We start from the raw sequence: 44,465 nt of genomic DNA on the forward strand, positions 1-44,465 counted from the left end.
TGTTTCCGCTCTGGCACCATGCCGCAACAGCACCCTACTCGGCTCGCAGCGCTTGCTTATGGCATTACTACGAATTTTGACCCCTACTCCAATGATCTCATGTCATATGAGAGTGGTGAGATGACGCTTACGGGTGACCTGGTAGGGCCGCGCTGGTTGAAGTCGGGCCAGGTAGTGCATGGCCTCGAAGGTCGTACGGACGGAGTTTATCATCCGCTTGCTTCGATCGAGGATGCACGCAATGTCCTCCAACGACGTACCGCGCTTGGGCCATCGATCCTCAAAAGCTACAAACTTTCAACTCGGGCGCAACGTCAGCGGTTGCTTCAAGCCGCTCGTGAATACGGATACATGGTTGATGGGGAGGGTGCCGGTCAGTTCTATACCAATATTGGTATGATTATCGACGGGCACACAAATCTCGAACACAACCTCCCCGTGGCCACTTATTACGAGGATCTTCAAAAGCTCATTGCCGCTTCTGATGTGTCGATGACACCAACCTTGATCGTGACTTTCGGGGAGTTGTTTGGCGAGAATTTCATCTATGAGAATGAAGACCCCTGGAAGGAGGACAAGGTCAGGACTTTCATTCCGGATGTGAACAATGCCTATAATCCGATTGCAGGCCCAGGTGGCGCCCCGTTGCACGTACGCTGCATGCATTCGATTCACGTTTCCGATGAAATCTATGATATCGGCTTCCGGTCCGTCGGAAGATCACTCACCAAACTTGCCGAAGCTGGCGCTACTGTAAATGTCGGTTCGCACGGGCAAGCCTCGGGCATCGCCATGCATTGGGAAATGTTGCTGTTTGCTGAAAGCGGCATGGCCCCGCTGGATATATTGCGTGCTGCAACATTAAACGGCGCGAAGACCTATGGACTTGATCACCAGCTCGGCTCCATCAAAGCTGGTAAACTGGCCGACATCATCATCCTGGACAAGGATCCTACCGTCGACATCCGCAATGCGAACAGCGTCCGCTACACGATGGTCAATGGGCGCCTTTATGATGCGCACACAATGAATGAGATCGGCAACTATGACCGTCCCCGGAAGGAATTCTACTGGGAGACTCAACCCACAAACGGAATCGACTGGAAATGGACATGGTCAGGAGACTAGACATGAAATATTCAGCGCTGATCGTAGCAAGTCTCGCACTTATGGCATGCTCCAATAATACCGAAACAAGCGTCAGACCGGACATGGCAACAGTTCAAGCAGCCAGCTTCTTCATGGGCGAAACGGTTGATTATGGGTATGGAGAGATCGACGGCCCACGTCATGAAGTCAGCATTGAGAGTCCGTTTGCTTTCTCTGTCACCGAAGTGACCGTTGGCGACTTTCGATCATTCGTTGAGGATTCCGGCTACGTGTCGGAAGGCATCTGCAATATCTATACAGACAACCAGTCCTGGCACATTGCGCCTGATACGAATTGGGAACACCCCGGATTTGCGCAAGACGACGACCACCCCGTGGTCTGCGTCAGTTGGGACGACACGCAAGCTTACACAGCTTGGCTGAGCGAAAAGACGGGTGAGGCCTTTCGGCTGCCTTCGGAGGCCGAATGGGAATACGTGGCTTCAACCGGCGGCATCGAAGGTGATGATGGACATGTCGGTCATGACGAAGCCAATATTGGCCTTGTCGATTGCTGTGGCGGCGTCGTGGAAGGACGCGATCAGTGGATGGAAACCGCGCCCGTCGCCAGCTTCCCGGCAGACCGGTTCGGCATCCACGACATGCGTGGCAATGTGTGGGAGTGGCAAGCAGACTGCCATCAGGAAACCTATGACGGTGCGCCGCTGGATGGCTCTGCGCGCACGACATGCACAACGCCTGGAAAACACGTAGTACGCGGCGGCTCTTATGGTGATGCTGGCGACTACTTGTCCCCGCGCTACCGACTACCAGGTCCAAAATCGCAAGGCTATTTCACAGTCGGATTTCGCGTTGCACAGGATGTTGACCAAGCGAACTAGCAGGTGCGGTTTTCGCACCACACTCTTCCCAAATCGCATCTGTCCGCCATTCAGTTGCATAAGTAATCTATTTTCAAAGCCAGCAATCGAGGATCACCATGCGCATCAAGAGAGACAATTTCCGTGGCCTGCGCGCGATTGGTGCTGCAATCTCCGTTCTCACCTTGGCGGCCTGCGCCACGAGTGCGCTAAACGCTTCCGCAGAACCTGACGGCCAAAGTACCCTTCCAGCCTTGATCAATGATGGCTTCGAGGGAGAAAGTGCTCTGAAGTTTGATTGGCCTATGCTGGAGATCGGTACTGGGCAGTATGAAGATGGGCCGACGGGCCTGACCGTTCTGAAATTTGGCAAGAAGGTAAACGCCGCCGTGGATGCTCGCGGAGGTGGTCCGGGCACTGTGAATGCAGAGTATCTCAAACTTGGCTATACGCAGCCTGAACTGGATGCGATCGTTCTGTCCGGTGGTTCTTGGTACGGCTTGGAGGCCGCCACGGCAGTAAACACCGCACTATTGGATGATGGCTATCGGGGCGGCCATTGGAACAATGTCGGCCTTGTTGTTGGATCAATCATTTATGATTTTGGAGGGCGCCGCTTAAACGAAATCTATCCGGACAAACGCCTCGCGCAACTTGCCTTGCGCGCTGCAAAGCCGGGGGTGTTTCCGAACGGCGCGTTTGGCGCAGGGCGTTCGGCAATGAATGGCGGGATATTCGGGTGCAACGCACGATCCGGACAAGGCAGCGCTTTTCGGCAGATCGACGACGTAAAGATTGCCGTCTTCACCGTCGTCAACGCATTGGGTGCAGTTACCGACCGGGATGGCAATGTCGTCGCCTGCCATAAAGGGACAAACTGGCCCGAAACCCTGAAAGCTTCCGACCTCATGGGGGCCGCACCTGCCAGTCTGCAGCCGGATTGGAATGGCGATAAGGACACTCAGGAATTTGAGCGGAAGAACACGACGATCAGTGTCGTGGTCACCAATCGCACGATGTCCCCTGCAGAGCTTCAACGCCTCGCTGTTCAAGTTCACACATCCATGGCGCGTGGCATTCAACCCTTTGCAAGTGAATTCGATGGCGATGTCCTGTACGCTGTTTCAACCAATGAAGTTGAAGCTGGGCCGGGCGTGAACCTGCCCAGCATGGAAATCGGCGTGGCCGCATCTGAACTTATGTGGGATGCCATTCTGGCTGCTGTTCCACCCCAACAGGTCACTCAGCCCAAGGCTGACCCCTACCTGGTCATTCCATCTTCGACACTCCGGGAATATGTCGGTACATACAAATTCAGCGATTTCGCATCGCTCACAGTACGTTTGGAAGACGGAAACCTGGTGGCGGAGGCTAGCGGAGAGCGCGACGTGTTTCAGATTACCAAAGCCGGACCACGAAGACTGCTAGCTGCAATGCAGGATGTTTTCACTGTAGACCGCGGCCGCTACCCATTCAGCGTCAAATTCACCGGCGACACCGTGATCGTGAACCCCGGGCGATGGCAACAGATCGGACACCGTGTCAGACACGAGTAGGCCCAACTTCATTCTATCTATCAGGAATTCAGATGACCAAGTATTCTGCCTTTGACTGGGCCGACGCCCTTTCGCTCGCCTCCGATCTGACCGAGGATGAACGCTCGGTGCAACGAACCGCGCACGACTTCGCTGAGAAGCGCCTCCTGCCGGGTATTGTCGAGGCCAATCGCAACGCACAATTCGACCGAGAAATCCTGAGGGACATGGGGTCTCTGGGCCTGCTCGGTCCGACATTGCCTGAAGAGTATGGTGGAGCCGGAGTAAGTCACGTCGCCTACGGATTGGTTTCTCACGAAGTAGAGGCCGTAGACTCCGGCTATCGGTCCGCTCTCAGCGTACAGTCGTCTTTGGTGATACATCCCATTCACGCTTATGGGACCGAAGAACAACGCCAGCGCTGGTTGCCGGGGCTTGTGTCGGGCGAATTGGTCGGGTGTTTTGGGCTCACAGAACCCGACCACGGTTCCGACCCTGGCAATATGTCATCTCGCGCCGTTGCTGTAGAGGGTGGGTATCGCCTGAACGGTGCGAAGATGTGGATCACGAACAGCCCTATTGCTGACGTGCTCGTCGTATGGGCGAAGCTGGATGGCACGATCCGCGGTTTTGTGCTCGAGCGTGGTATGGAGGGCCTTTCCACTCCGGAGATCCAGGGAAAGCTCGCCCTGCGCGCATCAATCACGGGCGAAATCGTCATGGACGACGTGTTCGTGCCGCATGACCATTTGCTCCCCAATGCACAAGGTTTGTCTGGTCCATTCGGATGTCTCAACAAGGCCCGGTTCGGAATTGCTTGGGGAGCACTTGGCGCCGCGCGTAGCTGCTGGATGTCTTCGCGCTCATACACAATGGATCGGAACCAGTTCGGGCGACCACTTGCGGCGAACCAGCTCATTCAAAAGAAACTGGCCGAGATGCAAACGGAAATCTCGATAGGACTCCAAGCATGCCTAAAGGTCGGGCGACTGTTCGAAACCAACTCTGCCACGCCCGAAATGATTTCCTTGATCAAACGAAACAGTACCGGAAAAGCCCTTGATATCGCGCGGGCAGCACGCGACATGCATGGTGGCAACGGTGTATCGGACGAATTCCATGTGATGCGCCACATGTGCAACCTCGAAGCGGTCAACACGTACGAGGGCACCCACGACGTTCATGCATTGATCCTTGGCCGGGCACAAACCGGAATTGCGGCGTTCAATTGATATGGCGTACGCACTTGACGGTTTGCGAGTTCTGGACCTGAGCAGAGTTCTTGCCGGGCCATGGGCGACCCAGCTCCTGGGAGACCTGGGAGCTGAAATCATCAAGATCGAGCATCCAGTCCGTGGGGATGACACACGAAGCTGGGGGCCGCCTTTTCAATTCGGTGAGGATGGCGATACCCGTGAAGCCTCATACTTTTTAAGTGCCAATCGCAACAAGAAATCGGTCTGTGTCGACATTTCGACGGAGGCCGGCCAGAGTGTAATTCGTGAGCTGTCGGCTTCAAGCGACGTCCTCGTCGAAAACTTCAAGACGGGTACGTTGGAAAAGTACGGATTGGATGCCGCCTCTCTCAGACTTATCAACCCCCGTCTTATCTATTGCTCCATAACAGGCTTTGGCCACACGGGCCCCTATGCCGACCAGCCAGGATACGACCTGTTGATTCAGGCAATGGGCGGTCTGATGAGCGTCACGGGCGTTCCAGATGATGAGCCGGGAGGCGGACCGCTGAAGGTCGGTGTCGCATTGGTCGATATCGTGACTGGTCTTTATGCAGCCAATGCCATTCAGGCGGCACTTCTGCATCGGGAGCGGACTGGCCAGGGGCAGATTATCGACATCTCGCTGCTTGATTGCCTCGTCGCCGCAATGGCCAATCAGTCACAGGGGTTTCTCTCAACAGGAGAAAATCCGGAACGGATGGGTAATGCTCATCCAAGTATTGTACCCTATGACGTGTTCAGTACCCTCGACGGACACATTGTCCTGGCGGTCGGAAACGATCTTCAGTTTATCGACCTTTGCGAACGAATTGGATGTGCCGAATTGCTCCGCGACCATCGATTCGCAACCAATGGTGCACGCGTGGCCAACCGGATATCCCTGACCTCCCTATTGACTGAAAAGTTGCGAACGCGGTCAACCGAACACTGGATGAACCTGCTACAGAACAGCAAAGTTCCAGCAGGACCTGTCAACAGGATGTCTGATGTGTTTGAAAACGCTCAAGTTCGGGCGCGGGGCTCAAGCATCACTTTGCCACACCCTACCCTCGGAACCGTGCCCGGAATCGCTTGCCCAATCCGGCTCAGCCACACACCCGTAACATATAGATCTGCTGCACCGACCCTTGGACAAGACACGCTCAACGTGTTGACCACTGTGCTTGGTTATTCTCCGGATACAGTTGAACGACTGCGTTCGGAAGGCCAGGTTGGTGCTCGAACGGCGGTTGTCACACCCCGCTGACAGGCGAAGCAATACCCGTTTGAGGCGATCTCAGTTTTGCAACGCCTCCGAGCATTCAAAACTGGTCTCTGTCCCAGCCAAGCCACCAGAGGTGCGTATTCCGCACCATGCAATTCACTTTTAGCATCTGCACAAATTTTTGTTTGTCCGTCTTACTCGAAGGCAATGTAGCAAAAGCGAGCGGGAGAACACATGAAACGTAAATATCTTTGGACATCGGGGAGCGCTATTATTGCGCTGATGCATGCGGCGAGCGCGCATGCTCAAACAGCTGACGCTCCGGCCGATGATGCAGAACTGGTGCAGTCTGCCATTATGGTAACAGCCCAGAAACGTGAACAACGTCTGATCGACGTTCCAATGGCCATCGAGTCCATCTCTGGGGATGAACTGGCAAAATTGGGCGTAGCAAGCGTGCAGGACTTGTCCTTTAGCGTACCTGGACTGACCATGCGGGAAGATGGTCCGGGCAGCTACACAATATTCATCCGTGGACTGGCGAACCAGTCAGGATCTGGCGCCCTCGTCGGCATGTACATGGACGAGGCACCTCTTTCACTCAGCGGCTATGACCAACTCAGCCCTGTGGCCCTCGATCTTGAACGTGTGGAAGTCCTCAAGGGGCCTCAAGGCACACTCTACGGCCAAGGGGCCGCTGGGGGTGTCATTCGCTACATCACGGCCGATCCTGTGCTCGATCAGGTCGAAGGCAAGGTCAAAGGTGAACTCTACACCGTCTCTGAAGGTGAGATCGGCCAAAAGGGCGAATTCATCATCAACACACCGATCATCGAAGACAAACTCGCTGTCCGTCTGGCAGTAGGGGTCGAAAATGGCGGTGGCTGGATCGACCAACCAGAGGCAGGCATTGAGGATGGCAATGGCACCGAACTCCTGAACGCTCGCGGTAAAATCCTCTGGGTGCCTACGGAAAACTTTTCGGCCAAGGCGATGGTCCAGATCCAGCGCGCAGAAACTGAACTCGGCATGGGGTATGAAGAAGCTGATCGTACGGTCGATGTGGGCCCTGACCGCAGCAAGGTGATGATTCCGAAGAAATTCGACTTCAACATTTACAATCTGGAACTGTCCTATGATTTCGGCTTTGCGGAACTGACCTCCTCAACTACGCAGATCGACCATGACCACCAGTACCCGTTCTCCTATATCGCGCGCGAAGGAAATTACTCGTACGGATTTGTTGAAGGGAATGATGATCGCTTTGTAGAAGCTGAACAGTTTTCTCAGGAAGTTCGGCTTTCGGATGCATCAGACCACTACGCCTGGACGGTCGGCGCATACTATAGCGACGGCGAACGCTCCCTGACTGCGGACTATGAATACGCATACGCACCTGGCGGCGACCTGTATCAAGGTGGCGGCGTTCTGTATGACGATCTGTTCTACTATTCCGCTTCGTCGTCCGAATCATACTCTCTGTTTGCGGACGGCTCATTCGATGTAACGGAAAAGCTGACCCTCGGCGCCGGCATGCGCTATTTCCACGATGAGCAGACCAGCCTGATTGAATATGCGCCCGGCACGGGCACGGAACTGGCAGATACATTCCAGTCGTTGGACCCACGTGCCTACATGACCTACCAGTATGATGAAGACGCGACGATCTATGCGAGTGCAGGATCGGGATTCAGAAGCGGCGGCTTCAACTCCGCGCCATTCGATCCGTATGAGCCAGAAAACATTCTTACATATGAAATCGGCACGAAAGGAAATACTCGCAACTTCCAGTATGATGTTGCGGCCTTCTTCACCGAGTACAAGGATATGGTTCGCCGTCGATTGACCGAGGTGAATGGAGCGTTCCTCGGAGAATCCAGCAATATCGGCAAGGTGGAAGTTAAAGGCATCGAGGCCGGCCTTGCATATCAACCCATGTCCGGTCTCACCCTTTCGGCCAACGCCTCATATCTCGACAGCGAGATCGTGGAAACAGCGGATACCGACCAGGTGAACCAGGTTGGTGATCCAACCGACTACACTCCGGAATTGAGCTATACACTGGGCGTCAATTATGACTTCGACCTGACGCCTGACAATCCGGCATTCGTCAGGGTCGATTTCAACCATAGGGACAAAGTCACCTATATCGACCGGTCAAGCTTCGTGGACTCCGCGCTTCCGCAAAGTTCAGACGCCCTGAACCTGCTAAACGCACGCGCAGGGGTCGTCGTCGGCAACTTCGATCTCGAGATTTTTGCCACAAATCTCACCGACGAAAACAAATCCATTGACCCCTACCAGGGCTGGGCCAACGCAAACCGCACGCGTCCCCGTGTTGTCGGCGTCAGCGCTGCTTATAATTTCTAGAGGCAATGGGAATGAGATGATCTGGAAACTCTGGTAGACTCCCGATCATCTCACCTCCACCCCGTAACTGGCCCGATCTTCTATGGAGGTCGGGCCTTTTTGATTGCGCATGAAGGAATGCGACCAAGTTACAAAAAAATGTGTGCCGACGGATTGCCGGCACACAATTCTGGCGAATAGGGGTGTAGAGGAGTCTTTCGCAGGCCTCAGCCCGGCAAACACATATCAACCTCATTGCGATATACGCGACCCGCGTCTTCTTCTCCGTAATCTTCAGCATTGCCGGACACTTCGCCGCCACAGATCAGGATAACGCTTTCGCCAGATGCACGGGCACCAAAGGGTGAATTGTCCTGCAAGGTGGTCTCGCGGCTTATGATCCTGGCCGTGTCCTCAGTGTAGAGGCCATCATCCTGATTACCCTTGATCAAGCTGTTTTCTACTCTTGCAGACGACGCGCCATAAGCAGCAACCGCTGCAGATTCGCTGGCGATAATTTCGCTGTCTATCAGGTCTATCGCTGCAGTCTCCTCAAGCCAGACGCCGAGATGGGAGTTGTTGATAGTCAAATTGCGCGCAACAATCCGACCTGCTTCGCGACCCGTCAGCGCCATCTTGGCAACGCCTTCGATTACAACCCCGTCCAAGCTCACATCACTGTTGATGGTGAAAATACCATGCCCATCATATACATCATCTTCAGCGACTGCATAGTGGAATCCAGAAATGGTCAGGCCTGAGATCTGAACAGTTGATTCCTCAATTACGATCGCGCTCAAGGGAAAACCTGCGCTGCCAACGAGCCTTGCCCCTTGCTCCGCCTCAATGCTCAGCTTTCGATCCCGAACGACCACCGCTCCGCGTACATGGAGATCCTGAAACGGAACATCCCGGTAGGATGTCGGCGTGTATGTCCCGGTCTTAATCAGAATTCGACGATCTGAGGTGGATTGATCAATGGCCTCCTGCAGCCCAACCAATCCGAAATAATCGCAACTATCGACAGGATCCCTCTGTGAACAGATTTGTACGACAGTGGTTTCGTCATCCTTGAACTGGCCAGTCGTCGCGCAGGCGACCACCGCAAGCACAGCCGGAAACGAAACGGTCTTAAGAAGTCGAGCGAGCATTAGAGTGCCTCCTGCTGGAAAGGTGCCTTGGGACTGGCGGACAAATCCCTGTCAAGACGCATCAATCGACTGAGGACGGGTCTCAACACAACCAGGAGTACTGCCGCCGACCCTACGATCGCGGCATGCATCAGCCAAAATTCGGAGGCCGACATCACTTCATAAAAGCGGGCGAGCCAACCGCTGAACAGTCCACCGACAAATATGGCCAGATAGTAGGATCCCACCATCATGGAGTTCACCGAATCCGGAGCAGCGCGAGACGTCAGCGCCAGCGCAATTGGTCCAACATACAAAAACCCGACGGCGCAGACAAAATGGAAGATAATGGGCCAGATCAAAGCGACGGAACCCCCGGCAGATAACACGCCTCCCAACCCGAGCAGTGCAAACGCAATTGCGAACACAGCGCAGCCAACGGCAAGCTTGATCAGATCTCCTGGCTCTGCATTCCGACGAGACTGGTGGCGCCAATACCACAGCACCAGAGGCGCAAGCAGGAGAACCGCCAACGAGTCGAGAGACTGGAACCATGTCACCGGAACCTCCATTCCGAAGACGGTACGATCCACATCTGATCTCAACCATAATGGATAGGCGTTCCAAACTTGCGATTGCGCCGTCCAATACAAGGAAGTGAGGCCCAGCATCACAAGGATTGCCAGAATAACAACGCCGTCGCCCTTTTCCAGCTTCGGACGATCCTTACTCTCCACAACCGTATCCAACGGCAGATAGTTTCGGCCGGACAGGTAAACAGCGAGGCCAATCAACATGCCTATTCCGGCGGCGCCGAAACCATAATGCCATCCATACACCTCGCCCAGCGTGCCGCATATCAAGGGTGCGATAAAGGCACCGACATTTATGCTGAAAACATAGATGGAATAGCCGGAATCCCTTCTCTGGTCAGACTTCTTGTAGAGACCGCCAACCTGAGCCGCGAGATTTCCCTTCAGGAGCCCCGATCCGAGTATCAGGGCGGCCAATGCCAAGAGAAAACTTGCCTCAAACGCCATGAGGAAATGGCCAACCGCCATGAACAAGGCCCCGGCAAGAACGGCCTTTGTCCGGCCCAGAAGCCGGTCTCCAATCAGCCCGCCAAGAACAGGTGCAAAATAGACGAGGCCCACATAAGCCCCAAATACCTGGGATGCCAATGCTTGTATGCTCAGTGGCCCGAAGACCGCCTCAAACAAGCTCCGAAAGGGCTCGAATGCCGCAACATTCCCGGAATTCTCCGGCAGGAAAAGGTATGTCGCCATATACAGGATCAACAATGCCTGCATGCCATAGAAGGAAAACCGCTCCCACGCCTCAGTGAACACGATATAGGCCAGCCCCCTGGGGTGACCGAAGAACACCGCATCGTCTGCGCCTTTGGCATTCACGTCCGCCACATCCGAAGCTCCGGAGGTTTTTGGTAGATCACTCATCAAAATGGTCTTTCATTGGATAACTGTGACAAAGCGCTCAGTGCTCGCCCCAGGCGGGCTTCCAGTTGATATGTTTGGGCACATCATTGACTTCCCAGTAGAACGGTCGCCGTGGACGATCATGATTTCCAATTTCGTTCATGGTCACAGAATCATAGAGACGACCATTCACCATTGTTCGCGAGACCGTTTCGGTATTCCGGATATCCGTCAGCGGATTTTCATCAAGAACGATAATGTCGGCGAGCTTTCCGGCCTTGATTGAACCGATTTGCTCCTCAAGTCCCAACGTCGTGGCGCCGTTGATCGTAGCAGCCTTGAGAACATCAAGATTGCTCATCCCGCCCTCTGAAAGCAATTGAAGTTCCCAATGCATGGCGAGCCCGTAGACTTGGCCATGCGATCCGGCATTCACCCGGCCACCGGCATCGTTCAACGCCTTCATGGAACGCGCAGCCGCGCGGAACCCCAAGTCCCAAATCTCGTCCGCTGCCTGTATATTTGTCATGCCGCGAACATAAGGTGGCGCCCCGACCGGGACTGCCAATGGGCTGTAAGAACTCGTCGTCGTCTGAACATAGGCATCCACCCGCGGGTCTTCCCAAAGCCGAGACGAATTGTAGAGATAGTTTTCTCCCATCAACTCCCCGAAGAGCACGATCAGAGTGGGTGTGTGCGCCACATCAGATTTCGCCATCAACTGGATGAAATCATCATAGAGCGTCTCGACCGGGACATTGTGTTGAAGGTTCAGATTGCCGTCCAGAATGGCCGTAACGCCATTGAAAAAGTGGCTCTCTCCCTCAACGTCCACCATGATGCCTTTTTCGCGTCCTGCCTTTACCAGCATTTGTCGTTGCTTGCGCTGGATCTGTCGGTAGCTTTTGATTATTGTCCCCCCCAATGCGTTCTTACGGTCCATCACCGCTACGGCATCTGCATAGGTCTCGATCGGAACATAGACCGGGTCATATTTACGCTTGCGGCCGAAAATAACACTCCCGACCGCAATGGTGCGGGGGCCCACCATCGCACCAGTCTGGGTCATCTCGGTAACTCCGTAGGTCGGAAGCTCCGATGTGTAGGGATCGTAGTTCGTGGTAATCCCGAAAGAGAGTGCTGCGTAGCGAGATGCTTGCTGCTGCGGCAACAGCCCTGCCGACGCATAGTAACATCCATCCAGATGTCCATGCATGTCCACAAGGCCGGGCATCAAGGTTTTTCCGGTCGCATCAATCACATGTGCATCGTTGGGAACACCGACGTCGGCGGTAGGTCCGACCGCAACGATCCGATTTCCATCCACCACAAGTGTGCCATGCTCGATGATACCGCCCTGATCCAGGGTAATAATCCGACCACCCACGAAAGCGGTCTTGCCGATGGGGCGGTCCACAGGAACGCGCAAATCCACCCTGGCAAACAGAGTGGGATCGGCGCCATCCGCGTTCACCGAGGCTCGGTACACATCAGGACCAAACGCCCAAAATACGCTTTCTGAGTCCCGAGCCCAGATCAGCTCATACCCTCCCGCATCTGTCAGTCGCGTGCCGCTATCAGCATCGAACACACCGCCCTCTACGGCCGGGTCAAAGGATGCCACGTAATACGTTTGATAGTGCCGATAAGCGATCCAGTTCAGATCCGGGCTAAGCTTCAACTCACTCGTGTCTGAATCCTTTGTTCGCAGGTGCACTTCATGGCCATCCCCATTGATCGACACGCTTTCGAGTGTCGTAACGAGCGTCTCGTCGATATAAGCCTCTGTCGTGAAGTACACACGCTCTCCATCGGGAGAGAATCTCGGATTGCTACCGACGACGCCCAATGGGGTTGCTTCGCCTCCCTCGGCAGGAATCCAGTAAATCCCAGGGTCCGCCAAGTGACCGCCGAGACAATCGTCGCCCGATGCAATCTGGAACATGATCACCGATCCGTCCGGCGAAAATGAAGGTTCACGCACAATGCCGGTAGACTTGAACAGTGTGGACACTTTTCCATTGTCGGATTTCACCTTCAGGGTCCCGCCCAATACGTCATCCCACTCGATGAACGCGATGGTTCGACCATCGGGTGAAAAGGCTGGCTCCGATTGCGAAGCTTCCGTCGTCGATAAGTGTTCCGGCGTGTTGTTGGAAATATCCTGTCGCCATATGCGTCCGAGCGCGCTGAACGCAAGCATCTGCTCGTCCGGCGAAAGGGCCAGTCGCGAAATCGCCTTTACACGTAACGTATCCGGATCGAGGTCTTGTGTGAATCGCGCCGGCTCGATCAAACGATGCCTAGCCGTCAGGGAGAATGGAATCTCATTCGCGCGCCCACTGTCCATATCGACGCGCATGATTTTTCCGCCTGCCCATATCGCGATTGCCTTGCCGTCGGGAAACCAGGAAAATCGGGGGTAATATGTGCCCTGCCCCAGAAAATCAGCCTGCCCATCCCGGTCCAATCCATCAAACACCGGTATCTGGGCGCGTGTCGCAAAATCGTACGTGAACAGCATTGTTTGATCTTTGACCCGGCGGACAAAGGCCATTTTACTGCCGTCAGGCGACATGGACGGAGTCATGGCGCCACCAAAACCGCCCACCACAGTTTTGATCTCGCCGGTTTCAAGACTTTTCCGACGAATGGCAAAATTCTTGTGGTTGGCATCCACATATACAGTGGACGCATGCGGCGGGGTCATTTTCTCGACGAAGTACAGGAACTGACCATCAGGTGAATAGACGGCGTCATGCACGTTTTCGCCATTCTCTGGCATCGGGACGATCTGTTCTGCATCACCCCCACTAGCAGGATAGGTTACCAATTCAGAGGAATGGAGCCGGTTCGCCGTATCGAACATGCGGGCCGCAACAATGGTTCGGCCATCCGCACTCCAGGATGGATCGACCAATGCAAGCGTGCTCTCGGACGAGACCTGAACGGGGTTGCTGCCGTCTGGGTCCGACGTCCAGATATTATCGGACCCGTCGACATCACTGATGTACGCAATGCGTGCGCCATCCGGACTGAATACCGGCGAATGCTGAATGGCAGGCCCTCCATGCACCAATTCAGCGGCACCGCCCGTTGCTGGCATTGAGTAAATGTCTCCCAACACGTCGAACACGATCGTGTCGCCAACCGGACTGACAGCAACACTTATCCAGGTTCCTTCTGTCAGGGAGAGTTCGACCTCCTGATAAGGCTGCCCAGTTTGGGTAATATCCCATTCCTGCGCGTTGGATGTACATCCAGTTGACAAAGCCAGGCCCAACAGTCCGGCAGCTATAGTCGTCACTCTCATGAATGCCTTCTCCCCTCTGTGTTGCAGCGCTCAAGCCCGTAGAATGCGCGTTCGCCGGTCCGGCGGGTAGGCTTTCCTGCAGCTTCGACTTGACCATGTCGCGACCGCATCGGCGAAGGGGCCTACGACGCATGAAGAGGTGCGCCAAGCGCACCACTGGTCACGCACTTCGCATCTGTCACGCGCTCCGAATTCTTTGCGATACATGAGACTGGCAATTTTTCGCTCTTTGGTACTGGAGGTTTCATGCGTTTTCCGAGAGTCCGGTCCATCCACAAATATGTCAGCCTCAGCTTCCTCGCTTTGTGGGCACTCCAGGCCGCATCCGGCCTGGCGATTAGCTTTCGAGCCGATATCGATGATTTCTTCCTCGGGCAGAAGAGCGTTCAAACCGAAACTGCCGCCCTGGCCAAAACGATCGAGACGCTTCAATCGGAAGGCGACGAAATCTCGTCAATCTGGATATCCGGTGGTCGGGACGGTCAATATGATGTCTATTTGGACCGCGATGGTGAAAGCCGCACAGTGCGAATTGACGGTAGCGGCGCACGAATCCGTGATCGGTCCGACGCCAATCGGTTTTCAGACGGCGCTATCTTCGAAACCCTGACGCAATTTCACAAATCGCTGATGTTGGACTCAACGGGTTACCTCTTCCTCACGATCTCCGGTCTCCTTCTGATATCAAATATCAGCCTTGGGCTGGTGGCTGGACGGTCTCAACGCAAACGCCTCAAAGCGTTTACAAAAGCCTCCTCCGTCCCGGCAGCTGCGGCATTGTCAGGCTGGCATTGGCGCGTGGGATTTTGGGGGGCAATTCCTGCGCTCTGCATCATCTTGGCGGGCACTGCCCTCACCCAGTCTGATCTGCTGGCAAATGGGCTGAGCGTGGAACAGAAAACCCCTGAAAGTCAGAAGCCCGCTCCAACGCACATCGTGGACTTAGGCACCGCGATGGATGTTGCACTCGGCGAGTATCCCGGATCCTCTCTCGTCGCGATCAATTTGCCCTCCGAAAACCGGCAATGGTACAAGTTTCGCCTGAAGGCACCCGGAGAAATGCCGCGCCTCTATGGTGCAACCCGCGTATTCGTCGGATTGGACGGCACGGTTCTGCTGGACCATGATGCTGCCAACAGTGCTCCGGAAGAGCGTGTAATTGAATCTCTTTACCCACTCCACACCGGACAGATCGGTGGACTGTTCGGGCGACTCATAAATGCCGCCGCCGGCATCTGGTTGTTGTTCATGATCGCTTTGGGCGTACAACTTTGGTTAGCCCGTCGTCGCGGGCAAGGCGCAACGAAATCGCCACCCGGTGGTGAATAAGTGACACGCTATGAAATCAGGCGCGACGAACACATGGTCCCACTGGAATCAGCGCAAAGCTTGACTTACGAACCCGCCGGAAGGTCAATCCCGCGACAAACACACCATGATAGGGAAACCAGAATGGCCGACCGTAAGGACGACCTGATCAAGACCGGGCAACAGCCCCCACTCAGAAAAGCGCTTCCACCATTTGAAGGATTGCGGGCGTTCGACGCCATCGCCCGGCTCGGCGGCGTTCGAAAAGCGGCAAAATGGCTGGACCGGGACCATGCAGTTCTAAGCCGACATTTGCGGGCTCTTGAGGAATGGGTCGGAATAACCCTCGTGGAACGCGTTCCGACGGGCCTGATCCTGACCGAAGCTGGCAAGGACTATCATCGCTCAATTGCTCAAGCCCTTGATATGGTGGCGCACGCCACACTGGACCTGCTCAATCAGGGCATCCATCACCAGCTTCTGATATGGAGTACGCCCGGATTTGCACAGCAATGGCTGTCGCGCCGTTTGGCATCGCTTGAGCGCGCAAACCAAGGTGTGGAAATCGAGCTCAAGCCGTCCGTCAGTGCTCCGGACTTTCTCTCCCATGAGGCCACTGCTGATATTCGCTACTGGGCATCCTACGAAGATCTTGATGAGCTTCCGTCCCACCTGAGAAGCCAGGTGATCGCACAATCTCCTATCATTCCGGTAGCAAGCCCGGACTATCTCGAGAGCGCCCCTGAAATCCACAAACCTGAAGACCTGCTCAATCATCAGTTGCTTCATGAGAATACAACCGAAACTTGGGAAATCTGGCTGAACTCTCTTGGCGTCGATTGTGCCGATGGGCTCAAAGGTCCTCGCCTGTGGCAGGGCAACTTGACGAGCGATGCGTCCCGCCACGGACGGGGCATTGCCCTGACCAACCCCTTGCTCGCCGAAAAGCACCTTACAAGAGGCGACCTGGTCTGGATCGGCAAGGATAATCCGGCTTTTCCAGCAAGGCGGGGCGACTATGTTTTGATCGCCCGTCACGATCGTTGGAACGAACCAAGCTTGCGAAAATTCCGTCAATGGCTGACCAATACGATCGCCAAGGACACGCCTCAGTTCAAGCCAGGCAGCTAGCTCAGCGCATCCACAGCGGCATTGAAGAAATCATTATCCAGGATCGCTTCCGAGAATTTTGGCTTCGACCGGCAACTCAGAACGGTCAGCACAATTCCACGACTGGGATTGACATAGATATATTGCCCGAAGATTCCCCGTGCGCTGAATGCGCCTTCCTTAAAATCACCGTCGCGGTCAGGCACGGGCCACCACATATACCCGTAGTTCAATGGGTCGGATCCCGCCATACGTGGCTCAGTAGCTTCCGTGAACCAACCTTCCGGTACGACCGATTCCCCGTCGATCACCCCGCCATTCAACGCGAAGAGTCCCAATCGGGCATAATCATGCAAATTCGCGCAAATGCCACTGCCGGCAACCTCAAGCCCATCCGGCGACTCCAGCCACCATGCGGCGTCCGCCTGCATGCCAAGACGCGACCACATGGTTTCGGAACAATAGTCAGACAGCCACTTCCCGGTTGCGGCTTTGACCAGTGCACCCACAACATGGGTCTCGCCCGTGCTATAGTTCCAGACCGTTCCCGGCTCGGCAATGCGGGGCAAAGAGGCCATGAATTTCATGATTTCACCCGGTTTTTGTCCAACCTGGAGATCCAGCATGGTGCGGCGCTCAGACTCCGCCACCGTGTGAGTATCGTCCCACTTCACACCTGACGTCATCTGCAGCAAATGCTTGATGGAGACCCCATCGTAGCCACTACCGGACAGTTCAGGCAGGTACTTCACGAGTTGGTCATCAACGCTGTCGATGAAGCCATCCTTGATCGCCGCACCAACCAGCGTGGTTGATACTGACTTGGCCATGGACATCGACATCCATCGCGTATCCGGCCCGATGCCCTGATCATAGTATTCGTGAACGATATGCCCATCTTTGATCGCCAACAGTCCGACGAGGCGGTTCTGGGATACGTAGTCGAACAGATCGTAGGATTTACCATTCGCCTGAATAGGCATATCGCTCAGCGGCGTCGCCGCATATGGCAAGGCAGACACCGTGTCACCAGCCTTGATGGTGCGAGTGGGGAAAATCTCGTGTGTATGGCTGAACGTATGCATCTGAATATCTGGCATCAATTTGCCAGCATAAGCCGTCACGATGTCACCGAACTGCGGTTCGCGCTGAGAGAATGCTGTCACGAATAGTCTCCTAGGTTAGCGCAGCGACAATCAGGAGGTGGCGCGCGCTTTGTGGTGACAATACATTTCGATACCGGCAGACTCAGGTGCCAAGCAAAGGTATTCTGGTGCCCCTGCCGCACCAGCTGTTATACATTTCGCGCCTCACATTTCTGTCTGTCGACGCGAAGACTGACCCCAGAAAATACAAGGGATATAGTATGACCGATGCAAATGAGACGTGGCACATGTATGTGCCGAAACCTTATCGGGCGTCTGACCCGCTCTCGATCATAGCCGCCTACCCCTTTGGCCAGATAATCACCAGCTGCGGCGACCTGCCCTATGCGACCTCGGTCCCCATGTACGTGGTGACAACATCAACTGGTCACACTGAGCTGGTCGGGCACATGGCACGGAACAATCCACACGCCACCACCCTGGCCGCCGGCCAAAAAGCGCTTGCGACCTTTCATGGCCCGAACGCGTATATCTCGGCAAGCTGGTACAAGGACCAGCCAACCGTTCCGACCTGGAACTACATTGCTGCGCAAGTACGAGGGACGCTTCATCCGATTGATGATGCCGAGGCTCAACTGGAGATCATGCGGACCACGATTGCCCAGAGCGAAGCGGCGTCCCAATCCGCGTGGCGTATGGAGCACGCACCCAATGGCAAAGTCGACAGCCTGGTTCCCCGTATCCGCTCCTTCCGGATCACCATTTCAAATATCGATGCGGTGACAAAGTTGAGTCAGACCCATCCGCTCGCGGATCAGAAGCGGGTTGTCGACGCCCTCGAAACTCACAGCAACGTTCAGGATCAGGAAATCGCGCGGCACATGCGCAATCTTTGGCCAAAATAGTCACATCGCATTGGTCATGCACCATCGGTGCTGAAACCGCACCACTCCAATCGGTTTAGTCATCTTCTCCCTTCCGCCGCCTGAGCCCAACATGGGTTCAAACAATTGAAAGGGACGCACAATGGCGATCGCGCATCGGAATACAGCCCAGTGGCAGGCCATGGACGCCTCTCACCACATACACCCGTTCTGCGATCCAAAAACACTCGCAGAACGTGGCGTGCGCGTCATAACGAGCGCAGACGGCTGTTATGTTTATGACAGCGACAACAACAAGATCCTAGATGGGATGGCTGGCCTTTGGTGTGTGAATGTCGGGTATGGTCGCCAGGAACTGGTTGATGTTGCGACCGCGCAGATGGAGCAATTGCCATTCTACAATTCGTTCTTTCAAAGCTCGACGCCTAGCCAGATCGAACTTGCGCAAAAACTGTCAGAGATCGCACCGGGGAACCTCAACCATTTCTTTTTCGCCAATTCCGGATCCGAGGCGAATGACACCGTAATCCGCATGGCACGCCATTATTGGCACGTCCGCGGCAAGCCAAAGAAACACAAGTTCATTGGCCGTCATCTCGGATATCATGGCAGCACGCTTGCCGCGACCAGCCTCGGCGGCATGAAGCACATGCATGATATGGGATCATCCATGCTTCCTGGCTTCGAGCACATCATGGAACCCCACTGGTACGCTCACGGAGGGAATATGAGCCCCGAGGAGTTCGGTCTCCGGGCAGCACATGCACTGGAAGAAAAAATTCTCGAAGTTGGAGCAGACAATATCGCCGCATTCATCGGCGAACCAATTCAGGGCGCTGGTGGCGTCATCGACCCACCTCCCAATTACTGGCCCGAGATTCAGAAGATCTGCCGCAAGCATGATATCCTTCTGGTATCAGACGAGGTCATCTGTGGTTTTGGACGTCTGGGGGAATGGTTTGGATGCCAGCACTATGGTGTCCAGCCTGACATCATGCCGATGGCCAAAGGCATGTCATCCGGCTATCTGCCGATTTCTGCGGTGGCTTTCAGCGATGAGATATTTGAGACCATCAATGAAGGTGGTCCCATCTCTCATGGCTACACTTATTCCGGACACCCCGTCGCTTGCGCGGTTGCGCATGCCAATATCAACATTATCGAACGCGAAGGCTTGGTGGATCGCGTAAAGAATGATTTAGGCCCCTATCTGCACGCACGGCTCCAGCAGCTATTTAATGAACATGCAATCATTGGTGAAGTACGCGGAGCTGGCCTGATTGCCGGTCTTCAGCTCATCAAGTCACGGGAAGCATGCGAACACTTCACGGCTGAAGACAATGCGGCGAATATCTGTCGTGACATATGCCTCGATAAAGGCCTGATCATGCGTGCCGTCGGACAGGCAATGGTGATCTGCCCTCCGCTTACTATCACGCATGCGGAAATAGACGAACTGATCGACATCGCGTCTGCCGGCCTTTCGGAAACGGCTGCCCGCTTGGGAGTCGCATGACATGTCCGTCATGCAAGTCTCGACTGCGGACTCCGTAGCGACGTCGAATGCTCTGCTGCACCGGTTGAAGGAGCGCATAGCCGCATCGTCTGTGGAGAAATCATTTACCGTGACCAATCCCGCAGACGGATCCATTGTGGCAAAAGTGCCGGATCTGGGCGCGCCGAAAACGGAAAAAGCGATTGCGCTGGCAAATGATGCACAGGTTGCATGGGCCGGGCTGACGGCGGGAGAACGCGGAGCGATACTGCGGCGGTGGCATGACCTTATTCTCGCATCAGAAAAAGAACTTGGCGAAATACTGACACTCGAACAGGGCAAGCCTTTGGCAGAAGCCCGCCGGGAAGTGACGTTTAATGCCAGCTATATTGAATGGTTCGCTGAAGAGGCCAAACGCGCTTACGGTGATGTGATACCGACCAGCGCGTCCTCCCGGCGACAGCTCGTCATCAAGCAGCCCGTGGGAATTGTCGGCGCCATTACGCCCTGGAACTTTCCGAGCGGCATGATAACCCGCAAGGCTGCGCCTGCACTGGCCGCCGGGTGCGTGATCATCCTGAAGCCATCCGATGAAACGCCCTTGTCAGCGCTGGCACTGGAATGCCTGGCAGAGGATGCCGGTTTCCCAGCCGGCGTTTTCCAGGTCATCACTTCGAAAGATCCAGCGCCCGTTGCCCAGACACTGACCAGCCATCCACTCGTTCGCAAGATCTCCTTCACCGGATCTACGCGCGTGGGGAAACTGCTCATGCAACAGAGCGCGGACAGCGTAAAACGCATGTCACTCGAACTGGGTGGGAACGCGCCCCTCCTCGTGTTCGATGATGCAGACATCGATGCAGCCGTTGCAGGCGCGCTGGTCGCAAAGTTTCGCAATGCTGGACAAACATGCATCTGCGCCAATCGCATTTTGTTACACACGTCCATCAAGGACGCATTCCTTGATAAATTCGTGGCAGCGGCAGAGGCCATGAATGTTGGGGACGGACTCGATCCATCTTCTGACATGGGGCCAATGATCAACACCGCCGCTAAGAACAAGGTTCAGGCTCTGATAGCAGACGCTGTCGAAAAGGGCGCGACAGTGTCCGCGTCTCGTCACTCCTCAGACGTCGGAAATTTCATGCCGCCTACCATCCTGTGCGATGTCACAACGGATATGGACATCGCACACACTGAGATTTTTGGCCCAGTTGCGCCGGTTCTCGTTTTCGAAAACGACGAAGACGCCATCGCATTGGCCAATGATACGCCTTATGGGCTCGCCGCATATTTCTGGACCCGAAAGCTTTCGCGCGCCTGGCGTGTCGCTGAGCAATTGGAAGTCGGCATGGTTGGATTGAACGATATTGCGATCTCAGGAGAGGCAACACCTTTCGGAGGCGTCAAGGAATCCGGCATCGGGCGCGAGGGGTCTCGCTACGGCCTCGATGACTATCTGAATGTGAAGTATATCGCGATGGGGGGAATCTGATGTTCTACCCGAATACGGTTTCGACAAAATTTCACCTCCTGAAAGCCAGCGCTATCATAGCTATCGCTTCTGCGACGGTGCCAATGGCCGCACTGGCCCAGGACGCCGCAACGGATAATCCAGCAGCTCTCATCGCCGAGCTGCAGGAAAAACTACGCTTACAGGACGAACGACTGGCGCGCCTTGAGCGGATGCTGAAAGACGCGACAAATGTGCCAGCCAAGCTTGCAACAAGCGACCGGGACACCCGCGTCGTCGTGGCAGAAGCCACGGTCGCAGATACGCGTCCTGCCGCCCCGACTGGGAATCTCAACATAAGTGGCGATATGCGCCTCAGATATGAGCATAACTCGTCTGATGGCGACGAACGCGATGATGCGCGCGGCGTCGTGCGTGGGCGTATCGCGGCCACATATGCCGCGTCACCTACTCTCGAACTTGGTGCCAGGCTCGTCACTGGAGATCCTGACGATCCAAATTCAGCCGACGTTTCGCTCTCCAACTTCAATGACGATCTTCAGGTAAGCCTGGACCAAATTTACGGCATCAAGACGTTCGGCAAATTGTCCGTGCTGGGCGGAAAATTTGCGAACCCATTCCGGCGCACGGATCTCGTCTGGGATGGCGATGTGAACCCGCAAGGCTTGGCAGCCCGCTACGCGGCTCTCGACAATGGTTCGACTCGCATCGGGGGTAGCGCGCTGTTTTTCCCGATTGAGCGTTCGACCGCCGCCCAAGACAGCACAGCATCCGGATTTCAGCTCACCCTCGATCAAAAAGCCAGCGAAGCGTGGGAGTTCGGATTTGCTGCCGGATACTACGACTATGAAATCGAGGCGGTTGGCACAGCAGACTCCGGTGATACACGCACCAACTTGCTTGATGGTTCAGGCGCTTATCTGTCCGATTTTGATCTTCTCAATATCATGACGGAAGCGTCCTTTTCCGGCTTTGGAGATCGCTGGCCACTGGAAATCAAGGCTGAATATGTTCGCAATCTCGGTGCGGACGATTATGATACAGGCTATTCAGTCTCCGCATCGCTTGGACAGGCGGGCGCGCCAGGAACCTATAGTTTCGGATATGGCTATCATGTCGCAGAAGCCGACTCGGTATTCGCGGCCTTTGCGCAAGATAACATACCATATGCCAGCAACTATCTTCAGCACACATACTCGTTCTCCTACGCACTCAGCGAGCACCTCCAGATGAATACGAGCCTGTATGCGTATCGGCTCAAGGATGAAATCCTCATCCCGTTCGCCACCGACGACTGGCAACAGCGACTTCGCGTAAATCTGATCGCGAACTTCTAGACCCTCCTTCATATATCGGACCCACACCTCAAAGGATTGTTGACTTGCGTATTGGCACCCCAAAAGAACTCAAGAACCGTGAATATCGCGTGGGCCTGACGCCACAAGGCGCCCAGGAACTCGTACGGTCGGGTCACTCTGTATTCGTCGAAACCGGCGCGGGCGAAATGGTTGGATTTTCTGACGAACTGTATGAATCGGCAGGCTGCACAATTTCCACGAACGCGGACGAATTGTTCGACTCTTCCGATATGATCATCAAGGTGAAAGAACCTCAACCAGTTGAGATCGCGCGCCTGCAACCACGACACACGCTGTTCACCTATCTTCATCTGGCACCAGACCCTGAACAGACCCGCGGACTTTTGAAGTCGGGCGCTACCTGCATTGCCTATGAAACAGTAACCGACCGGTTTGGACGCTTGCCTTTGCTTACCCCAATGAGTGAAGTGGCCGGACGCTTGTCAGTTCAGGCTGGCGCCAAGTATCTTGAAATAGCTCAAGGTGGCTCGGGAACACTATTGGGTGGCGTTACCGGCGTCGCTCCAGGCAAGGTACTCGTCATCGGAGGTGGCGTCGCAGGACGGAATGCGGCGGAAATGGCCGTCGGGCTGGGAGCAAATGTCACCATCCTCGATCGCTCACTTGATCGTCTTCGGGAACTGGACGCATTCTTCGCGGGTCGCGCCCGCTGTCTTTACTCCACGTCGGCTGCGATCGAAGCTTCACTTCTGACCGCTGATTTGGTGGTCGGGGCTGTCCTGCTTCCCGGGTCGGCTGCGCCAAAGGTCGTTTCAGCCGAACAAATCTCGATGATGAAGCCCGGATCAGTGGTTGTGGATATCGCCATTGATCAAGGCGGCTGTTTCGAAACCAGCCGTCCGACCACACATGACGAACCCGTCTACAATGTTGATGGTGTCTGCCACTATTGCGTTACCAATATGCCAGCAGCAGTTGCCCGAACATCCACAATCGCCCTGTCAAACGCCACCCTGCCCTATGCGATGGCGTTGGCCGATTTGGGCACCGAACAAGCCGTGAAGACCGATCCACATCTGCATGCCGGCATCAATGTAGCCCATGGTGACATTGTCCATCCCGAAATTGTCGCGGCGATGGCTGGCCTCATATGACGTCAAGCCGGATATCCTGAGATTTACGGCACTTATGGCGACCATCGTCGCGGAACTTGCCCCCCATACGAACCCGGCCTGAACAAGGCCGGGTTTGGCAAATTGTAGAGCAAGACTTGAGCGCTGCGAAAGATGGCGCGAATGACATCCCATTCCGCTCTTCGCAACATTTGGTTAACCTTGATCTCCAAGATGCAAGGCAGCGGTATCGCTTCGGCTTACCACCTCTTTTTCTGGAACTGTCTTAATTACGAAGGCCCAAGTGTTCATGCCTGCAGTCAAGCTGTCTGAATCCGCCGCTTCCTTTTCCATCGCTCAAATAATTGCCCGCGATCTCAGCGTCCGCGAAGCGCAGGTTGCGGCGACGATTGCGCTCATTGAAGAGGGCGCGACCATACCTTTCATCGCACGCTATCGGAAGGAACGTACGGGCGGCCTGGACGACACTCAATTGCGGCAATTGGCAGAGCGCTACACCTATCTGACAGAGCTACAAGCAAGGCGTGAAACAATCCTGTCGTCCATTGGTGAGCAGCAAAAACTCACGCGCCCGCTTGAGCGTGCGATCTGGAATGCTGAAACCAAGGTTGAGTTGGAAGACCTGTACCGACCATACAAGCCGAGACGTCGAACGCGGGCGACAATTGCACGTGAACAGGGGCTCGAGCCTTTGGCCGAAACACTCCTGAAATGTGCAGGCGATCCTGAAAAACTGGCTGTTGCCTATGTTGATAGTACCAAGGATGTGGAAACGGTATCGGCAGCTCTCGAAGGTGCCCGAGACATTCTGATCGAACGAATGGTCGAAACTCCATCCATCGTCCGCCACGTCCGGGAAAAGGTCTGGGAGGCGGGTGAATTGAGTTCACGGCTGGTCAAAGGCAAACAGGCTGACAAATTTCGGGATTATGCGGACTTCGCTGAACCGCTCGAGAAAATGCCGTCCCACCGCGCTCTCGCAATGTTGCGCGGAGAGAAAGAAGGCGTACTGAAAGTCGGGGTCGGAATCCAGACACGCAAGGCTGATACGCCGCGTCAGGCAATCGCTCGAATCTGTCAGGAATTTGGCATTAACGCATCGGGTAGCATCGGTGATCGCTGGATGCGGGAAACCGCCGAAAAGGCTTGGTCGACCAAGCTTGCCAAATCCGGTGCCTCTGACTCGCTGGCCCGTTTGAAGGAGCGTGCCGAGGCAGAAGCGATCCAAGTATTCTCCAACAATCTCAAGGATTTGCTTCTCGCCGCGCCGGCCGGAAAGAAAACGGTCATGGGCATTGATCCCGGCATCCGAACCGGGTGCAAGATTGCCGTAGTCGATGCGACTGGCAAATTGCTCGATACCGCCACCATTTATCCTCATGCGCCGCGCAATGATCGCGCGGGCGCACTGACCATCATAACGCGACTTGCCGCCAAGCACGGCGTGGATCTTGTCGGCGTTGGCAATGGCACAGCCGGCCGGGAAACGGACGCTCTGGTTGCTGAGTTGGGTAAGGCAGCACCGGAGCTGAAACCGGCCAGCATCATGGTGTCGGAAGCCGGCGCCTCCGTCTATTCGGCCTCACAGCTAGCTGCTGACGAGTTTCCGAATCTGGATGTCAGCTTGCGTGGGGCAATTTCCATTGCACGGCGCCTTCAGGACCCGCTGGCCGAACTGGTCAAAATCGAACCGAAAGCGATTGGCGTCGGCCAGTACCAGCATGATGTCGATCAGGCTGCACTCGCCCGCTCGCTCGACGCGGTTGTGGAAGACTGCGTGAATGCGGTTGGCGTCGACGTCAACACAGCCTCCGCTCCCCTCCTCACGCATGTCTCCGGACTTAACACGACGCTGGCCAGCAACATCGTCGCTTTCCGCGACGAGAATGGACCGTTCTTGACACGCAAACAGTTGAAGAAAGTCCCGCGCATGGGCGCAAAGAGTTTCGAGCAATCGGCTGGATTCCTGCGCATCGTTGGAGGCAAAGACCCGCTGGATGGATCCGCCGTACACCCGGAGTCCTACCCAATTGTCGAACGCATCGCCAAGGCAACGAAACAATCAGTGAAGTCCCTGATCGGCAACAAGGCAGTCCTGTCACAACTCAACCCAGCTGACTTCGCTGATGCGACATTTGGCGTTCCTACAATCCGGGACATTATCGCCGAACTGGAAAAGCCAGGCCGCGATCCAAGACCTGACTTCCAGACCGCGAGCTTCCAGGAAGGCGTCAACGAAATCGGCGACCTCAATCCCGGCATGAATCTGGAAGGCGTCGTGACAAACGTCACCGCCTTTGGCGCCTTTGTAGATATTGGCGTTCATCAGGACGGCCTCGTTCACATATCTCAACTGGCAGACCGCTTCGTGGAGTCACCGCGCGACGTGGTCAAAGCTGGCGACATTGTGCGCGTTCGCGTGCTGGAAGTGGATATAGACCAAAAGCGGATCAGCCTGAGCATGAAGTCGTCCGCCGACTCGCAAGCGGGCACGCGTCCCAAACCGGCGCCCAAGGCGCCACCTCGGAAAACTCCCGAGCCGGCAGCTAAAGAGACCACGAGCAGCCCATTCGACGTGCTGAAATCTCTCAAGCGCTAGCCCACTTGCATAACGTATTCGAAAGTTACCCCTCCACTCCAATTCGCAACATGTCAGCCCCAATCCCTCATTGACTGGCAGGGTTGCCGCCAGATGGCCGGCATATGAGTGAACATCTGCCTCCAGGCAGATAGGCCGACACCCCGAATTGGCAGGTGACGATCTAAAAGACTCATTTTGCGAATAATTTTCATTTGCAAAGCAGATCACCACGCGCTATCCCGACCCCACATTGCGACTGAGTTGCATTAACGCATTATCTGGAGGGGTCCATGAACCACATCGTAAACCGTAAAACCGCCCTGTTCGGGGCCACAGCGATCGTATCGATCATTATGCTTCAGGCACCAGCCTCCGCTCAGGAAGACGCGAACACTGACAGTGAGGAGTTCCTCGGCACGCTGACGCTCGGCGAGAGTAAAAGGGAAGTCCAGACCGACACCGCCACACCAGTCACGGTCGTCGATCAGGAAGAAATAGAAGACCGCCAAGCTGGCACTGTTGCGGAATTGATTGACTCCGTTCCTGGCGTCTCCCTCGTAAACGGCTCCACCCCGATCGGATCCGGGATCAATATTCGTGGCTTTGGCGCCAACGGCACTTACGGAACTGACCAGAAAGTAGCAATTCAGGTCGATGGCGCGAGCGTGGGCTCGGAAGAACTCTATCGTATTGGCACCCAGCTTTATACCGATCCGTATCTCTACAAGAGCGTCGAAGTGATCCGCGGGACTGTCGGAAGCTTTGAGTACGGATCTGGTATTATCGGTGGGGTTGTGCGCCTTGAGACGATCGATGCGTCAGACCTCACGGGCGGCGAAACGGGGCTCGCCTTCCGTCAAACCCTCGGCGGCGCAACCAATATGGACGGATTCAACTCCTCCAGCACGCTCGCAGTCCAACCCACGGAAAACCTTGAGCTCCTTGCGAACTATTCCTGGCGCGAGCAACACAATCAGGAAGATGGTAATGACAATGTCATTGAGAACAGCGAATTTGAACTGCCCTCCTATCTGCTGAAGGCCCGCTATACGGTCGGGGACCACAGCATGCGCGCCAGCTATACCAATTCTGAGACAACCGAACGGGACAAACCATACGACTCCTTCGGTACGACCGGCGGCGCATTTGGAAATGTGGATCGTGACACCAAGTCCGAAACGATATCGCTTGCCTACAATTTCAATCCTATCACGAATGATTTGGTGAACCTTGATGCGGTGTATTCCTACGCCAATCAGGAAATTGATCAGGAATGTATTGTCGGCAGTGGCCCGTTCGGATGCTTCGCCACGGTCGATGCCGACCATCGCTACGAGACAACGAAGTTCACCGTGAAGAACACAGCCTATATTGAAACAGGCGCTCTGGTGCATGATTTGCGCACGGGCATCGAGTTCATCCAGAAAGAACGTCTTGATGCAAATTCGGCCCCAGGCGGTGAAGACAATCGCATCGCCCTGTTCGTAGTCGACCAGATCGACTTTCTGGATGGATGGACATTCGCACCAGCCCTTCGGTTTGAAAGCTCAGAAGTCGAGGGGACCCTCGATGATGGCAGCGCTGCGAGCTATGACAATGACGCGCTCATGGGCGGGGCATCGCTCCGTTATCAGTTTGACAATGGCGTTGCCCTCTTCGGAAGCTATGCTTACACGGAAAGCCTCCCCATTCTCGATGACCTCGAGAACGAGGTCTATATGAGCCAGCCAGAGATCGGGAAGACTTATGAGTTCGGCGCATCCTACGACCTTATCGGTGTCCTTGGACAGGATGATACGCTTTCCATGAAGGCCAATTATTATCACACGGATCAGGAAGATAACACGTCTTACTCAGGTGTGGACTCGATCGAAATCCAGGGGCTGGAGCTTGAAGGATCGTACGCCCGCCGCGACGGCTACTATGCTGACCTCAACGCCAATATCGTTGATGCAGAACAGACCCGCACAGACAGCACCGTCGCGGATTGGACGAATGCTCCAGCCAACACGCTGCGCCTCACGCTCGGCAAGCGCTTATCGAGATTGGCCGATCTGTCCAGCGAGTTCGTGCTGGCAGATGAAGCAGACCGCAATGGCACGACGACCCCGGGCTTTGCCACTGTCAATTTGCGCGCAACGATCACTCCGCAGGAAGGTGTCCTGAAGGACACATCCTTCCGCTTCGGGTTTGAAAACCTGTTCGATCATAATTACACGCCGCTCCTTTCTACGCGTCCGGCGGCTGGGCGGAACATCAAGTTCACGGTGTCGAAAGCCTTTTAGACAGTACCCCACCGATGCGAGCACCATGCGCGGCTGCCAACAGCTGCATGGTGCTCGTAACAATTCTCCAAACATTCCCGCAGCGAACTGAGTTTCAAAGCGAAATCTGATTGGAAACGCGCATGCTCACGATGTTTCAAAACTTATATGATGTCGGCGGTCCCATCCTTACCATCCTTCTGCTTGCATCCATTTTCACGCTCGCCCTGACAGGCTTCAAATACTGGCAATTTCGGTCGGATCAGATCGGACGCCTGAAGCCGCTCAAATCGGCCATCCGCTCTCTGGACGCTGGCGATGAGCAAGGTGCATCGGATCAGCTCCGCGCATCGAAACATTGGCTGGCGAACATTCTTCTGTCCGCTTTGCCGCTACGCGGGCGAGAAGGCCTTGTTGCCCGACTTGAAGCCGAAGCCGACCTCGCGTTGCAACCCTATGAAGGTGGCTTTCGCGTCCTTGATACGATTGCTCAATTGGCCCCCCTGCTAGGGCTTCTCGGAACGGTGCTGGGGATGATTGAGGCGTTCCAGGCCCTGCAATCTGCGGGATCACAGGTAGATCCGGCAGCCCTTGCTGGCGGTATCTGGGTCGCCCTGCTGACCACCGCCGCAGGCCTCTCCGTCGCCATGCCTACATCCATTGCGCTGTCCTGGTTTGAAGCTCAGACTGACCGCGAACGCGCTTTCGCCGAGCATGCATTCACAGTCCTCGTTACACCGGAAACGCGCGCGACGTCAGCCAGAGAAATAGTTGCTGCTGGATATGGCACTTAAGCGCACCCGCCCACGCCGTCGCGCGTCGATCACGTCCCTTATCGACGTGATCTTTCTGCTGCTGCTTTTCTTTATGCTGGCTTCTAGTTTCTCAAAGTTTTCCGAGGTCGAGATAGCCTCAACCACTGCAGCCGCCGGTAAGACCTCCGACAACCCCATCCTTATACTAACCGTTGGGACTGATACCCTTCTGCTGGACGGAAAGGCGGTCCCGCTGAGTCATCTCGCTTACAGGCTCGAAATACATGAAAATGATGAAAGCGTACCGACAGTGGCGGTGAAGTTAACAGACGATGTTACCACGCAAACACTGATTGATGTCCTCGCTGAACTGAAACGTACGCCCTGGATTGAGGTGCTCGTGGTGGAGCCGACATGAAGCGTAGCAAACTGCAAACCCGCCGCGATCCCGTGATCTCACTGATCAACATCGTATTCCTGATCCTGATCTTCTTCATGATTGCAGGAACGCTCGCCTCCCCACCTGATCCATCTGTAAGATTTGTTCAGACCCAAGATCTCGAATGCTGCGTCCCTCCAGACGCGGTGTCGATCGACAAGACCGGTCAACTACGCCGGGGAGGCACTCCGGTCAGCCTGGAGAGTGTTCTCGACAGCCCGGCGGCAGATACGTCTTCCCTACGCCTTCTTCCCGATCGCGAACTGCCAGCGGTGCAACTCCTCAAGCTGGTGAAAGAGCTTCGAGCGAGCGGTAGGACCAACATCATTGTCGTGACGGAGGACACCACAGGATGACGAAAGCGAATGTGGTCAAATTCTCGATTGCGCTGTCAGCAGCGGCAGCGGCCCACTTGAGTGTGTTGGCGTATACAGTCCCTCACGCTCCGCCGACATTGGTGGCAGGAAACAGCTTCGGCGTGCAGTTTGGAACAATGGCCTCGTCGACAAATGCCTTCCAGCACGAAGCCCCGCCATCGGACGAACCTGAACCAAGCCCAGCACAATCAGAACAGCCGCCCGCCACCCGCTCCTCACCGTCACCTCAATCACCGGAGGCAGCCCCCAAAGTCGAGAAGACAGCTCCGGACGAGCCCAAATCCGAAACTCTCGTTGCAGACGCTGACCCGCTTTTGCCTGAAGAAAACACTAACGAGCCGGCCGTTGTAGACCGTCAAGTCAAGCCGGCAGCTCAGACAGCGCCAACCACGGCAGTTTCCTCTGCGACCTCAGCGGCACCCCAGACAGAACCCGCCGAGTACAAGCCAGCTGGCAACAACTCACACCGAAAAGCCAAAACGTCTGTCAATGCGAATAGTCCAGCTACCAAGGAATCTGGCGGCGACTCTGCTGCAAGCGCAAAGTCCCCAGCAGCAGGAAATTCGGAGCATTCGAACTATTCGGGAGAGGTGATGAGACACTTGTCCCAACTGCGTAGACCGCGCGCTTCCGGTCCCGGATCCGCTCATATTCGATTCACGGTTTCCCCTCGTGGTACGATCAAACACATTGAAGTCTCCCAAAGCTCTGGCTCATCCAGGTTTGATCGTCAGGCCTTGATCTTTGTGAAGAAAGCATCGCCATTTCCCGCTCCGCCAACTGGCATCAGCCACAGCTTTACTGTCGAGATTGAGGGGTCTTGAGGATATTCCGAGGGAACAACTTGAAAATCAGTACGTCGAGCCAAACCGAACCGAAACGTGTCCAAGCTCATTCCCAGGCTCAATCTCGTGATTGAACGCATCAGCAGAAAGGGTGAAAGTAACGCTCTCATGCTGATGCTCGCCATGTTCGCGAGCAGCTTCAAGATGCAAGATGTACTCGCCTGGACCAACTGTGTGGCCATCATCTGTCCGGCCATCCCATACAAGTTTGTATTGTCCGGGGCGCCGGGTTGGACCTGAGATCGCATCGACAAGGCTCCCGGCCTTTCGGCCAAATCGTCGGTGCCAGTAATAGTTCTCCTCCATCCAGCGCGCTTGTTGACCGGCAAGCATGAGAATCCGCACCAAATTTCTGTCTTTGTCTGCAATCCATACCGCCACATAGGGGCGCTCATAGTCTGCAATATCTTGATCGGGAATCTCGAACTCAATGGAAAATTCATAGCCCGTCGGCCAGCTTGCCTCTATCTCGCTGGTCGCCTTCCCCTCAGGCTTCAAGCCACCCCAACCTGAAGTCTGATGATGTCTTTCATCCTCCGTCACGATCTCCGCTTCTACGCCCGGCAGACTCTCCACGAGATTCAATCCTCTCTTGAGGTCCATCACCAGGAGTGCCGTTGCAAGTGCGTCTGCGGTGATGGCATCTGACGCATAGACCGTCGCCGTGAGAGCGTGAAAGACTGGCCAGCCATCTGCGGGGGATATGACATGGCTATAGGGCTGCCCCCCAACCATACGATCACGAGGTCCCGAACCGCTTGTTGCGACTGCCCCTTCATTTATCTGCACACGGCCTTCTAACGCTGATCCGCCTTCTCCAAGCTCAGAGCCGCGGGTGATCGCGACGGCCCATTGTCCGTCTTGAGGGCCTGCGCCCCAGGTCCGTATGTCACCCCCAATGTTCATCAACAGTCCTGAGACCTTTGGGGACGCGGCAATGGCCGCCTCGACGGCCGTGTCCAGAATATACCCCTTTGCCAAAGAATCGGTAGCGAAAATCACCTCATCCGGTCGGTTGACGGTTCCCTTCCCTGCATCAATTTCAACACTGGCGCGCCGTATCTCTCCAGCAGTTATTCGCATGGCGGGACGGTTTGGCAACTTGTTCTCACGTTCGGCGACGGCCCATGTATCGATCAAGCTGCCAATACGACAGCTCAGCGCATTCGACGTTTGCATCCGATAGGCTTCACAGCGCTCCAGTACACGAACCATGTCGTCAGTCACTGTCGTGTCGCTGGAGCGATTTAGACGCGATATCTCGCTGGAGTTGTCATATGTGCTGAATACGCCGCGCAAACGTTCGATCTCCTTGAGAATCGCCTCCTCTGCCTTGTTGGCATCTATCTCTGAGGGGGCATTCACAACAATATCCAGGGAGGTTCCGAGAACATGATCATGATGTCGTTTGAACATATCCGCCGTCGCGACACCGGGTAACATGGTCACCAGAACGGATGTCAAAGCCATGCCTGACAAGGTCTTTCGCATCGAAATCTCCGTGGGTTGAGCGTGCAGACGCGCTGACTGCACTTAAAAGGCGCTGAGCACGACGCCCGCAGCAAAAACCAAAAATCTCTACTTGCAACTAAATCGCATTCTCAGTACATGCAAGTGATAATTATTCTCAATAACGTGACTGAGGGGTCTTTATGACAATTTTGAAATTTGGTGCAGCCGGAATCTTATCGGCTACCACGCTTTGCGCAGCCGCTTACGCTCATACATCTTTTATGTATCCCAATGCATTCGTCACGACGGAAGGCGATCACGTCACTGTGCAGGCATCCTTTAGTGAGGACCCCTTCGTGCCAGAGATCGCCGTTCTTTCGGAGGACTATCATGTCATTCTTCCGGATGGCTCGCGGGAAGACTTCAAGACCCTAACCCAGTTGCGCCAGGTGGTTGTTCTTGAAAGTGATCTGGACACCGAGGGAACCTATCGATTTACCACCGGTGTCCGCTTGGGTCGAAAAAGCAAGAAGGCCCTTGTTGATGGTGAATGGCAGGCGGTTTTCGGACCCGATGCGGAAGTTCCTCAAAATGCAACCGAGGTCATCACCAGTCAGACCGAAACGGTTGCTGACGTCTATGTGACGAAAGGAGCTTCCACGTGGGAGGCGGTCAACTTGCCAATCGGCCGCTTGCTCATCACGCCCGTCACCCACCCAAACGAGATTTATCTAGGAGAGGGATTTGAATTCAAGCTCCTCTTCGATGGCCAGCCGCTTGCCGGCCAATCTGTGGAAATCAAACGGCAGGGCGGAACTTATGAAACGCCGAAATACGAACGCCATGTAGAGGCAGATGACTCCGGAATCGTGAGCCTGTCTTTCGACAAGCCAGGCAAATACCTCCTCATGACCCGTCACGCAGTTGACGCGCCAGAAGGCGCAGAGACTGATGAACGCAGCTACACAACCTCCCTGACTTTCGAAGTTGCTCGGTAAAAAACCTTCCACCAGAACGGAAACCCAAACATGAAATCCATTTACCCGGTCTTGTTGACCCTGGCGCTCGCGCCTCTCACCGCGTGTGCCACCCATGACACCAAAGCGTCGGCTGAAGCCGAGACTGCAAGCGCGGCCGCAGTCACGCCTGAGTCCGAAACTCCACGTCGCTCAGCTGACGGACATAGCAAGGATGCATTCTTCCAAAAGTATGACCTCGATGGAGATGGGCAAGTCACCGAAGCCGAATTCATGTCAGAGCGCGCGAACGGCTATCTCAGACGCGATGCCAACGGAGACGGAAATGTCCAGTCTGAAGAATATGTTTCCGAGTATGAAACCCGCTTGCTCGAGCAACTTGAGGCACAGCGCAAACGCCAAATCGACCAGGCAGATTTCCGGTTTACCGTGCTTGACACAGACGAAGATGGAAATCTCTCGCTCGACGAATTCCACGCCTCCGGCAAGCGCATGTTCTCGACCCTCGACACGAACAAGGACGGATCGGTCGACGATCTGGACAACAAAGATAATTACTAGTCCAGACAGTGCTGAACAAAAACAACCAACCCTCTTGCTGGAATCCAATGGAAGGAGGCGCCTGCCCCCTTCCATTGGATGGCATCCTGACGATTTCCTATTTCGAGACCCGCAATCGCTTGAATTCGCCATCGTCTGAATCGTAACCGGGTCGATCCGCCGTCGAAATTGACGCAAATCCACACCGAGGAATGTATTGCGACCAACTTCTGCACACTCGGTACCCGCCAGACGCAAACATCCCGCGAGCTTGAAGTCCTAGAATAAAAACATACCGAAGACATTTACATGCATGCTGACCCGATGGGAGCGCTTCCCGGACGACGAGATAGCATTCAAATCTGTCCAGGATGGCTCCCTAGAAGGTAAAGGTAAGTTGTGCGTATCCGAACAGTGTCTCGTCCCCATCTGGACCACCCGGTACGTCTTTGGCAAACTCGCCATACATCAGGGCGGAGGCACCGAGTTCCAGGCGGAGACTGTCCGGCAGCACCCAGTAGCGTGCCCGCCCGTCCAGCGTGTGTCCGATGAAATCGCCGGATTGGCCGGACGGATCCCGCAGCTTGGCAATGACCCAGCTGTCAGTCTTCGACGCCAGATGCGCCGCATGATAGTAGAAACGGGCGTCCCATCGGGCACCCGGTTTCACTTCCACCCGAAAGCCCGGCGCATTCAGATTGGCGGGAGTCAGAGGCCCGTGAATGCTGGTATTGTTGAGATCGGTCCGCCGGGACCCGAACAGGCGCTCATGCTGGTCGTAATTGAGGTCAAACGGGTCTTCGTCGCCGCTGGCATGATAATATTCCAACGCAAAGCGCGGCTGCCATGGCGTATCGAATGTGTACCCGACCGCGGCAAACAGCATGGAGGCCTCCACCTCAAGGCTTTGCGTGTCCATTGGATCGTTTGAGGCGTAGCGGCTGCCGCGTCTCAGGGCGCCTTCTAGGTCAATGTCCCACTGTCCGGAAACAGGCTTCCGGTACAGACGAAAGCCCGGCGCGAAATAGGACCTGTCAGGCGTCGGGAAGTCGCCGGAATCCCGCTCTTCCAGTCCGTAGGCGAACACTTCGCCCCAGAGGCCTGGCGCCAAAGCCGGCAAGATATCCGCGCGGCGATAATGCACGCCCCAGATGCGCCGCTCCCACTGTTCCTCATCCCCTGACAGTTCATTGTCATCCAGCGCAGGCCGCGCATCCGGATAGCGCGCGGTCGGCACGACATAGACCAGATGGAGTTCGTCCCCGCGCTCAGCCGTGGAGACGAAATGCGCGCCGGTATAGCTCTTGATGACATTGGCAAAATCAACGCGCTCGATCTGGCGTTTCGAGCCGATGGAGACCGTTTGCCGCCCAAGGGTCAGCTTGCTGGACGACCCCTCTCCGAAGACGCCCGGCAACTCGTCGATGCGGGTATAGAGCTGGAGAAGGTCCAGCGGATTGGCGATGCTGCTGGAGAGCGGCGTGCCGGCATCGGCCAGATAGGTCCGGCTGTCCTGTATCTCGACCCCGAAAGAGATCGGCCCGGTGTCTGCTTCAGCCAGCAATAGGCTGCGGAACAGGAGCAATTGGTCGCCGCCCTCACCGCCGGCCCGAAACTGCCCCTGCAGCGTCTCGTAGCGGACGCGGGTCTCACCCTTGAGCGTCAGCCAGGCCGGAGTGTCTACGGCATCCCTGAGCCGAAAAGCCTCCTCCGCCTCGGCGACAGAGCATATGTGCGCCATCAGCGCGAAGGCCCACAAAATTCGTCGCATATTCTCTCCCGCTTCGCGCCCGAGTCACGTTGCGGTTCTAAAACATTATTTGACCGAGAATTGAAGTGTTCCACTGGTCTCAGCTGGAAGAATTGTCTGGCAAATCCCGCTTTCAAACGCGCCGAACGGGCATGTCAGGCCTTCCTCCATCAGTTTCAAGGTGACCGGCGAGGCCCCGGTCTGATAGGTGCAGGCGGCGGTTGAGACATCGCGCACAAACAACATGTCCGTACTGGTTGACCCTCGCCCCTTCACGCTAGCATTCGCCTCACCCCGTCCGGTGACCGCGACACAGTCGATATCCCAGTTTCCAGAGCCGCTTGCGCGCAGCTCCAGGTCACCGGTTGTGGCAGAAGTTTCGGCCGGTGCCTGGACCGGGTCCGGCGCGCCCGCGCAGGCCGCCAGTCCTATACCGGTCAAAGCGATTATAGCGTACGTCCTCAGTCCAGTTCGCATATCATCCTCCCGTGCGACTCTGGAAAGACCTTAGCGTGATACAGACTTTATTTCAATATTCTGCCGAATATTGATTTAACAATTTATTTTCGATTTCCTGGCGAGCGGATCACACACTTCTGGATGACCGTGACAGCAATTGTCGACCAGCACCGAGAGCAACTGGTTCACGCCGTCAATCCTGGCCGTATAGATCATCCGGCGCCCGTCACGCACGACGCTGACCAGCCCGGAATTAACCAATATGTTGAGATGTCCCGACAGCTTGTTAGGCGCGACGTCCAGATGTTCGGCAATGGCGCCTGCCTGCAAACCTTCCGGCCCCGCCTCCATCAGGGCCCGGAACGTCAGCAGCCGGGTCTCCTGCCCAAGCGCGGAGAGCTGTTTCAGCGTGTCGGTCAGATCAGTCATACGGGCGATTCTACCGAGTTTGGGCCGCGTGTACAGAGCGGCGTGAAATGGACTCTCAGGACAACAGGCCGAGAATAACCGTCACTCAGGGCAAAGTCACTATTCCCACTCGATCGTGCCGGGCGGCTTGCTGGTCACGTCATAGACGACGCGGTTGACGCCTTTTACCTCATTGATGATGCGGGTCGCGACACGGCCGAGGAAGTCGTGCTCGTACGGATAATAGTCCGCCGTCATACCATCAGTGGAGGTTACCGCGCGCAGGGCCAGCACGGCCTCATAGGTGCGTTCGTCCCCCATCACGCCGACCGTGTTGACCGGCAGCAAAACGCTGAAGGCCTGCCAGATTTCGTCGTACAGTCCCGCCTTGCGGATCTCGTCGATATAGATCGCGTCCGCCTTGCGCAGCGTGTCGGCCTTCTCGCGCGTGATCTCGCCGGGAATGCGGATCGCGAGACCCGGTCCGGGGAATGGGTGCCGCCCGATAAAGCTCTCCGGCAAGCCCAACTCACGGCCCAGCGCGCGCACTTCATCCTTGAACAACTCACGCAGCGGCTCGACCAGTTTCATGTTCATGCGTTCCGGAAGGCCGCCAACATTGTGGTGGCTCTTGATCGTCACGCTCGGCCCGCCAATGGCCGAAACGCTTTCGATCACGTCCGGATAGAGCGTGCCCTGCGCGAGGAAATCCGCGCCACCGATCTTCTTGGCTTCCTCGTCGAACACGTCGATGAACAGGCCGCCAATGATCTTGCGCTTGCGTTCGGGGTCCGAGACGCCTTCCAGCTTGCCGAGGAACAGGTCCGATGCGTCCACATGGACAAGCGGGATATTGTAATGCTCGCGGAACAAGGTCACCACCTGCTCGCTCTCGCCCTGCCGCATCAATCCGTGGTCAACATACACACAGGTCAGCTGGTCACCGATGGCTTCATGGATCAGCACGGCCGCAACCGAGGAATCCACCCCGCCCGACAGGCCACAGATCACCCGGCCCTTGCCGACCTGCTCACGGATCTTCTCGATGGCTTCGGCCCGGTAGGCTGCCATTGTCCAGTCGCCCTTCAGGCCCGCGACGCCATGCGTGAAATTGCGCAGCAATTCACGCCCATGCACCGTGTGCACGACTTCCGGATGGAATTGCGTGCCGTAGAATTTGCGTTCGGGGTCTGAAATGATCGCATAGGGCGCGCCCGGCGATTTCGCGATTACGCCAAAGCCCGGCGCCATCTCGGCAACATGGTCGCCATGGCTCATCCAGACTTGTTCGCTGTCACCCGAATGGAACAGGTCTGACAGGATCGGGTCGTCCACGACCTTCTCGATGAAAGCCCGGCCGAATTCACGGCTCGTGCCGCTTTCTACCTTGCCGCCCAGTTGCTGCATCATGACCTGCTGGCCGTAACAGATGCCAAGCACCGGCACGCCGAGTTCAAAAATCGCATCATCGGCGCGCGGGCTGTCGTCCCATGTCACGCTGGAAGGTCCGCCCGACAGGATCACGGCCTGCGGATCATACTCACCGAGAAACGCCGCATCGACCTTGTTGAAAGGATGGATTTCACAATAGACGCCGCTCTCGCGCAGGCGTCGTGCGATCAGTTGCGTCACCTGGCTGCCGAAATCGACGATGAGGGCGCGTTCGTGTCTCTGCTCAGTCATGGCGCCCGATAGCCGAGCTTGAGGGATTCGTCCACAGGCTACGGGCGGTTCCCGCGTCACTATTGACGCTGCGACCGAAACTGGACGACGATCAGGTCATGACTGACACGACTTCACTCAGCCAGTTGAAACAGGCTGCCCTCGACCGGGCCCGCGCCGGAGACTGGAACGGAGCCGCCGACACGCTGCACACCGTGCTGGCACAATCCCCGAACGATCTTGGCAGCCTGCTCTTGCTCGGCGATGTCAGCCATTCGGGCGGCAATATCCAGGCCGCCAGTGACGGGTATCGCGCCGCACTCGCCCTCGCCGGCCAGATGCCGAACCTTCCCGCTACGGTTCAGGCCGGCCTGCGGCGCGCCCAGACCCGGCTCGCCGATTATGCCTCGGACTATGCCGCCCGGCTGGACGGTCTGATCCCGCCTACCGAGCGCTCGGCCCGGTTCAACCAGTCCCTCGACATCCTGCTTGGACGCCAGCCCGTCTATCTCCAGGAACCACGCCGCTATTATTTCCCCGGCCTGCCCCAGATCCAGTTCTACGACACGGCTCAGTTCGACTGGGTGCAGGATATGGAAGACAGAACCCCTGACATACAGGCCGAACTCCGCACCGTCCTCGCCGAGGACCAGGCGAGCTTCCGTCCCTATATCGAGCGCGGCGCAGGCCATCTTGGCGGACAGGACCATCACCTGCTCGACAATACAGACTGGAGCGCCTTCTATCTCTGGAAAGACGGGCAGAAGATCGAAGCCAACTGCGCCCGTTGCCCGATCACCACGGCCGCGCTGGAACGCGTCCCGCTTGATTTCGCAGACGGCAAGTGCCCATCCGTCCTGTTTTCGGTCCTGAAGCCCGGCGCGCACATCCCGCCGCACAATGGCATGGTGAACACGCGCCTGATCTGCCACCTGCCGCTGATCGTGCCCGGCCCGGCCTGGCTACGCGTCGGCAGTGAGACGCATCACTGGCAAGAAGGGCGCATGGTCATCTTCGACGACACGATCGAGCATGAAGCAAAGAACGAAGCGGACGAGACCCGCATCGTGCTCCTGTTCGATGTCTGGCGGCCCGAACTGAGCGAACAGGAACGGCGCGAAGTTGCCACCCTGCTGGGGGCCATCGACAGTTTCAGCGAGAGCTGACCTAGGCCCGCCGCAAGACCGCAAAGAAGAAGCCATCCGTGCCGGCCCGGCGCGGCGTCAGGCGCACGCTGCCGGTGGGGCCGCGATATTTGCGCACGAGCGCTGCGCCCTCTTCAGTCAGCAGACCGGAAGCAATGGCAGACTCTGCCGCGTCTTCCTCGGAAAACTCGGAATGCGCCGCCAGGAACTTCGCCACACGGTCTTCGTCTTCTTCCATCAGAAAGGAACAGGTCGCATAGAGCAGACGTCCGCCCGGCTTCACATAGGCACTCGCGGCGGCGAGGATTTCGTCCTGCTCGCCCATACGCTTTTCCAGCTGGCGTTCTTTCAGCCGCCACTTGGCGTCCGGACGCCGACGCCATGTGCCGGTCCCCGTGCAGGGCGCATCCACGAAAACGAGGTCCATCTGATCGGATAGGTCTTCCAGCTGAGTCGGCTCGCTCGGATGCACCAGTTGCACATTGTGCGCGCCGGAACGTTTGAGGCGCGGGATCAGCGCCGACAGACGCCGCCCGTCAATGTCATAGGCAAATATCTGGCCTTTGCCCTGCATCTGCGCGGCCATGGCCAGCGTCTTGCCGCCACCCCCTGCGCAATAATCCATGACTTGCTCGCCCGGCTGGGCATTCGCCGCTGCAGACGCGATCTGGCTGCCCGCATCCTGCACTTCGACCCAGCCCTTGGAATAGGCCGGAATGCTCTCCAGAGAGGCTTCGCGCTCGCTCGGGTCGCGGGCGGGAATGTTGAACGCGTTGAGCAATAGCGGCGATGCTTCGGCTTTCGCGCTGCGCAGCGGCTGGGACGCTTTCTCGGCATCCACTTTCAGCGTGTTGACGCGGAGGTCCACATCGGCGCGCACGGCCATTGCCTGTGCCTCGACAGCGGCTTCCTCGCCGAACACACGCGCCATCATGGGCGCCATCCATTCGGGATAGTCGCCTTGTACATGCGGCGGCGCGACCGGGTCCGGGGCCATGACGAGGCGCTCGCGCTCCTGCAGGGTCAGCTTGGCGGGCGCATGGTCTTCATCCATGGCCGAGTCGATTTCCTTGATATTCCAGCCCCAGGCATGTGCCAACGCGCCGAGGATCAGGCCGCGCGGACTGTCATCGCCCATCGCATGCGCAATCGAATTGCGCTTGCGCAGCGCGTCCAGCACGAGGCCGCTGACCCATGCCCGGTCTTTCGATCCGGCATAACGCGCGCGCTTGCCCCAGTCCCGCGCAGCCGATTTCACCGGCTGGTGCCGGGTCAGCACGTCGTTCAGCACGTCTATTGCCGCTGCGATGCGTCCGCCATTGCGCATGGGATTTGCCCCTCAAGTCTCTGCAAACCGCCCTGTTACCCCGCAAAATGGGCAAGGGAAACCGGCAATAGCTTAACCGGCGGTCTGAATCACATGCGCCGCCATGGCGCGGCCACTCTCGACCGCATCACTCGCGAGCCGTCCGAGCGCCCAATCTCCGCCGGCGATCAGCCGTCCATCGGCACTCGCGGCAAAAGGCATCCCGAGCGGCGTGCGCACGCGTGCATACCGCCAGCGATGGGCGGCCAGGTAGTCAGGTTCGCCAGGCAAATCCACCTGCTCCCGGACGGCTTCCAGCAACCGCGCCGCCGCGTCATCCTTTTCCAGTTCCAGATTCTCTGCGCTCCAATCCGGGCTCGCATGCACTGTCCAGCGCTCGAGGCCCGTCTGGCCCGGCTTCGCCAGCATGGGGATCGCTTTTGCAAGCCCGCCGCCGAGCGTGAGAACCTCCTGCTCCAGCCCGGTCGGGTCTACAAAGGCCATCAACAGCGTCCAGAGCGGCGACATGTCTGCTTTGGTGATCTGCGCTGACAGCGTGGCATCCGCCGCAGTGAGCGTTGCAGCCTGTATGGGCGGAGCCGTCACGATCACCCGGTCAAAGACACCCAGACCTACGCCCTGCTGGTCGCTCAGCCTCCAGGTGTTTTCCGCGCGGATCAGCGGCTGAACTTCCACTGATTTGCGAATATCCAGTCCGCCAGACATCGCTCGGGCGAGCGCGCTCATGCCGGGCAGCCCCGTCTGGCGCATCTCGACCGGTGCGCTGTGCCAAACCTCACCGCCGCCCGGCACGCTGGCTGGAACCCCAGGTGCACCATGGTCAATCGGCCCGATATCCGTGCGACGCGTCGCCAGACGACCGCCCAGTCCGCGGCTCTTCTCGAATATGACCGGTGTCATACCCGTCTCCGTCAGTGCCCGTCCGGCGGCGAGCCCGGCCAATCCTGCTCCGATGATTGCGATCCTGTCCGTCATGCCGATTCCCTGTATCAATTACAGTTCAAGCTAGGGCGCGGTCTGGCCAAGTCCCGTAAATAGTGGCTGGATAGCGTGGCTGGAGAGGTAAATTGATGCTCAAACTGGACCTGCCACCGCAGGTGACGACTGCAAGCCCGGCTGACTGGCGACAGATCGGCGACATCACGGCTGAAGCATTTTCCGAAGATCCCATCAATCGCTGGATATTCGGCACCGACGCCGCCATCCGGGCGACCTTCCGACAGCTGGCGCGAGACATGTATCTTCCTGAGGGTATCTGCCACCAGATTGGCGATGATGCCGCCACGATGTGGGCCCTCTCCGAAACGCGGCATGGCCTGACATCACTCCAGACCTTCCGGCTGGTCCTTTCACTTCTCAGCAAAGGATCAAAAGGGACTGTGAAACGGGCGCTGAAGGCCGGCGAGATCATGCAGCAATATCATCCGACCGAACGCCACCTCTACCTCTTCACCATCGGCACACGGAAGGCTGCGCGTGGCAAAGGCCTCGGCAAGACGATATTGCGCCCCATGCTGGACGCTGCCGACCGCGCGGGCCTGCCCTGCTATCTGGAAAACTCGAACCCCGCCAATTCCGGCTTCTATATGAGCCACGGCTTCGAACGCATGAAACTGTTCGAGGTCGGAGAAGGCTCACCGCAGATGGAAGCTATGTGGCGGGACCCATTGGTTCAATGAGGGTCTCATCCTGAGCGAAGTCGAAGGACGAGGCCCGACTCGCATCAAGCTCACCCAATCGGCCTACCCCCTGCTTAGCGAATAATTCGGGCTTTCCCGCGTCATCTGCACGTCATGCACATGGCTCTCCTGCAGCCCCGCGCCGGTAATCTGGACGAATTCGGCCTTCTCGTGCAGCTCGTCGATCGTCTTGGCGCCGACATAGCCCATCGCCGCGCGCAGGCCGCCCACCATCTGGTGGATGATCGGACCGAGCGGACCCTTGAACGGCACCTGGCCCTCAATGCCTTCCGGCACCAGCTTCTCCTGCGCCGCGTCCTTTTGGAAATAACGGTCGGCCGAGCCGCGCGCCATTGCGCCGAGGCTGCCCATGCCGCGATAGGCCTTGTACGAACGACCCTGGTAGAGGAACACTTCGCCGGGCGCTTCCTCGGTGCCAGCGAACATCGAGCCCATCATCGCGGTCGAGGCCCCGGCGGCGAGCGCCTTGGCAAAGTCGCCCGAGAATTTGATGCCGCCATCGGCAATCACCGGCACGCCGCTCGCCTGCGCCGCATTCGCGCACGCCTCGATGGCCGTCAATTGCGGCACGCCAACCCCGGCCACAATCCGCGTCGTACAGATCGAGCCCGGCCCGATGCCGACCTTCACCGCATCCGCGCCCGCATCGATCAGCGCCTTGGTCGCTTCGGCGGTCGCCACGTTCCCGGCAATGATCTGAACGGAATTGGATATCTTCTTCGCCCGCTCAACCGCCTGCGCGACAGAGATCGAATGGCCATGCGCGGTGTCAATGATGACACAATCCACGCCCGCCGCGATCAGAGCTTCGGTGCGCTCGAACCCGGCATCGCCCACGGTCGAGGCCGCCGCGACGCGCAAGCGACCGGCGGCGTCCTTGGCGGCGTTCGGGTTCACGGCCGCCTTGTCCATGTCTTTCACGGTCAGCAGGCCGACGCAGCGATTATCGTCATCCACGATGACCAGACGCTCGATCCGATGCTTGTGCAACAGGCGCCGGGCTTCGTCGTTCGGCGTGTCCATTTTCACGGTCACGACCTCTTTCGTCATCAGGTTTGCCACCGATTCCGAGACGTCATCGGCAAAGCGCGTATCACGATTGGTGATAATGCCGACGACCTTGCCGCTCTTGTCCACGACCGGCACGCCGGAAAAGCCCGTGCGCTGTTTCAACTCGACCAGATCACCAAGGCTCGCACTCGGCGAGATCGTGACGGGATTCATCACCACGCCGCTCTCATATTTCTTCACCATGGCCACTTCACCGGCCTGCTGTTCGATTGAGAGATTGCGGTGGATCACGCCGATACCGCCGGACTGCGCCATGGCAATCGCCAGGCGTGCCTCGGTCACCGTGTCCATCGCCGCCGAGATCAGCGGAATGTTCAGCGGAATGGCTTTGGTCAGGAAGGTGGAGACGTTGACGTCAGCGGGCATGACCTCGCTGGCCCCGGGCTGGAGCAGCACGTCGTCGAAGGTAATGGCTTGCCGGATTTTCATGTGGGGAGCTCCCTTTTTGGCCCAATAAGGGAGTCGCGAGCCTTTGTGAAGTCCCCTCCTGAAAATCCCTGCAATGTGCGAGCTTTTCGCAGAATATGGCCTCAGCTTCGACCGAGGTTTCCTGTCATCTTTCGATCCAGCCAATGTGACCCTGCCGGAATTTCTTCATCCGGTCCGCGATGTCGCGCTGGCCTTGCCGCGCATTCTGCCAACAGGTCGCGTCCGCGCCCATCTCCAATCCCTGCCCGCCTGTCTTGCCGTGCCGATCTGGCAGATCGGA

35 protein-coding genes and 1 pseudogene (1 of these 36 cut by a window edge) are annotated in these 44,465 nt (G+C 56.7%); 24 read left to right on the forward strand and 12 right to left on the reverse strand.

The annotated features are described in order from the left end of the window. The 6 genes from B3527_RS01935 to B3527_RS01960 all read left to right on the forward strand — a co-directional run. Nucleotides 1-1,128, forward strand: the 3' end of a protein-coding gene (locus B3527_RS01935) for an amidohydrolase family protein (RefSeq protein ID WP_290479497.1). 2,112 nt of this gene lie to the left of the window's left edge; only the last 1,128 of its 3,240 coding nucleotides appear in the window; its start codon lies beyond the left edge, outside the window; it ends in the stop codon at nucleotides 1,126-1,128. A gap of 2 nt (nucleotides 1,129-1,130) precedes the next feature. Continuing rightward, a complete protein-coding gene (locus B3527_RS01940) occupies nucleotides 1,131-1,991 on the forward strand; it encodes a formylglycine-generating enzyme family protein (protein WP_290479498.1) in 861 nt (286 codons plus the stop codon). 98 nt (nucleotides 1,992-2,089) lie between these two features. Then, the gene (locus B3527_RS01945; RefSeq protein ID WP_290479499.1) at nucleotides 2,090-3,526 is read left to right on the forward strand and encodes a P1 family peptidase; all 1,437 of its coding nucleotides are present in this window, start codon (nucleotides 2,090-2,092) and stop codon (nucleotides 3,524-3,526) included. Nucleotides 3,527-3,558: 32 nt separating this feature from the next. Next, nucleotides 3,559-4,737 carry an acyl-CoA dehydrogenase gene (locus B3527_RS01950; protein WP_290479500.1) on the forward strand — a complete coding sequence of 393 codons (1,179 nt, stop codon included), beginning with the start codon at nucleotides 3,559-3,561 and terminating at the stop codon, nucleotides 4,735-4,737. Nucleotide 4,738: 1 nt separating this feature from the next. Then, entirely contained in the window at nucleotides 4,739-5,989 is a 1,251-nt protein-coding gene (locus tag B3527_RS01955; RefSeq protein ID WP_290479501.1) for a CaiB/BaiF CoA transferase family protein, read from the forward strand. A 192-nt stretch (nucleotides 5,990-6,181) separates the two neighbouring features. After that, nucleotides 6,182-8,317 (forward strand): TonB-dependent receptor, encoded by a 2,136-nt coding sequence (locus tag B3527_RS01960; RefSeq protein WP_290479502.1) that lies wholly within the window; start codon nucleotides 6,182-6,184, stop codon nucleotides 8,315-8,317. A gap of 206 nt (nucleotides 8,318-8,523) precedes the next feature. Here B3527_RS01960 and B3527_RS01965 read toward each other — a convergent pair whose 3' ends face one another. Genes B3527_RS01965 through B3527_RS01975 form a run of 3 tightly spaced genes read right to left on the reverse strand, consistent with a single transcriptional unit; the run spans nucleotide 8,524 to nucleotide 14,175 of the window. Beyond that, nucleotides 8,524-9,447, reverse strand: a complete 924-nt coding sequence (locus B3527_RS01965; RefSeq protein WP_290479503.1) for a right-handed parallel beta-helix repeat-containing protein — start codon at nucleotides 9,445-9,447, stop codon at nucleotides 8,524-8,526. Continuing rightward, on the reverse strand, nucleotides 9,447-10,883 hold the full coding sequence (locus B3527_RS01970) for a peptide MFS transporter (RefSeq protein WP_290479504.1): 1,437 nt from the start codon (nucleotides 10,881-10,883) through the stop codon (nucleotides 9,447-9,449). The genes B3527_RS01965 and B3527_RS01970 overlap by 1 nt, the downstream gene beginning before the upstream one ends. Nucleotides 10,884-10,920: 37 nt before the next feature. Next, the gene (locus B3527_RS01975) at nucleotides 10,921-14,175 is read right to left on the reverse strand and encodes an amidohydrolase family protein (protein WP_290479505.1); all 3,255 of its coding nucleotides are present in this window, start codon (nucleotides 14,173-14,175) and stop codon (nucleotides 10,921-10,923) included. Between the two features lie 246 nt (nucleotides 14,176-14,421). On the opposite strand from B3527_RS01975, the gene B3527_RS01980 reads away from it, so the two are divergent. Together B3527_RS01980 and B3527_RS01985 are read left to right on the forward strand one after the other, a co-directional pair. Beyond that, nucleotides 14,422-15,504: a PepSY-associated TM helix domain-containing protein gene (locus B3527_RS01980; RefSeq protein WP_290479506.1), complete on the forward strand. Its 1,083-nt coding sequence runs from the start codon at nucleotides 14,422-14,424 to the stop codon at nucleotides 15,502-15,504. A 123-nt stretch (nucleotides 15,505-15,627) separates the two neighbouring features. Beyond that, on the forward strand, nucleotides 15,628-16,614 hold the full coding sequence (locus tag B3527_RS01985) for a LysR substrate-binding domain-containing protein (RefSeq protein WP_206990565.1): 987 nt from the start codon (nucleotides 15,628-15,630) through the stop codon (nucleotides 16,612-16,614). Here the strand turns inward: B3527_RS01985 and B3527_RS01990 are convergent. Further along, a complete protein-coding gene (locus B3527_RS01990) occupies nucleotides 16,611-17,759 on the reverse strand; it encodes a serine hydrolase domain-containing protein (protein ID WP_290479507.1) in 1,149 nt (382 codons plus the stop codon). The two genes, B3527_RS01985 and B3527_RS01990, sit on opposite strands and share 4 nt — an antisense overlap. A 200-nt stretch (nucleotides 17,760-17,959) precedes the next feature. Here B3527_RS01990 and B3527_RS01995 point away from each other — a divergent pair, with 200 nt between their 5' ends. The 11 genes from B3527_RS01995 (at nucleotide 17,960) to B3527_RS16885 (ending at nucleotide 31,244) form a co-directional block, all read left to right on the forward strand. Further along, a complete protein-coding gene (locus B3527_RS01995; RefSeq protein ID WP_290479508.1) occupies nucleotides 17,960-18,604 on the forward strand; it encodes an FMN-binding negative transcriptional regulator in 645 nt (214 codons plus the stop codon). A 121-nt stretch (nucleotides 18,605-18,725) separates the two neighbouring features. Beyond that, nucleotides 18,726-20,099: an aspartate aminotransferase family protein gene (locus B3527_RS02000; RefSeq protein WP_290479509.1), complete on the forward strand. Its 1,374-nt coding sequence runs from the start codon at nucleotides 18,726-18,728 to the stop codon at nucleotides 20,097-20,099. A gap of 1 nt (nucleotide 20,100) precedes the next feature. Beyond that, nucleotides 20,101-21,573: an NAD-dependent succinate-semialdehyde dehydrogenase gene (locus tag B3527_RS02005; protein WP_290479510.1), complete on the forward strand. Its 1,473-nt coding sequence runs from the start codon at nucleotides 20,101-20,103 to the stop codon at nucleotides 21,571-21,573. Continuing rightward, complete coding sequence (locus tag B3527_RS02010) at nucleotides 21,573-22,889, forward strand: putative porin (protein ID WP_290479511.1); 1,317 nt, start codon at nucleotides 21,573-21,575, stop codon at nucleotides 22,887-22,889. The genes B3527_RS02005 and B3527_RS02010 overlap by 1 nt, the downstream gene beginning before the upstream one ends. A 44-nt stretch (nucleotides 22,890-22,933) precedes the next feature. Next, the gene (gene ald, locus B3527_RS02015) at nucleotides 22,934-24,025 is read left to right on the forward strand and encodes an alanine dehydrogenase (RefSeq protein ID WP_206990570.1); all 1,092 of its coding nucleotides are present in this window, start codon (nucleotides 22,934-22,936) and stop codon (nucleotides 24,023-24,025) included. A gap of 268 nt (nucleotides 24,026-24,293) precedes the next feature. Continuing rightward, nucleotides 24,294-26,603 carry a Tex family protein gene (locus B3527_RS02020; protein WP_290479512.1) on the forward strand — a complete coding sequence of 770 codons (2,310 nt, stop codon included), beginning with the start codon at nucleotides 24,294-24,296 and terminating at the stop codon, nucleotides 26,601-26,603. A 272-nt stretch (nucleotides 26,604-26,875) separates the two neighbouring features. Further along, nucleotides 26,876-28,870, forward strand: a complete 1,995-nt coding sequence (locus B3527_RS02025; RefSeq protein WP_290479513.1) for a TonB-dependent receptor domain-containing protein — start codon at nucleotides 26,876-26,878, stop codon at nucleotides 28,868-28,870. 122 nt (nucleotides 28,871-28,992) lie between these two features. After that, complete coding sequence (locus B3527_RS02030) at nucleotides 28,993-29,643, forward strand: MotA/TolQ/ExbB proton channel family protein (protein WP_290481651.1); 651 nt, start codon at nucleotides 28,993-28,995, stop codon at nucleotides 29,641-29,643. Further along, nucleotides 29,621-30,022, forward strand: coding sequence for an ExbD/TolR family protein (locus B3527_RS02035; protein WP_290479515.1), 402 nt, complete (start codon nucleotides 29,621-29,623; stop codon nucleotides 30,020-30,022). Before B3527_RS02030 ends, B3527_RS02035 begins: the two co-directional genes overlap by 23 nt. Beyond that, complete coding sequence (locus tag B3527_RS02040; RefSeq protein WP_290479516.1) at nucleotides 30,019-30,399, forward strand: ExbD/TolR family protein; 381 nt, start codon at nucleotides 30,019-30,021, stop codon at nucleotides 30,397-30,399. Before B3527_RS02035 ends, B3527_RS02040 begins: the two co-directional genes overlap by 4 nt. A 137-nt stretch (nucleotides 30,400-30,536) precedes the next feature. Beyond that, entirely contained in the window at nucleotides 30,537-31,244 is a 708-nt protein-coding gene (locus B3527_RS16885; RefSeq protein ID WP_366007995.1) for a cell envelope integrity protein TolA, read from the forward strand. A 27-nt stretch (nucleotides 31,245-31,271) separates the two neighbouring features. Here B3527_RS16885 and B3527_RS02045 read toward each other — a convergent pair whose 3' ends face one another. Further along, nucleotides 31,272-32,735 (reverse strand): DUF2271 domain-containing protein, encoded by a 1,464-nt coding sequence (locus tag B3527_RS02045; RefSeq protein ID WP_290481842.1) that lies wholly within the window; start codon nucleotides 32,733-32,735, stop codon nucleotides 31,272-31,274. Between the two features lie 182 nt (nucleotides 32,736-32,917). Between B3527_RS02045 and B3527_RS02050 the strand changes: the two genes are divergently transcribed. Together B3527_RS02050 and B3527_RS02055 are read left to right on the forward strand one after the other, a co-directional pair. Continuing rightward, entirely contained in the window at nucleotides 32,918-33,715 is a 798-nt protein-coding gene (locus tag B3527_RS02050) for a DUF4198 domain-containing protein (RefSeq protein ID WP_290479518.1), read from the forward strand. Between the two features lie 30 nt (nucleotides 33,716-33,745). Further along, nucleotides 33,746-34,255: an EF-hand domain-containing protein gene (locus B3527_RS02055; protein ID WP_290479519.1), complete on the forward strand. Its 510-nt coding sequence runs from the start codon at nucleotides 33,746-33,748 to the stop codon at nucleotides 34,253-34,255. Between the two features lie 358 nt (nucleotides 34,256-34,613). On the opposite strand, the gene B3527_RS02060 is transcribed toward B3527_RS02055, so the two are convergent. The 4 genes from B3527_RS02060 to guaA form a co-directional block, all read right to left on the reverse strand. Beyond that, entirely contained in the window at nucleotides 34,614-36,005 is a 1,392-nt protein-coding gene (locus B3527_RS02060; RefSeq protein WP_290479520.1) for an alginate export family protein, read from the reverse strand. Nucleotides 36,006-36,050: 45 nt separating this feature from the next. Further along, nucleotides 36,051-36,461 carry a hypothetical protein gene (locus tag B3527_RS02065; protein ID WP_290481644.1) on the reverse strand — a complete coding sequence of 137 codons (411 nt, stop codon included), beginning with the start codon at nucleotides 36,459-36,461 and terminating at the stop codon, nucleotides 36,051-36,053. Between the two features lie 75 nt (nucleotides 36,462-36,536). Next, the gene (locus B3527_RS02070; RefSeq protein WP_290479522.1) at nucleotides 36,537-36,872 is read right to left on the reverse strand and encodes an ArsR/SmtB family transcription factor; all 336 of its coding nucleotides are present in this window, start codon (nucleotides 36,870-36,872) and stop codon (nucleotides 36,537-36,539) included. 99 nt (nucleotides 36,873-36,971) lie between these two features. Further along, a complete protein-coding gene (gene guaA / locus B3527_RS02075; RefSeq protein ID WP_206990582.1) occupies nucleotides 36,972-38,534 on the reverse strand; it encodes a glutamine-hydrolyzing GMP synthase in 1,563 nt (520 codons plus the stop codon). Nucleotides 38,535-38,632: 98 nt separating this feature from the next. Between guaA and B3527_RS02080 the strand changes: the two genes are divergently transcribed. Further along, nucleotides 38,633-39,679: an aspartyl/asparaginyl beta-hydroxylase domain-containing protein gene (locus B3527_RS02080; RefSeq protein ID WP_290479523.1), complete on the forward strand. Its 1,047-nt coding sequence runs from the start codon at nucleotides 38,633-38,635 to the stop codon at nucleotides 39,677-39,679. Nucleotide 39,680: 1 nt separating this feature from the next. Here the strand turns inward: B3527_RS02080 and B3527_RS02085 are convergent, their stop codons facing one another. Both B3527_RS02085 and B3527_RS02090 read right to left on the reverse strand, forming a co-directional pair. After that, on the reverse strand, nucleotides 39,681-40,985 hold the full coding sequence (locus tag B3527_RS02085; RefSeq protein ID WP_290479524.1) for an RsmB/NOP family class I SAM-dependent RNA methyltransferase: 1,305 nt from the start codon (nucleotides 40,983-40,985) through the stop codon (nucleotides 39,681-39,683). Between the two features lie 72 nt (nucleotides 40,986-41,057). Continuing rightward, nucleotides 41,058-41,960, reverse strand: coding sequence for an NAD(P)/FAD-dependent oxidoreductase (locus B3527_RS02090; protein ID WP_290479525.1), 903 nt, complete (start codon nucleotides 41,958-41,960; stop codon nucleotides 41,058-41,060). A 95-nt stretch (nucleotides 41,961-42,055) separates the two neighbouring features. Here B3527_RS02090 and B3527_RS02095 point away from each other — a divergent pair, with 95 nt between their 5' ends. Continuing rightward, a complete protein-coding gene (locus tag B3527_RS02095; RefSeq protein ID WP_206990586.1) occupies nucleotides 42,056-42,664 on the forward strand; it encodes a GNAT family N-acetyltransferase in 609 nt (202 codons plus the stop codon). A 63-nt stretch (nucleotides 42,665-42,727) separates the two neighbouring features. On the opposite strand, the gene guaB is transcribed toward B3527_RS02095, so the two are convergent. Continuing rightward, complete coding sequence (gene guaB / locus B3527_RS02100) at nucleotides 42,728-44,185, reverse strand: IMP dehydrogenase (RefSeq protein WP_206990587.1); 1,458 nt, start codon at nucleotides 44,183-44,185, stop codon at nucleotides 42,728-42,730. A 73-nt stretch (nucleotides 44,186-44,258) separates the two neighbouring features. Between guaB and B3527_RS02105 the strand changes: the two are divergent. Beyond that, nucleotides 44,259-44,465 (forward strand): annotated as a pseudogene (locus B3527_RS02105) (hypothetical protein); the annotation flags it as partial.

This window comes from Hyphomonas sp. UBA4505 (genome assembly GCF_002388685.1).
Taxonomy (GTDB): domain Bacteria; phylum Pseudomonadota; class Alphaproteobacteria; order Caulobacterales; family Hyphomonadaceae; genus Hyphomonas.

Coding starts and splice junctions, on each gene's coding strand:
- B3527_RS01965 (WP_290479503.1), bottom strand. CDS start 9,447: ATGCTCGCTCGACTTCTTAAGACCGTTTCGTTTCCGGCTGTGCTTGCG.
- B3527_RS02000 (WP_290479509.1), top strand. CDS start 18,726: ATGGCGATCGCGCATCGGAATACAGCCCAGTGGCAGGCCATGGACGCC.
- B3527_RS01950 (WP_290479500.1), top strand. CDS start 3,559: ATGACCAAGTATTCTGCCTTTGACTGGGCCGACGCCCTTTCGCTCGCC.
- B3527_RS01945 (WP_290479499.1), top strand. CDS start 2,090: ATGCGCATCAAGAGAGACAATTTCCGTGGCCTGCGCGCGATTGGTGCT.
- B3527_RS02065 (WP_290481644.1), bottom strand. CDS start 36,461: ATGCGAACTGGACTGAGGACGTACGCTATAATCGCTTTGACCGGTATA.
- B3527_RS01995 (WP_290479508.1), top strand. CDS start 17,960: ATGACCGATGCAAATGAGACGTGGCACATGTATGTGCCGAAACCTTAT.
- B3527_RS01940 (WP_290479498.1), top strand. CDS start 1,131: ATGAAATATTCAGCGCTGATCGTAGCAAGTCTCGCACTTATGGCATGC.
- B3527_RS01975 (WP_290479505.1), bottom strand. CDS start 14,175: ATGAGAGTGACGACTATAGCTGCCGGACTGTTGGGCCTGGCTTTGTCA.
- B3527_RS02045 (WP_290481842.1), bottom strand. CDS start 32,735: ATGGCTTTGACATCCGTTCTGGTGACCATGTTACCCGGTGTCGCGACG.
- B3527_RS02020 (WP_290479512.1), top strand. CDS start 24,294: ATGCCTGCAGTCAAGCTGTCTGAATCCGCCGCTTCCTTTTCCATCGCT.
- B3527_RS01970 (WP_290479504.1), bottom strand. CDS start 10,883: ATGAGTGATCTACCAAAAACCTCCGGAGCTTCGGATGTGGCGGACGTG.
- B3527_RS02070 (WP_290479522.1), bottom strand. CDS start 36,872: ATGACTGATCTGACCGACACGCTGAAACAGCTCTCCGCGCTTGGGCAG.
- B3527_RS01955 (WP_290479501.1), top strand. CDS start 4,739: ATGGCGTACGCACTTGACGGTTTGCGAGTTCTGGACCTGAGCAGAGTT.
- B3527_RS02085 (WP_290479524.1), bottom strand. CDS start 40,985: ATGCGCAATGGCGGACGCATCGCAGCGGCAATAGACGTGCTGAACGAC.
- B3527_RS01960 (WP_290479502.1), top strand. CDS start 6,182: ATGAAACGTAAATATCTTTGGACATCGGGGAGCGCTATTATTGCGCTG.
- B3527_RS01980 (WP_290479506.1), top strand. CDS start 14,422: ATGCGTTTTCCGAGAGTCCGGTCCATCCACAAATATGTCAGCCTCAGC.
- B3527_RS02095 (WP_206990586.1), top strand. CDS start 42,056: ATGCTCAAACTGGACCTGCCACCGCAGGTGACGACTGCAAGCCCGGCT.
- B3527_RS02060 (WP_290479520.1), bottom strand. CDS start 36,005: ATGCGACGAATTTTGTGGGCCTTCGCGCTGATGGCGCACATATGCTCT.
- guaA (WP_206990582.1), bottom strand. CDS start 38,534: ATGACTGAGCAGAGACACGAACGCGCCCTCATCGTCGATTTCGGCAGC.
- B3527_RS02080 (WP_290479523.1), top strand. CDS start 38,633: ATGACTGACACGACTTCACTCAGCCAGTTGAAACAGGCTGCCCTCGAC.
- B3527_RS02050 (WP_290479518.1), top strand. CDS start 32,918: ATGACAATTTTGAAATTTGGTGCAGCCGGAATCTTATCGGCTACCACG.
- B3527_RS01985 (WP_206990565.1), top strand. CDS start 15,628: ATGGCCGACCGTAAGGACGACCTGATCAAGACCGGGCAACAGCCCCCA.
- B3527_RS02040 (WP_290479516.1), top strand. CDS start 30,019: ATGAAGCGTAGCAAACTGCAAACCCGCCGCGATCCCGTGATCTCACTG.
- B3527_RS02025 (WP_290479513.1), top strand. CDS start 26,876: ATGAACCACATCGTAAACCGTAAAACCGCCCTGTTCGGGGCCACAGCG.
- B3527_RS02030 (WP_290481651.1), top strand. CDS start 28,993: ATGCTCACGATGTTTCAAAACTTATATGATGTCGGCGGTCCCATCCTT.
- guaB (WP_206990587.1), bottom strand. CDS start 44,185: ATGAAAATCCGGCAAGCCATTACCTTCGACGACGTGCTGCTCCAGCCC.
- B3527_RS02090 (WP_290479525.1), bottom strand. CDS start 41,960: ATGACGGACAGGATCGCAATCATCGGAGCAGGATTGGCCGGGCTCGCC.
- B3527_RS02005 (WP_290479510.1), top strand. CDS start 20,101: ATGTCCGTCATGCAAGTCTCGACTGCGGACTCCGTAGCGACGTCGAAT.
- B3527_RS16885 (WP_366007995.1), top strand. CDS start 30,537: ATGGCCTCGTCGACAAATGCCTTCCAGCACGAAGCCCCGCCATCGGAC.
- B3527_RS02055 (WP_290479519.1), top strand. CDS start 33,746: ATGAAATCCATTTACCCGGTCTTGTTGACCCTGGCGCTCGCGCCTCTC.
- B3527_RS02010 (WP_290479511.1), top strand. CDS start 21,573: ATGTTCTACCCGAATACGGTTTCGACAAAATTTCACCTCCTGAAAGCC.